A 50561-nucleotide genomic window follows, 5' to 3' on the forward strand; every position below is an offset into this window, starting at 1 on the left:
ACCGTTGCGAGCACCGGCTGCACTGCCGCCTCGACCGGCGCAATTGTGCCACCCACGTCGTGGGTCAGCGTGGTTACGGTGTCGGTCACCGTTGCGAGCGCCGGCTGCACTGCCGCCTCGACCGGCGCGATCGTGCCGCCCAGGTCGTTGGTCAGCGTGCCGACGGTGTCGCTCACCGTTGCGAGCACCGGCTGCACTGCCGCCTCGACCGGCGCAATTGTGCCACCCACGTCGTGGGTCAGCGTGGTTACGGTGTCGGTCACCGTTGCGAGCACCGGCTGCGCCGCCGCCTCGACCGGCGCGATCGTGCCGCCCACGTCGTTGGTCAGCGTGGTTACGGTGTCGGTCACCGTTGCGAGCACCGGCTGCACCGCCGTCTCGACCGGCGCGATCGTCCCGCCGATGTCGTCGGTCAGCGTTCCCACGGTGTCGGTCGCGGTCGCGAGCACCGGCTGCGCCGCCGCCTCGACCGGCGCGATCGTGCCGCCGACGTCGTCGGTCAGCGTTCCCACGGTGTCGCTCACCGTTGCGAGCGCCGGCTGCACTGCCGCCTCGACCGGCGCGATCGTGCCGCCCAGGTCGTGGGTCAGCGTGCCGACGGTGTCGCTCACCGTTGCGAGCACCGGCTGCACTGCCGCCTCGACCGGCGCAATTGTGCCGACCACGTCACGGGTCAGCGCACCCACAGTGTCGGTCACGGTCGCGAGCATTGGCTGCGCCTCGGCCGGCGCGATCGGGCCGCCGACGTCATGGGTCAGCGTGCCCACGGTGTCGGTCACCGTCGCGAGCACCGGCTGCGCCGCCGCCTCGACCGGCGCGATCGTCCCGCCGACGTCATTGGTCAGCGTGCCCACGGTGTCGGTCACGGTCGCGAGCATTGGCTGCGCCTCGGCCGGCGCGATCGTCCCGCCCACGTCGTGGGTCAGCGTGCCCACGGTGTCGGTCACCGTTGCGAGCACCGGCTGCGCCGCCGCCTCGGCCGGCGCGATCGTGCCGCCGACGTCATCGGTCAGCGTGCCCACGGTGTCGGTCGCCGTCGCGAGCACCGGCTGCGCCTCGACCGGCGCGATCGTCCCGCCGACGTCATCGGTCAGCGTGCCCACGCTGTCGGTCACCGTTGCGAGCACCGGCTGCGCCGCCACCTCGACCGGCGCAATTGTGCCACCGACGTCATCGGTCAGCGTGCCCACGCTGTCGGTCGCCGTCGTCAGCACCGGCTGCGCCTCGACCGGCGCGATCGTCCCGCCGACGTCATCGGTCAGCGTGCCCACGCTGTCGGTCGCCGTCGTCAGCACCGGCTGCGCCGCCACCTCGACCGGCGCAATTGTGCCACCGACGTCGTTGGTCAGCGTGCCCACGGTGTCAGTCAACGTCGCGAGCGCCGGCTGCGCCGCCGCCTCGACCGGCGCGATCGTCCCGCCCAGGTCGTCGGTCAGCGCACCCGCACTGTCAGTCACCGTCGCGAGCACCGGCTGCGCCGCCACCTCGACCGGCGCAATCGTGCCGCCCACGTCATGGGTCAGCGTGCTTACGGTGTCGGTCGCGGTCGCGAGCACCGGCTGCGCCTCGGCCGGCGCGATCGGGCCGCCCACGTCATGGGTCAGCGTGCCCACGGTGTCGGTCACGGTCGCGAGCACCGGCTGCGCCTCGACCGGCGCGATACCTCCCACCACGTCATTGCTGAGACTGCCGACAGCTCCAAGCAGGGGAGCGAAGCCGATCATCGACGGGCTGAAAGAGTAGCACGTTGGACTGAACGGATTCGAGCGTTGACCCTCTCTGCATTTGAGTGATTCCGAGGTGGGAATCCGCTGATAGCGGGTTGACGGAGCCATCTTCGATTGAGGTGTGAGCGTTATGATGGCGGGACTCGGCATCATCGCCGCCTCCGCCGCCCCCGCCCTCTCGGCGGCGACCGCCTCGTTGCGGGCGGGGCTCGGCTTGCGCGCATCGTCATGCGGCTGCGCCAAACGCCCCGTCGGATCGAGCTGGGCCGCACGCGCCTCCGACGAGGCGGCGGGCCTTTTGGCCGTCTCATCCCCTGCGCCCGTTTTCGAAGGATCAATCGCCGACGGATGGTCATTCGCCTCCTGCGGCGCGGCGCCTGCCTGAGCCGATTTGGCGACCTCCTGCTCGGCCGCCGCGGATTTGAAAATGTCGACAAAAAACTCGTCGCAGGCAATCGGCGGGGCAATGAAGAACGACCAGGTCAAGAAATTGAAAGAGCCGGATCGCTTGTCCGCACGCTGCACCCCAGCTTCGAAGATCTTCCGCTCTTGTTCGAACAGTTCGCGTTTTTCGACTTCGTTCATGACTGTCGCCTTTTTCTCGTTCGAATCAGAAACTACTCTCGCGCATTCCGTGTGCGGGTCTTTCGGCGGATCAGGCGTCAGTGTCGTGCGACGTGTCGGCCGGCACGTGGAGATGCCCTACGTCGAAGTGATCTGCAGAACCCATCTGGCCGATGGCGTATTCGAGGGCGTCGTCGGACGACATCGAGGCGAGCGCGGCCTGCATGTCGCCCGAATGCTCCGGACCACGAGAGCCGAAATCACCATGTGAGAAGTCGAACCTGGCCAGCGCTTCACCCGGGTTGCGATAGGTGTCGCCCTTGCTGCCGTCGTCGGACGGCTTGGGGTCGCAATAGTCCTGCGGCTGGCAGTCGTCGTTCTTGGCGTCCTTCCAGCCACCATCGTGCCTGGAGTAGTCCTCGCGACCCTTGTGATCGTCATTCCACTTGGAGTGCTCGCCGTTGCCGCGGTCGTCGAGCGTGGTTGGGTTGCCTTCCTCGCGGGGGACGCCGATTCCCGGAATCTTGACCAGTCCGAAAATGCTCGTGACCCAGCTCAGGATAGACATCGTTTCGCTCCTAGCTTCCGGTTTGCGACGGACCCATGCCTTGTCCGGATCACCGCGCCCTCACCCTAATGTCGCCGACGCGCCACGATGGATGCAGCGCGCAAAACAAATTCACGCCTCATTCGAGCTGCCGCCGCATGGCCACGAGTTCTCTCCGGATCCACGCCTTGACCGTTCCCACCGGAACCCGGAGGTATTCGGCGATCTCCTCATGCGTACGCCCGTCGATGATCGCCAGAAGCAGGCTCGCGCGGCGCCTTGGCTCGAGTTGATCGAGCATGGTCCGTAGGGTCATGCTGTCTGGGATGCGAGACGCGGGGTTCGAGACCGTCTGTTCCCGCTCGCAGACGGCGTTCAGAGTGTGGTCCTCGAGCGCGAGTTCCCGCCTGGCGTTCTCCTGCACCTTGAGTGCTGTATTGCGGACGATCGTGTAGATCCAGCCCCGCGCGGATCCGCGTGCAGGATCGAAGCTTTTGGCGCATCTGAGAATCTGCGCGAATGCATCGTGGATGACGTCCTCCGAACGCGACCTGTCGTGGACGATCCGGTGCGCCACCGCGCGCAACTGGTCTTTCTCCCGGGCGTAGATCTCGCCGACGGCAGACCGCGATCCGGCGGCGCACTCGATTAGCGCCGTTTCGTAATTCAGAGCCGTCTCGCAATTGAGATAGGTATCATCCTGCGCTGCGCCGGAGCGAGACTCTGCCTTTGTGAAGTCGGCTCCGTGGTGGGGCATGGTCGAAGTCACCCCTTCGTAACAACGCAGACGCAACTATTCCCGCGCAGCGAATATTGCTGGCTTGCATTTCCAGAACACTGATGGCTTGCATTTCCAGATAACTGGTGGCTTGCATTTCCTGATGCGAAATGAGCCGTTGGGGGAAATCAACTTTGATGCTGAAAATTGTTTCAATCTACGCCATCACAAAATCGTGACGCTTTCGTCAGGGCGCAGCCGGCGCTTAACACTTCATGCTCGCTTGCCACGCGAGTGATGCTCACTTGCCACGCGAGGCGCGGTGACCTGCCCAATCGAGGCACGCCGTCGACATGATTCTGATTTTGCATTTTGATTTTGCACCGGCGAGTAACACTTCATGCTCGCCTGCCACGCGAGTGATGCGCACTTGCCACGCGAGTCGCGGCGCCCTGCCCAATCGCAGCACGCGAGGGACATGATTTTGATGTTGCCTCGGCGAGGGTTCCAGCCTCGGAGCACCGATCGACGATCTCGTCGACGAATTTCAAAACGCGAAATTTGAGAGCCCGCATGGCGCATGAAGGTTCAATGTTTTCTTAGAGTGCGCGCCAGGAACTGGACGTCGCTCGGAACCTTAAGGGGCTTGGCCACGCCGTCTCGCTTGATCGAGGAGGAGTGGCGTGAGCACCCGCAGTGATCTTGATTGCGATCTCCTCGAGGTCATACGGCATCAATGAACGACAGGCGTTATTCCTTATCGGCAAGATTCGAGCGACGTGCATCCAGATCGGCGGCTTCTGACTAGAGGTGGATGGCAGCCGTTACCACGGCGCCGTCAACACCCCAGGAATGTAAGCACCCTAGGAATGTAACATGAAGGCACAACCCGTGATCTTATCCTGTTTGAGGGCTGAGCACATGGATCTGCACGATGATACCATCGACGAACTGAGCGGCGACGGCACGATCATTATCGGCCAAGCGAAAGTGGGCGCTATCTACTACTGGCTCACGATAGTACCGGTGGCAGGACCTGTCGTCGCAGAAGGCTCCATCACTGGGCCCGAGGAGTTCATGAGGATGGTCATGAACGCGACTGGTTCGAAGTTGGTGCTGCAGGATGGTTATGTCTTAACGCTCCAATGCGAAGGCGGCGCTACGGGCTTTCGATGGGTGAAAGCTCTCGCGGACTGTGATCCGACAGAACAATGCAACGGCTCGGAGCGATGCCCTCCGAGTCCTGAATTGGGTGTTAGAGGGCCGCGCTTAGGTCCGCTCTGAAGCCGAACGGAATTGGTGACTCGTGTCATCACCGTCGACAATGCTGACATTCAGTGCTTTCGCATTGTTCAAGGGCGGGTGAGGACTCCAAGCCATCGCTGGCCCCAATCAGAATGATTTAGATACGCCTCATTAATCCAGCCTGGACTTGTAGCTGGTCACTCCAGCGCCGATCGCCGATCCGGTCGGCGGATTAAACGTGAATTGACGGCCCGTTGTCCCGCATGACGGCCATTGCTTTTCTCTGCTGGAGTGCGCGCTTGATCGAGCAGGAGTGGCGTGAGCGCTCGTAACGAGCTTGATTGCGATCTCTTCGACGTCAAGCGGTATCAGTGGACGGCAAGCGTTATGCCGGGAAAAGTTTACGCAGCGTTGCATCCAGATTGGCGGATTCAGACTAGAGGATACGTGGCACCGCTGGTACGGCGCCATCAACACCCAAGGAGAGCAAAAGGAGAGTAACATGCATGAACTGACCCACCCTGTTGAACTGCGCGACCAAGAACTCGACCTCGTAGCCGCCGGCAGCGGCAAGCACGACGGCAGGGACAAGTGTTGCGATGGCGACAACACACAATTCGGCTTGGTCAACGTCAACGACACGAACATCGGAGTCAACGTCCTCGGGATCCAGGTGCAATCTACGTAAAGGCGAGATGGGTGGGCGAACCGCTTCTCCATAGCGGGGGAGCGGTTCTCCACCGCATCATGCGATACCCATCCGCAGCCGTGGCGCGGCGTAGAGAATACTACGCGCAGCCTCAAATAGACGAATGAAAGCGTAGCAACAAGGTGCGTCCATGGCGGCACGGCCAGCTCTATTTCGCCAGGAAGCAATCGACTTTCTGCATCAACGCCACAGCTGGGGTGAGGTCGTATCGCTGCAGCCGGTATCGAGCACGATCCTTAGCTGGTCTCTTGCGGGAATTGTTGCATTCATTTTGGTTTTTATCTCCATCGCTCAATACGCGCGCAAGGAAACCGTAACCGGCTATCTAACGCCGACCTTCGGCACGGCTAAAATTTTCGTGCCGCAACAGGGCATCATCAAAGAGGTCCAGGTGAACGAGGGTCAGGACGTTGCGGAGGGCGACCCGCTCTTGACCATAGTCACTTCCCAAATCACGTCCAACGGCGACGACGTCAATGCTACCGTGCTCGCAGTGCTGACGCAGCAACGCGATGTGGTCGAGCGACAGATCGCGGCGGAACAGCGCCGGACCGCCTCGGAACACGATCGCCTCGCTTCCACGATCAAAGGGATTGAGGGGGAGACTGCTCAGCTCGAGGATCAGCGAACCATCCAGAACGAGCGGCTGCAGCTTTCCGAGAGTTTTGTATCGACGGGCGCTACGCTAATCGCGAAGGGAGCATTGCCGGCCATCGAGCTGAAGCGCCGCGAGCAGGCCGCGCTTGAGCAAAGGCAGCACTTGGCGTCGCTCGATCAGCAGATCACCGTACGACGCACCCAATTGGCCGACGCCCGGCATACGCTCGAGCAGCTTCCGATCGTCGCCGCAGAGAGGGTTCGCGTACTGCGCGGCGATCTCTCCTGGATCGAACAGCGCATCGCCGAGGTGGACGGACGGCGGGCCTACGTTATCAAGGCGCCGACAAGTGGGCGCGTGTCCGCGCTGCATGCAAGTATCGGCCAGGTCGCTGATCCAAGGCATATGCAGCTCGAAATCATTCCGCTTGATTCGACCTTGCAGGCGCAGTTGTTCTTTCCGACGCGCGCGTTCGGATTCGTGCGCCCCGGCCAGCAGGTCAGGATACTTTACGATGCATTTCCCTATCAGAAATTCGGCACCTACCGCGGCAGCGTAACAAAAGTCTCTCAAACGATCCTGACCAGCAATGACGCTACCGGGCCGATCACCCTCAAAGAGCCAGCGTACCGCGTGACTGTGGCTCCCGAGCGGCCCGATATCGATGCCTATGGTCTCAAGATGCCGCTTCAGCCAGGCATGCTGCTCAAGGCCGACGTGATTCTTGAGCAGCGCTCGCTGATGCGGTGGCTGCTTGATCCGGTGTTGAGCGCAAGGATGTAGCCGGATGCAGGGACTGTTGAATTTCAGCGGACGCGGGTTCCTCCCGGTCATCAGGCAGACAGAGGCAGCAGAATGCGGGCTGGCATGCCTTGCTATGGTAGCGTCCTATCATGGCCATCGAACTGACATGAATAGCCTGCGGCGGCGGTACGCAGTTTCGCTGAAGGGTGTCACTCTCCGCGACCTCATGGAAATAGCGGCTCACCTGAACCTGGCATGCCGGCCGCTGCGGATCGAGGTTGACCATCTGCGCCAACTGCGTCTCCCGGCTATCCTGCACTGGGACATGGATCATTTCGTTGTCCTGAAGGCGTGCAAGAAAAACGGGATCGTGGTGCACGATCCGGCCGCCGGCGAGAAATGGTTTCCCATCACCGAAGCATCGAGACATCTCACCGGGGTCGTGCTTGAACTCTCACCCAGTGAAGAGTTCTGCTGCACAGACCAGAGAGTGCGGTTACCGTTCTCAGCATTCTGGAGCGGAATGAGGGGAAACTCTCATGCCTTAACGCAAATATTGGTTCTCTCGGTGGTCATCGAGATCCTTGTCCTCGCCGCTCCTTTCTACATGCAGCTCACGGTTGACGAGGTCATTGCTAGAGGCGACGTCGATCTTCTGCTCGTACTCGGGCTTGGATTCGCGCTGCTCGTCCTGATCAAAGTCGCGTCTACCGCGACACGCTCGTTCATTGTTCTTATTCTGCAGAACACGCTGAGCTTTCAGATCGGCGCCCGGCTGTTTCATCATCTGGTGCGGTTGCCACTCTCATTTTTCGAAAAGCGGCACATCGGCGACATCCTGTCGCGCTTCGGCTCGATCGAGCCCATCCGCAACATGCTCGCGGAGGGACTGATCACGGGCTTGATCGACGGTCTCATGTCGGTGTTGATGCTGGCATTGATGTTCGCCTACAGCGTCCAGCTCGGATTTGTCGTCCTGGTCGCGTTCGCGCTGTACGCCGCTTTGCGACTCGCTCTGTTCAGGATGTTCCGACAACGGAGCGAAGCGGCCATTCACAGCAAGGCACAGGAGAACTCCACCTTCATCGAAACCGTGCGGGCGGTGCAGAGCCTGAAGCTGCTCAACCGAGAGAACGAGCGGGAGAGCCATTGGCTGAACCGCTATGCTGAGTACGTAAATGCCAACGTGCGCTTAGGCCGGGCGAGGATCAGCTTCAAAGCCATCAACGACACGATATACGGCCTGGAGAACGTAATCACAATCTACCTCGCCGCTCGCCTCGCGCTAGACAACCTCATCACGGTTGGCATGATATTCGCGTTCGTCAGCTACAAGCTGCAGTTCGCCGAACGGACAGCGCTGCTAATCGAGAAGCTGGTGGACCTGCGCATTCTCGGACTGCACCTGGAGCGCCTCGCCGATATTGCGCTCACCCCCCTAGAGCGGGGGCACGACCAGGATCTGTCGTATGTGCGACCGATCCGTGGCTCGATCGAACTGCGCAACGTCTGCTTCCGCTATGCAGAAGCAGAGCCTCTGATTCTTAACAACGTCAATCTGTGCGTTGCTCCGGGACAATTCGCTACGATCATGGGACCTTCCGGCTGCGGCAAGACAACTCTAGTCAAGATTATGCTTGGGCTGCTCGATCCAACGAGCGGGGAGGTCCTGATCGACGGCCTTCCGCTAGGCCAGATCGGACCGCGCGTTTATCGCGAACACATCGGCGCGGTGATGCAGGAGGATCAATTGCTGTCAGGATCTATTGCCGACAACATCTGCTTTTTTGAGACAACATTCGATCGGCAATGGATGATCGAGTGTGCGCAGATTGCCGGCATCCACGACGATATCATGGCAATGCCGATGAGCTACAATAGCCTCATCGGTGACATGGGAAGCTCATTATCTAGCGGGCAGAAACAGCGAGTACTGCTTGCGCGCGCGCTCTATCGCCGACCAAAGATCCTGTTTCTGGACGAGGGCACAGCACATCTGGACACCGAAAAGGAAAAAGAAATCAATGCCAATCTCCAGCATTTAAATATGACTCGTGTAAGTATAGCACATCGACCCGAAATCACCCACGGAGCGGATATGATCATCCATCTTGCCCCGGCGGCCGGGCCGCTCCAGGTCGGAGTCATAAGCCGCACACCAGCAGCCGCGCCTGCGCGCGATGCTGGTGTCACCGGGTTTGCCGCCGAAGGTGCTAAGTCGGCCGGGGCCGCGCCGGGCCACGACGACTGTTCCGATGACGGCCGCAAGGGCGATTATTCGAAGCATGCCGGGAAGGACGACTACTCGAAAGACGGCAAGGGCGAATACTCCAAGCACGATGGTGGCTGGAAGGACGCCAAGAACGACGACGGCCAGCCGCACAAGGACGATTGCCAGCCGCAGAAGGACTATTGCGACCCCAAGCCGTCCGTCGACGGCTGCAAGGACGACACCTATCGTAATCCGGGTGAAGCGCTGGCCAGGTTCGACTTCTCACGGTGATTTCGGCTCGCATGGTCCGGATCATTCGGACGACATGCAGGGCTCGGCACATCGAGATAAGGCCGTTCGTACTAATTTCCTGCGTGTCGCCCTCGCGGTTTAGTGCATGTTATCAGCTACTGTCGCGATCCAGCCAGAAGGGTGGGCGCATCCGCGGGCCTTCCGTTCTTTGGTCTTGGGCGAGACGCCCTTTGATCCGCCGCCTGCGCTTTCGACCGAGCTACTGGTCCCAACACTGCCTTAGATGAAGGAACGGTTCTCAGGTGTTGCCCTTGGGAGACTTCAGCTGCCTGACAATCCGCCTCCAAAGGTCCGATGACGGTTCAATGGGCCTTGCTACGCAAGACGATCCGCGCCATTGCGGAACGCTCCTGCGGAACTCGGGATCGCTCCGCATGCGCCAGTCAGCCTCTACCGCATCCTGCTCCGACAGGTGATGCTGAACGCATCTGCACAGACGTCATAGATACGAACCTGCTCTGGCGTAAGCTGGTGCTCAACGACATCGTACTCGACGCCTTCATAGGACAATGAGCGGGCCGCGTAGAGCCCGAGCGCCTTGAGGTCGCGCGCCAGCACCTCCATGGCCGCGACGCCCCCCTCCTCGATTGCCTCGACGAACTCGGCACGGGTGGCAAAAGGAAAGTCGGCGCCACCCCAAAGGCCGAGGCGCTGGGCATAAGCGAGATTGTGGACTGTGGTGGCGCCTGTCGCCGACACATAAACGACCCGAGCATTGGGCAGCGCGTGCTGGAGCCTCAGGCCCGCGCGCCCCTGCTGAGAGGCCGCCTGGTCGCCGCGCTCGCCCTTGCCCCCGACTGCATTCTGCATGGCGTGGCTCTCGTCGAAGACGATCACTCCGTCGAAATCGGAGCCCAATCATTCAACGATCTGCCTGACACGCGAAAGCTTTTCGCCACGCTCGTCGGTGCGTAGCGTGGCATAGGTGGTAAATAGGACGCCTGCCGAAAGTCGGATCGGCGTGCCCTGCCGAAACCGAGACAGAGGGGTAACAAGCAATCGCTCCATGCCAAGCGCGGACCAGTCGCGCTAGCGCGTCTTCGATCAACTTGTCGGATTTGCTGAACCTCAGGGTAGGTTGATAGTCGCGGATCGTTGCGACAAAAGAAGGTCCGCCGGTTCACACTGGCGGGCTTTGAGCGTTTCTAGGGCTGGAGTGGAGGCCCGCTCACTTCGCATTGACCGCCGAAATTGCGTCGAGATAGTCGCAATGAACGGAAATTGGTGACTTGTTTCCGTCGAGCAGGACGCGGGCGCATTTTACGTAGACGTTGCTCCGCCCCACGATAGTGCCCGTCTTTTCAGCAAGTCGCGGACAGCGTGATGCGCCGAGTGCGCTTAATTGAACACGATCGCCAATCGAAAAATCTGACGTCATAGTGCCAGTCCAGACTGCATGGGATCAGGCTGTGGAGGTTGATCCGTGAGGTTGCTTTCCAGAACCGCTCAGTCGTTCAGTTCTAAGCAAATGCGAACCGATTTGTCTAAATCTTTAGTTAAAGGCGGGCTGCTTGCCCGCCGGTTCAAGCTGGCGGTAGTCTCAAAAAGATACGCCGCCGGGCTCGAAATACTTGTCCCGGCGGCGCCCTGTTTCAAACTGGGCCGCTGAAATCCCGTCATCTAGTAAACCGCAATGCCTATGCCACATGGATATGACGCGGCCCGCCGGTTCACGCTGGCGGGCTCCTTTTCACGAATCGAGGTCCGGCTCTTTCGTCTTAGAAATCGGCTCCGATGATGTAGGGAGTTGCTGTGACCTCCATGAAGTCAGCTCTCCAGTGAGCAGACAGCGAGCTTGATCGGAAAAATTTAAGCGAAGTCGCATCCAGATTGGCTGGTCCCGACTAGAGGTATATGGGCAGCTGTTATTATGGCGCCATTCGATGGCCCAACTATCGCTGCCCTCCATAGGCGTTTCCTCCCTAAACTTGCGGCTGCAGCGCGTCATCCGCGCTGCGGCCGCCTTTCGTTGCGGCACGGGTATGCCGTATGACGTGCCTTGGAGGCGCTTATGCCAGTGGTCGCGACCTACTTTCTCAGACTCAAAATGAACGATAAGGCGGGCACGAAACGGGGGGTGAATTTCGATAGACTTTGGATCGGAAAAATTTAAGCGAAGTCGCATCCAGATTGGCTGGTCCCGACTAGAGGTATATGGGCAGCTGTTATTATGGCGCCATTCGATGGGCTAAAACAGATTGGCGCCCTAAGGAGCGTCAGATGCATACAGCCATCGACTGGATAATGCAGACCACCGGCAACTTGAGCCAGGAGGAAGAGCGCGCTGCACGGGAGAAAGTGTCAAGTTATCGGGCGGAGAAGCCCGACGAGACCGAAAAACAATTGGCGATCGAAGGTCTTCGGTATCTGCTAAGCGTGCGGAAGTTGAACTTTTAGGCTTTCCGGGACAAGTCCGACGCTTCATGTCACGATCCGGTGTTTCTCTTTGCAGGCTTCCTGCGAGGCACGCTTGGTCTCAAAAAGATACGCTGCCGGGTTCGAAATATATTGCCCCGGCAGCGTCCTGTTTCAAACTCGGCCCCTGAAATCCCAGTCATCTACTAAACTGCAATGCCCATGCCTCATGGATATGACGCGGGCCCGCCGGTTCTGTTCTCAATCGCCCGGTCGACGCTCGCGAACAGTCCCAATACACATCTTCGGGCGGCCTCGTGGTAGTCGCTCTCGCTGCGTACCACGTTCTTGGCGATCTCATTCCTAGTTTCTTTAGTTTTGAAAACCTTTGGCAGCCGGGTGAAAACCGCATCAACTGCAGCCTGCATTTCGTTCGCTTTCTTGCTATCGAGCAACATGCGCCATCTCCTTGCCTGCATGGCCTGCTTACAATGTAAGAGGGCTTTGGAGACCTTCACCAATTGCCAATATATCAGGGGCGCCCTGAACCGTCGATGAACGTCCTGGGGATCATTCTTCTCGAACCATTTCTCCGCGGCACAGCCCCTCAGGTCCGGTTTGTGCCAAGGAGATTGCATCAATGTTCTAGCGCTCTGCCCACGATCCGCACCGTCAATGAAGCGCTTCATCCGAGCCCCCGCAAATCGTGCGGGAATCATATCGCGCGAATCACATTAAGCGCAGCGTTTTCATACAGCCAGGGTCAGGAGCGACGCCGGATCGGTCGAACTGGATGAAACTACGTCTTCAATCGCTCTTCCAGCGTCGTTTTCGTCTCTTTAGCCACGTTGGCGAGCTGCGACCGGCCGGTGCCGACGTTGGTTACCTCATGCGTGACGATCAGATGATGCTTGGTGTCCACGGCGACCTGGACGTTGTAGCCTACGACGCCAGAGCCTCGGCCGCTCGTCGCCATCGAACGGGAATCAGGATCGGTCAGCGATATCTGCTGGTCGGGCGAGGTGAGCATCTGTTTCTCGATCGCCGCAAGGCGCTGCATCTCACTTTCGAGTTTCGCGAGCTTCTGCTTGAGCCGCATCGTCTTGAGCGCGAGGGTCTCGGAAGGCTCCTGCCGATCGGCCGTCTCGAGCTGACCGAGATACCGCGCTACGCTCGCTTCAAGCTGTGCCCGGCGCCGCTCCATCTTCGCGCGGGTGAAATTCCGATCGCGGTTGTTCACGGCCTTAAACTTGCTGCCGTCGATGGCAACGCTGGCCATCGTCAGCAGGCCCATCTCGCGGCAGAGCTCGACGAAGCGTGCACACACCTTGCGGATCGCACGGCCATTGTCCTAGTCGCGGGATGTCTCTGAAGATGTTGTCCATGAACTTCGCCGAAGAAGAGCTACAACGCCATCTCGAGATGGTCGATCCTAGAGAATCAGCAAATGCCACAGCAACGATGATCCGGCGGCACACGGCCGCTCCGCACGACATGCGCCGGGCCATTACCACCCTCCAGATAGCCTTTAAGTTGGCTGCGATTCTCGGCAGAATTTCAGCGCCATGCGGCGCCAAAGGAAAATCACACTCGGGAAAATGCGATCCGGGCGGCCCTACCCGGCTGATCGCCTATTGCGGGTGACTATAAGTGCGCGCACTCAGTCGTGATAGTTGTCATCATCATGATCTTCGCTGCGCTTTGGTTGGCAGCGAGCGTTCCCCATCGATGAACGACAGGACCGAAGCTAAGTTTACCACCAGTACTCGGACGGCACGCTCAAGCTCGCGTCGGAGTGCTGATGACCGCAATGAACTGTGCGGTCACCAATAGGTCCTGCCACAGCCTAAAATCAGGCGGCGATACTGCTCGCACCGATTTTTTTCTTGAGAGCTTCGCAGACCGTCCGAACTTCGGAAGTCATCAGCGAGCACTCCTCGATCTGCAGGAAGTAGCGCTTGCCTTCGTCGCGATAGTTTGCCGCCAACTCCTTGATCTCGGCTATCGTGGCATGCACGGCACTGACCATCGTTTCACACTTTCGTGCAGCCTCGGACAGTTCGGTACCCAGCGCCTCGATCTCTTTCACTGCCGCATCATATTCACGGACTACGGCTTCGGCCGACAGCTTGCCGACCTGATTGACGCCCTCCTTGTGCTCGACGTATTCGGGCATCGGGCCTTTCGGCAGCGGATGGTCGTCGCTGGGAACGATGTGGATTGAAGGTAGTGCGCGATGGGTGTTTTGGATCATGTCGCCAATATCGCGTTCAATGTCCTCGGATTTCGATAGAGAGGAACGGGCGAGAAGTTCTTCTGTAAAACTCATTTAGCAATGCTCCAAACTGTTGCAGGGCTACCGAAATCCTGACGGTCGAGCAAAAAATTCTCGTTGTCCACCGCTTTTGTCGACGACTATGCATTGTGTACGACATTGGAACTACAGCAATAAGCGAGCGAGATGGGATCAGGAGGTGTCGCCGAAATGCCTTCGGCCCGTAGGGACGCTTCCGGCCTGATCGGCATTTGAGGAGGCTTCCAACTTCCACGCGGTGTATCCCGCGGCCGGCGGATGGGCGTCCAGCAGGAAGCTCGCCCGCATCTTGCAGCGATTGCAGCGCTACCGCCAAGGCTGTTCTAAGCGACGAAACGGATACGTTCGTGGAGGGTCAGGGTTCCTTCCGTAGTTCTCCGGCCGTGAACATAGTTCCGCCTCCTCGGCTGCGTTAAAAACGCCAGTACAATTCTGGGTGCAGGTGCCATTGCATTTGATACGGAGCACCAAATGGATTCCACGCTGGACGACAGGCTCGCGGAAGGGCAGATCGCGAGCTTGGAGGAGCAGTTTGAGAAGCTGGCGCGCGAAGCGGGACTCAGTCCTTCGGCCCCGCCGACCAGCATGAAGACGTCTCGCGCCCCGCTGGCAACGATTCATCGATTGGCGGATCGGCGCTATGTGGCTTTCGTCGGTTCACTGTTGGCAGCGTCCATTGGTGTCGCTGCTTGGTGGTGGTCATCCTCCGTCGATACGGCGATGATGGCCCCCTCAGACCCCGCACCTCTGACACAGGCCACGCCGGAAGCCGCCGCGCCGAAAGACGTCGCGCCGACTGCTTTTGTCCTGTCTTCCGAGTTGACGCAGCAGTTCCAACCGATGGCGCGCGATCTCGCCGCCTTGAGGCAAACGGTCGAACAGCTCAATGTGAGGCAAGAACAATTGGTCCGCGACAATGAAAATCTGGCGAGCCAACTCAAGGCGAGCCGGGAAGAAATGGCACGCAACAACAGTATCATCGACCAGATCAAGGCGAACCAGATCCAGATGGCGCGCGAAAGCCAGACGCTCACCGAGCGGCTCGACGCAAGCCAGGAACAACTCACCCACGTCATCGCCAACGCTTCAGAGCCAAAGGTGATGCCTGAAGAGCCAAAGGTGATGCCCGAAATACCGCTGCCGCGTCCGCGGCAGCCGGCCAATGTCGCCCAGACGCAAAAGCCGGCGCCAATCCCAGCGCGGCCGCAAGCCAGTACACCGCAACCGTCATTGGCATGGCCATGGTCAGTGCGCTGATGGAGACCCCGGCCACCCTCAGCCCGTTACCCCATCGTCAGGGCTGTTGCAGTCATTCGCCCGCCATTGAGACCATCAGGCGGATGCATCGTCCGCCATTTCGATAACCCGCGCCGAGCGGAGATCGAATTCGCGCACGTGTCCGGCATCGGCCTAGACTCGATTCGCAGCTAAGTTCGACGTGCCGCGTAGCGTCAGCGGCGTTCCGCGCTGCATCCTTAACGTCGCCCGCGGCGTTGTGCGATCGAAGGCATCCATCTACAGGCCAGCCGGTCGGCATTCTTTCGCGCTGTAGCGGCCTGCTCGGATTTTGCGCGAATAGTTGAAGCGAACAAATATTCGCGGGATTTAGTGCTCATCAGTGTCATCAGAGCGCGGTCCGGTGCTTACCGCAACTATCAATCTCTGGGGTTGGGTCGCTGGCGAGATACCCGCTATCGTGGGTGTGAAAATCGTAGACGCTTCACTCATGGGGGAACATGCTCGGGCGATGGCGCGTTGAAGGCTGCATGACAAGCGAAGACATCAGCACGCGAACCGAAAGCGCCGAGCGCCGGATCGAGCATGCGACAGATGCGATCCGGAGCATGTCGCAGGAGCTCGCTTACGAGGTCTCGCCGCGGCCGTCCTGGATCGACCGAATCAGCACGTTAACGCGAGAGACGCCCATTCAGTCTCTGGCGATTGCATTCTTGATCGGCGTGATATTGTCCCGTCGATGATGGGACGGCGGGGATCGAGTGAATCCTATTAGACGCAACCGCAAACCGTTTACCAAATCGATCAATTGCATGAAAAGCAACTTCCCTAAGCAGTCTGAAACGAATTGGTCCTGAGCTGCCGTCAACAAGCAAGAGGCAGCAAATGTCCGTAATCTTTAGAGTGCTCGTCATCGCGTTATGCGCTTATGCCGGTTCGGCGATAGCAAGCATTCAATTCCCCGAACTACCGGACTGCAATCAAATTGAGAACCGGTTCTAGCGGTAACCACGTTCAGTTACGGACTATCAGGTATTCCAGCGTCTGCTCTCCGTCAGGGGTTTACTGTGACGGAGGTAGCTATGCCCATCGGACGATACATAGCCTGGATCGGGACCTCTCTGCTTGTGTTGCTGATCGTGGCAAATTGGCTTCTTCCGCGTTCGTTGGCGGAGCCTACGTCTGCTGAGACTAACAGGCCGACCATCCGGATAGCTTCAATTCAGCAGCCACCGGAACGGATTGTCATTGACACGAGCCTTCCAACGATAGTGCCGCCGACAACCGTCACAGCCGATGCAATTCCGGATGAGCCGTCTCCGCAAGTGCAAACATACGCGTCAATTACTCCTCATGCGACGGTTACTGGCGTTGAAAAGAAGAAGTCAAAGACCAAGAAGAAGCAGGTGAATCAGGTTGCATCCAAACATCCGCCATCGGCACCGGCGATTGTGGTCGCGAGTAGCAGCCCGGCGACGATCGCACCGCCTACCAGATTGACGTTCGCGAATATCATTTCTGGACAGCTAGTGAGAGACCTTTTCAATCTGCACTGACCCATGGGTGCGTGAGGTAGCGACCCGTGCACTAGGGGCATACAAATCCCGATGCCGAGCGGCATGCAGCACGCTTAAACTCCGAAAGTATCGTCGGCTTTCAAGCTCGAAAGCGGACACAGGACCGAAACGAGCGCATGTCCGAGTTTGACCCACTTCGGACTGACTCGGCACCCGCTTTTGCGGCGCTCTCGGTATGAAAGTGAAGGCGCCAGGATCGATCGCGTGCCGCTCCGTGAGTTCGGCCCGCGGGGCCTTTGCCGACACGGGAAATTGGGCATAGTCTTTTCTGACTCCGGCCAAGAGGTCGGAGCATTTCGCTGATAGGAGGAAAGGTCATGGATAAGCGACGTTTTCTAAGGAAGCTGGAGCGGCATCGCTTGCAACCGGCGTTCTTCTCGCCAGCAGATCAAGTCAGGCGCAAGCACCTGGAGGTCAAGTCAAGGTGTTGATCACTTACCACTCGGTAACGGGGAACACCGAAAAGATGGCCGAAGGTGTTGCAGACGGGGCCGGTGCGGTCGTCGGCACGACTGTCAACCTGAAGCGAGTGAGCGAGGTGACAACGGAAGACTTGCTGTCTGCCGATGCCGTAATCATTGGGTCGCCCGTTTACTTTGGAAGCGTGTCAGGCGAGGTCAAGGTGTTTCTCGATAATTGGTTCTTGAAGTACGGCGTTTTCCGCGACGCTAAGATGCGGAACAAGGTGGCTGCTGCATTTGTGACGGGCGCAGCTATCTCTAACGGTAAGGAAACGGCCATGCTGGCGATCCACGCCGCGCTGCTTATGAATCAAATGGTGATTGTTAGCCCTGGAGGAGCACTTGGCGCGTACGGCGCGAGTGCAACTACCGGACCTGATTCTCCTGGAATCGATGAGAAGAAACTGGAGAGCGCGCGTGCTCTTGGCAAGCGCGTCGCCGAATTCGCGGCCATTCTTCAACGTGGTTCAAGGACCTAAATCGGCACGTGCTGACGACTTCCGGATTTGGCACTTTTCGGACCTGACGCACCCGGTCGGCGATGTCCGCTCATCGGGGTAAAGCAGATATCCCGCCGCAAGGCCGCGACTTCCGTTTTTGACCCGAAGCCGACATCACGCGTTTTCAGACGCGCGACTGTGGCCTCTGCGTGCTGGTGGTTAGTCAAGGCGCGGCACGGCTACAACAGAACCGTGCCGGCGCTTGTACGCTGGAACGCAGAATGCAATTCTTATGTAGAAGCGGCCTCCGCAGGCCTCAGGCCATTAGGTCGGTGATCCGCATAATTCCTACCACACTGCTCACATTGGACACGGCCTCTTTGGTGTCCTTGTTGCAGGTCCAGACGAAGTTCTTTTTGGCCGTGAAAGACTTCCCTTCCTGCTCGACCTGAATCTCCCCTTCGGTGATATGGCAGACCATGGCATTGTCCATCGGATGACTCGGGATCTTCGATCCCGGCTGCATGATGATGTCACGCATCGAGACAGTCTTGAAACCGGGAATGAGGGACGGTGTCCCACCACCGTAAGCACGCACCACGACACCTGGCCACGGCGTGGTGGCGTCCTTGTAGTCCGTAGTTTGCGCAGCCGCTGGCTTCACCATGGCCGCCGAAGCGGCTGCCAATCCTAGCGCCACTGCTGACCTTCGATTTACTTTTTGCATTGACCTTCTCCCTCACGGTGAGCCCCACGGCCGCAAGGTTGCTCCCCTCGTGCAATAGAGTCCATGCGGCGCGATAACCAGCCCTGCGCTTTTCCCGACAGGGCGTTCAGTGTTTCGACAGGAACTTGAATATGGCGGCGGTGAATGCTGCCGGATCACGACGGGGCCCATCATGGTTGACATTTTGAAGAACGACCTGCTGAGCCCCCGGCACACACTTGGTGATCGCCTCGCTGATCCCCCTTCCGGCGTGTTGTGAAGGTCCGCTGTTGGCCCGTAGGTGAAGTGGCGGCACGTTGCATCGAGGTCCGCTCATGGACGTGTAGCGGACTAGGTTTGCTCACGGTGAGTTCTTCGCATTTTGACCCCAAGCCGACATTGGCTAACGCATGAGGGTCAATTATGATCTTCCCCAGCCTCATTTGCTTTGGGTGCTCTCTCAATGACTGGACGAAGCTTCAAACAGCTACTTTGCGTCGCCAGTGCGGTGGCATTTCCCCTCCTTTTGGATGTGCTCACGCTGAATTCGCATCGCGCCTTCGCCCAAGCAGAACCGGCAACACAAGCTGCCAGTCCCCGCTTTCGCGCGGATGGACCGACTGCAGACGAATTTGGCCAGAAGGACGGATATCCGAGTTGCAGGGGTATCGACTATGTTGACCAAAAGCGCTGCCGGGTAGGCGCGCTGAGCCGCTATGACACGCTGTTTCCTGCACGCACTATCAATGCTCCGAAACAGTCAATCCCGCTGGCTCGCGCAGCGCATGAACCCGTCATTCACTACGCCTTCGCCGGACTCAAGCTGACGCTCGACGACTACCTCAATCGCCAACCGGTCACTGGCCTATTGATTGCGAAAGACAATACGATTCTGGTCGAGCGCTATCAATACGGTCGCAATGACACGGATCGCATGACGTCCTTCTCGTTGGCGAAGACGGTAGTTGGCCTTCTGATCGGCATCGCCCTGAAGGAGAGCGCCATCGCGTCCGTGGATGACTTGGCGCAAACCTACGTCCCCGGTTTGAAGGACACCGAATATGGGCGTACGCCGATCAAGGCTTTGCTGCTGATGTCTTCAGGTGTTGCATTCTCGGAGGATTACGGCAGCAGATCCAGCGATATTAACAAGCTGGCCCGTCTGACGATTGAGCCGGGCTCTCCCGGCAGCCTCTCCGCGGTGAAGCAGTTCAATACCCGTCTCTCCCCGCCCGGCGTGCGTTTTTCTTATTCGTCCGCTGAATCGCTGGTACTGGGCCTCGTGCTCGCGGCCGCCACCAAGCGAACCGTATCCGACTATGCAGCCGAAAAGCTCTGGCAGCCTATGGGAGCGGAAGCCGATGCGACGTGGATCATCGATGCGACCGGGCAGGAAATCACGTTTGCCTATGTCAACGCGGTACTGCGCGATTGGGCGCGGCTCGGCCTGATGCTGGCCAATCACGGCAATTGGAATGGAAAGCATATCGTGCCTGCAGACTGGCTCACGGCATCGGCCGCTGATGCGCTTCCAACAGACTCACCCCGGGCGAAGTACGGTTATCAAGTCTGGTATTCCGCAGACACCAGGCGTTTCGCGCTCCAGGGACTCCGCGGACAATTTGTCTTTGTCGATCCGGACCTAAAGCTTGTTCTCGTTCAGACCGCGCTCAGCGGTGATCAGCCCGCGACCGCTGAGCTGTTTGCTCTTTGGAATGCGCTGCGAGCGCAGGTTCAGTAGGCCGCGGGTGGCAAGACGCCGTTTCGGGTTGTGGCACTTTTGAGACGTGCCGACCGGCCCTGATGATGTCCGCTTGTCGCGGAAGACCGGGAGTGACTGGCACACGTCCAAAGCGGCGCTTTTGACCCAAAGCCGCATATGGCTTTTTACTCGCTTCGATTGCCCGACAACGGATATAGCTGCTAAAGTGGCTCCGTTTCCCCTAGTACAACTTTTGGTGGGAGTTGATAATGGGATGGGAACTGTACCGACCTGATCTCGAAACGATGAATTTGGTCGGCTACCTCACTAGTGATGTCAAACTTCCAGCGCCTCAGATGAATTGGGGAACGCTTCACGGTTTTCTTGATGCCCTTACGAGAGAGCAGGTGGATCACGCCTTCGTTTCGAGTCGATCATCTTGGCCACAGGCGATCGCCGCCTGCGCCGCTGATGCACGGAAAATCTTCATTACTTTGAGGGGGTGGCCAGAACCGACAGGGGCGGCTTCATCCAGTCAGGTTGCACAAATCGTCGCGCCTTTTCGTGACCTGTTCAGGGGGTACTCCATCTATGCGCTGATGGTGCCGCCGCCTCAAGAAACGATGACGCCGTATCCCAACCCTCCGAAGGAATTAGCAGGATTTTTCCGAGAGTTTGCGTACGATACCGGGGGAGAAGGCTTGGCCCTGATGCCGCACGGTTGGGGTGGGCTGCAGAGTGTGCTCGACCCATTTCCGGCGTTGCGAGCGCTGGCAGAAATGCCAGTAGAGCCTCCAGCCGTCGTGTTCTGGAGTGGGCTTGGGGCGACATGCTGCCTGTCACTGAAAGATGCTCAAGAGTTTTTTCGACGCGAGATCCGCGATAACCTAGCGGCGGGGAAGGGAGTTATACACCGACTTGTCGAAGCAAGAGCCAACGAAGCCGGCACAAAACATCTTTTGCATATCAGTGATCTGCATTTCGGCGACGCCACCTCCGATTCCTCTCGACGGTACATCAAGAGCCATCTCGACAGGATTCTTTCTTCTGTTGACCGCGTTGTAGTGACTGGCGACCTATTTAACTCTCCCCAGTCTGCCTACCTTGACCAATATCTTGACTTTCAGTCAGACGTGGAACGTATGACTGACAAGCCACTGATCGTAATACCGGGTAACCATGATGTCCGTCCAAAAGGGAACGTGATTCCTGGGATTCTCAAGTCGAATTATGAATTTGCTTTCAACATCGGGTGGCACCCACTCGTTATCGACGATGAGCTGAAGTGTTTGTTTCTTTGCTTTAACTCGGCAGAAGAAGGCAATTTGGCAAGGGGCCGCGTAACCGATGGCCAAAGAATGCGGATGGCGGCGTCGTTGAATGAAGAGGCCAATCGGCGCCTACGTCGCGAGCAGAACATAGACGATTACACAAAGATTGCGCTCGTTCATCATCACCCCTTTGCCTACGAAACCATTCCAAGCGCCCCCTACGATCGATTTCTCCGTGAGGTCTTCACTAATGAAGACTCCTTCACTCGCTTGGAAGAAGCTGAAGAGTTTATTTCGTGGTGCGCTGAGAGGGAGGTGTCCCTAATCTTGCACGGGCATAAGCACGTTCCGCATCACGTGAGCGTTCGTGTTGACATTGACGGCGGACGATCCCAACAGATGGTTGTTGTCGGATGTGGGTCAACAACGGGCGCCGAGGGCTCGCCTCTGTGCTACGATGTTGTATCGCTGAATCCACAAACGGGACGTTGGGGGGGTTACGTTCCATCGTGATGCGTCGGGGTCTGGCGCGGGCTTTAGAACACAGTCAGTTACGATCGACGCTAGGACCACGAGTTCCTCGTGGTGACTTTTCGGAAAGCTCCGGGGGTCCAGAGATGTCAGTTTCTGGCACCTTTGAGACATGGCGACCGACCGTGACGATGTCCGTTTCCGGGGGAAGAGCGGAAGTGGTCGGCCGACGACCAAAATTGCGCGATTGACCCATAGCCGTCCTGCGCCGCATGTCGCGCTTGCGATCACCATTCGCACCCGCAGTGGGTGTGACCGCCATTTCCCCCTGCCGTCTTGTCTGGCCGAAGATGCGGTATTCGGACTTCCCTTTACTGATGTGGCCGCCGAATCGTGGCGCCTTCCTTTCCTGCGATACTAGCCTCGGGGCTAACGGGGCCCTTCTCGGCTGACATGTCGATCGACGGCACCCAGCGGCTTGCAATGATCACGATGGCGCAGACCGCATAAGAGCACACCCCCAACGCATAGGTCTTGGCGATGCCGAACTGGATCGACAACGCCACACCCAGCACCGACGCGAACATCGACGTAATTCCGTTGGTGCTCCAGAAGAACGGCAGCAGTTCATGATGACGGCGCCAGACACCGAGGCCGAGCGGAAACATCATCCCCATGCAGAATGCAGGAGGAGCCAGCAGCAGGACAGACACCAGAATACGCATGTCGGTTGACAGCGACCGCGCCCAGGTGGTGACCAGCGGCGTCAGCAGCCCTGCCATCACGAGCGTGGTGAGGAGGGCGGCAATCCTGAAGACGGTGACGCGTGATCGGGAGGAGGTATCCGCACCGACCGTGGCGCTGCCAATCCCGCTAAAGAGAAGAATTGTGAATAGCACGACGCTCAGCCCGTAAACGGGATGTCCGAGAAAGACCATCAGGCGCTGCATCTGCGATATCTCGATCAGCATGAAGCCCATCCCGATCGCGCTGAAATAGGCCACGGGCGGCGTCAGTGTCGCCATTGGCATCCGCGTCGCAAGACGGAGGAAGGGCAGCACGATGTAATATCCGCAAGCGCAGAGCGCTACGATGATGAGCAAGCCGGTGATGCCGATCGCGACATTGTTGCTCATGATGTCCCAACTATGGATGCTCACGAAATCGCTGAAGCGCGACGTATAGAAGAAGAACGGATTGTCGTCCGTCGAAGCAGCGATGTTTTCCGGCAGCGAATCGAAGAAAGCCTGGTCTGCCTTGTCGGACAGCAATGTCGAGGTGACGGCATCGAAGGTGAAGTCCGGCCCCAACAATATCTTGAAGCCCTGCGCCTGAAGTCTCTCGCGCGCGCCTTGCCATTCTGCGTCGCTGAACGCGTCAGGCCGGGTAATCACCGTCACGATGCTGCCGACGTTGACTGCGACGACGTGATGCCGCAGCTCCCCGGCCGACACTCCCTTGCGCTGCAGCGCGCTCGCGGCAATCGCGATCAGGCGGTATAGCTCGCCACGGTGCTTCTCGGCATCGTACCAGCGTGATACCGACAACAGCCCGCCAGGCTTGAGCGCCCGGTAAAAATCATCCCACGCCTCCACGGTATAGAGACGATTTTCGGTGAGCGTCAGGCCACCGGCCGCCGTCGCCGCCCATGTGTCGATGAGCGAAATCTGCACCAGATCGTACCGCTCGGACGAGTGATTGATGTAGCTTCGCGCTTCGGCATTGACCAAGGATACGCCGGGCTGACGATCGAGATGGCCGGAGAAATCGGCGAATTTTTCGGTGAGCACTTCGAAGATCGCCGGGTTGATCTCAATTCCGCGAATCCGGCTGGCGCCGAAGAGCAGACCGGAAAGGATGTCACGACCTCCGCCCACGCCAACGACAGCGACGTCGGCCGTCGGCTGCACGTGGTAGGCTGCATTGATGACATCATCTTTCAGGTAGGCGAGCTTTCCGATGTCGCCATCAAACCTGGTGATGACCGTGCCTGCATCGGCATCGATGTCGAGATAGTGTTGGTCGACCCGGGCATCAGGAGTGCCAACCAGACCCCAACCAAACGGGACCTTCTCGGCCAACTCGCGCACCCTTACCCGCGAATAGGTATTCCAGCGTTCGAACAGCGTGCCTGTCTGTTCAGCGCCCTTGGCCCAGAACACACCGAGATGGCTTCGACCGGTCAGGTCAAGGCCGGAGTGCACGGTGGCCGCGACGGCCAGCGTTAGCGCGACAGCCCCGCTCAAATGCACACTGCGGACATCATTGCTGGCTCGCACGACGATCCAGCCAATGCCGGCAGCAAAGGCTCCGATCCATAGCGTGGCGCTTACGGGGTCAATCACCAGCAGTATGAAGATCACCCCGAGACATCCAACTGCGGCGCCGAGGAGGTCGGCTGCATAGAGCCACCCGCCGCTATATGGCAGACGCGTCAGCAACAACGTTATGCAAACCCCGCCTTCCGTGAACGGAGCTACGAAGGCGATGATCGCCAGCGCCAGGGCGATGGGCACATTTGCTGCGGATACCAGCAACGGCACGCACAGGAAGACGATCATTGCGCCAACGCTGCTGAGTGCGAACCATGACGCGTGGTGCGCGAATTCGATTCCGACCCGCTCGGTGGCATAACGGGCGGGCTTGCCGTAGACCTGCATCGCTCCGCGGGTGAGCCCCAGCATGGCAAGTGAAATGGCCGCGAATGCGAAATGATAATGGAGCATAACGCTGAAGAAGCGCGTTATCAGGATCTGGTAGGAAAGCGTCGCGAACGCCAGCACAAAGATTGCCAGATAATAGCGACCGGGAATCTTGGATACGGATTGCAATACGCTGCCCTCTTGGTGGGGGGCTCTATTGGGTGCGCTTTGACCACTCTCGCTACACGCGATCGCCGGATAACTTCCTACTAACTCGTTGATACGCCCGCACAGACTAAGTTCATATTCAGGCTCCGATTGTAGCGGGCGGCGACCCGATCCTGCAGGAGTGGGTTCCACCGTCAGACGCAATACCATCTGTCACATGAGCATTATACCGTCAGAGGAGCTTTAGCATCGAGATGGCGGCGTCGGTATACCGACCATGGGTGATTTGGCGGCAGGCTAAGTAATGAAGAGGCCGCCAACTGAGGCAGCCTTACTCTCGGTTGGTGGTCCACGTTTGCTCGCCGCAGTCGCACTTGTACATGCGGAGCGTGTCACCGTTACGGGGATCAAGTATTCTGTGAATGAGCTTTGGCTGTGCCCCGCACCGGCCGCACCGAACGGTGGTCGCTGCTTGATTTGAAACAGGGTTCGCGCTGGTCATACGCTGCACTCCCGACTAGGCGGGAGCGCTGCAGCGTCTCTCTGTCACCGATAAATTACTCAACTGACCGTGCGGTGATGGCGAACCTTAGACCTTTTGTCCGGCCCCGACACTAATCATTTTGGGAGCTGTAGCCCGCGCGAAGTCAGCCATTTATTGACCTGAGCGGCAACATCTATCAGGCCGGCCTTCCGCAGAAGCTCGTCGTGACGAATGCCATGGGGCATGGCCTCAGCCTGCTTGCGCAAGTTAATTGCCTCTTCCTCTAAGCGGTATTGAAATGTCGATAATTGCTTGAAACGTCGCCGATGCAACATGGCGTGCTCCCTGTTCGATTGGGCGGGAGCGCAACTGGCGTTCTCATCACCGATAGAAGCCATGGGCCGGGCGGCGACTTGGTGGCACTCAAACTAGGCCACTCCCAAAATCAAATTAGGCCACCGAGCCCGGTACCGGTGGGCCTAAGGAACAAATCGAATTCGTGGGCCAACAATGTGCTTCTGATCGATCGTAGGTACTTTGGGGTGGCCGAAGACGCGGGGGAACGCGGGACCGCGGGCCTTTCGGGTATTTGGCGGCACCTTTTTCCGGCTTTGGTTGCCCGCAAAACCCATCATCGGCCCCGTAAACGGCTCAACAGGCGGCAAAAATGGATGCTCTAGTCGGCAAGCCGGCCGTAGAAACATGGCCCGTTGACCGTTTACGGCCCTATGAGCGGAATTCGCGCCGGCATTCGCCCGAGCAAATCGAGCAAATCGCGGCCTCAATCCGGCAATGGGGTTGGACAATTCCGATCTTGGCGGCCGACGACGGCATGGTTCTCGCCGGTCACGGCCGATTAGCGGCCGGTAAATTGCTCGGAATGACCGAGGTCCCGGTCATCGTTGCGCGCGGTTGGAACGATCAGCAAAAGCGCGCCTATGTCATCGCCGATAATCGGCTGACCGACGCGAGCGATTGGGATGACGAGATGTTGCGGCTCGAACTGTCCGACCTCGTTGAAGGCGGTTTCGAGATCGCGCTGACCGGCATCACCGAGGACGAGTTATCGAAGCTTTCGGTCGGCGTCGGCGAGTTAGAGCAGATGCCGGAACTGCCCGACGGCGATCGGTCGCCATACCGCGATATGACGTTCATTCTCAATGGAGAGCAGTGGGAGATCGTCGAGCGCGCCATCGCTAGGGCGACTAAGCCGCACGACCCGGACAATCCCAATCGATCGCCGCAAGGCAATGCGCTCACCGCGATCTGCGCCGAATATCTAGGGCGCGTCCCATAAATCGAGTTTAATTGGTGCGGCCTACTCGATGTCCGCTACGCCCCGATACCGACCGAACGCCGCAGCGTAGCGAAATGACGCGATGGGCCATTTCGGAACCTTCGCGCCGGGAATTTTCGGGCGCAGGCGGCTAACCAAGCGTGGCCTCCCCTGAGTGCTGCGGTATCGGTAATAAGGTGTTGATCACGCTGGCTTCACGGCGATCTGATTTCATGACAACCAGGCCAATTGACACGCGCTCACGATGACCAGAGCGTACATAGTAATCACAGACTGCAATACATGCAAAAGTCAGCCGGTACGAACGAACTCCGAGCCGCGATCTATTTGGACGGAAGAAGTCGGTCTGACGCCCTCTCGGTTGAAGTCATTGCTTGGGAGGCTGTTTATGTTAGCAAAACATTTGTACCACCGTCGCACTGAGGCGCTGAAAATACGAACTGAAGCGGCGCAAATCTCCACCCTGAGCGAATATCCGAGTCACGTCTCGAATGGTGAAGAGCAAGATTACAGTAATGCCGGTGGCCCAAGTTTCATCGCAAACTACTCGAAGGGTCTTCCACACAACGCGTTTGGCGAGGTCAATCGTCGAGCGTATCGCGCGATGGTTCGTGCATTGCACAGCCGCGATCCTCAACTGTTCGAACAAATCCCAAAGGGCCGGGTTCTCGGCCGCAATCTTACCAACCCGCAGGCGGGGCTCGCCTTCGACCTGGAAGGACCAGACGGTCAAGCGATAGCCATTCCTCCGGCACCACGTATTGATGGTCAGAGAACAGCGGAGAAATGGGTGAGCTTTACTGGATGGCGCTACTGCGAGACGTCAGCTTCATCGACTACGGCTCCGGCGCTGGAACCGATGCGGGTGCTAACAATACCGGGGCCGCGGCGATATCCCTGACCAACGAGTTTTCAGTGTTCCGAGGACCACGCGACGCGGCTGGCAATGTCACACCGGCAACACTGTTTCGAGGCATCGCTCCCGGCGACGAAGTTGGCCCCTATGTGTCGCAGTTCTTATGGCGGGGCAACGTTGATCCAATTCTTGGCCCCACAGCCGCAGACGGTTTCATCAAATATGGAACGCTCAGGATAGATCAGCGGCAGAAAACAGCACAAACTGGCGTCGATTTTCTGACCATCTTTCCGCAATGGCTCGCAGTGCAGAATGGCCTTAACACGGTCGGAACAGATGTATTTGATCCAAAGCGACTCTTCATCAGAAATCTTCGCGATCTTGCAACGTACGTGCACTTTGATGCGCTGTACGAAGCGTATCTGAACGCCTGCATAATTCTGCTTGAAATGCGTGCGCCGTTCGATCCGGGAAACCCATATATCGACTCAAGGAACCAGGATGGCTTTGGAACTTTCGGGGGGCCGCATATCCTTTCGCTAGTTACCGAAGTTGCGACCCGGGCACTCAAGGCAGTCTGGTTTCAAAAATGGTTGGTGCACCGGAGACTCAGGCCTGAGGCGTTCGGTGGCCTGATCCATGTCCACCGGAACGTCGATCCGGGGCGCTACCCTATGATCGACTCGGAGATTCTCAACTCTTCGGTTATCCCGCTCGTCGAGGGTCTGCCGACCGGCACCGCGCTGCTGCCAATGGCGTTCCCCGAAGGATCACCATTGCATCCCGCTTACGGCGCGGGTCACGCCACAGTCGCTGGCGCCTGTGTGACAATCCTGAAAGCATGGTTCGATGAATCATTCGTGCTTCGGAACCCAGTTCAATCCGATGCTGCCGGGGCCAATCTCGTCCCGTTCGCAGGTCCGCCACTGACCGTAGGTGGTGAATTGAACAAGCTCGCCGCTAACATCGCGATTGGACGAAATGCGGCTGGCGTCCACTGGCGCACTGACTACACGGAATCGATCAGATTAGGAGAGCGCCTCGCAATAGGCCTGCTCAAGGAGCAGAAGCTGGTATATAATGAATCTTCGAACCTCTCTCTCACGAGATTTGATGGAACAGCCGTAACGATCTGACGGGATTGCATCAGCAAGAGCTCGAAGGAGGTTACCATGCAACAACTTACCGCAGAACTGCTGCGCGAGGTCGCGCAAAAGACCGAAGACGACAGCGCTAGGGCTCTGGCCGAGCTCGATCAGCCGGATGCAGAGGCGGAGGGTTCCAGAGTGTGCACGCAAGGCAACCTGCAGGATTTCCCGCGGTCCTTGCCGCAATATCGCTTCGAAGGAGAAGCTGAAGAGCCAGAGTTGATGCAGACCCCAATCCCTGCGCCTGCTGCGGAACTCGGTCGAGCTACGCTGGATGATGCCAATGATAAAGCAGTATCTATCCTCTATGCGCTCGCGGCCGCACTCGAGGCAAATCCGGATATAGAAATCCCCAACGCCCTGCTGATACCAGTCCGGCCATATATCGAGGCCTACAGCGACGAGATAGAAAAAGCGTCTGGTCGAAAAGGGCGGGCGAAGCGAAGGTAGTCGCGTTCAACTGCGCATTCGCAGCGTTGCCGAATGCTAATGCCTGCCTTGGGTCATCTGCGTTGCTTAGCCACTTCCGACAGTGTCCAGTCTACCCTTAACAGCAGACGACAGATCAAGCGTCGAGGTCCGCCGGTAGGGCCAGCATCGCAGCACCCCGCTGCCGGAACGTCTATCGCTATTGATTACTCGCGCCGGCCGCGATGGGCCGTGGTGAGTTGATGTACCGCCGTGACTCCCGACCGGAGTCTCGAAGCATGCGCTACGAACTGAGTGACTAACTATGGGACAGGCTAGGGACATCCGCGTCGTGCCGATCGCAAAGAAGGACGCCGACGCGCTGATTATTCGGCTGCATTACAGTCACAAGACGGTCAACAATGCTTTCCTCGCGCTCGGCGTCTTTTTGAACGGCCGGCTTGAAGGGGCGATGACGTTTGGCCCGTCGATGGACAAGTCGAACATCCTCGGACTCGTGCTCGATACCGCATGGAACGGCTTTCTTGAACTGAACCGGCTGGCGTTCTCGGAAGCCTTGCCGCGCAATTCCGAAAGCCGCGCGCTCTCGATCGCGCTGCGGATGATCAGAAAGCATTATCCGCACATCGAATGGGTGATCTCGTTCGCCGATGGATGCCAGTGCGGCGACGGGACGATCTACCGTGCGGCCGGATTTGTGCTCACCGGGATCAAGCTGAATAAAAGCTTGCTGCGATTGCCCGATGGTTCAGTGACGCACAAGATGACGCAAGTGACCGGAAAGAACCGCGCGGCGCATTTCGCCAAAACCGGCGGTTCATGGTCGGGCCAGGGCGTGCCGCTCGACGGCTACCAAATGCGGTATATCTATTTTCTCAATCCCAAGGCGCGGGTGCGGCTGGCTTGCAAAGAAATCCCATATGCGGAGATCGAGCGGCGCGGCGCCGGCATGTATCGCGGTCTTGCGCGTGGTAAGCAGGCGATGGCCGATCACCAATCGGAACAGCGGCGCGGCAGCAGCGACCACCACGCTCCAGCTTGAGCCGACAGGTCGGGTTTTGGAAGAGAAGCAGAAATCATGTGCTCATTCCGAGCCTTACCGGTTGTGACCGAAGCGGACATCGCGGCCGCACTTGGCATCACCCTGGGTTCCCCCCAGTCGCTGCGGGTACCTACGGGTGGGCGGCAGTCAAGTTCTCCACCGAATTCGCTAGCCTGACGCGGAATGAAGTGCGACACTTGCGCCGCGCGGTTTGTCACGCAGTAGGCCAACATGGCTGACATCCCGGCCACTCACTACGTCAAAAGTGACGACGTCCATATTGCCTATCAGGTGATTGGCGACGGTCCGCGCGACCTGCTGTTCGTCCCGGGTTTTGTCTCCAATGTTGAAGCGCTCTGGCAATCGCCGGTACGCGCCTCCTTTTTCCGCAAGCTTGCGACGTTTGCGCGGGTCATCACGTTCGACAAGCGCGGCACCGGAATGTCAGATCGCGGTTCCCAGATCTTCACGCTTGAACAGCGGATGCACGACGTGCAGGCGGTGCTGGATCAGGTTGGTTCCCAGCGGGCCACCTTGTTTGGCGTGTCCGAGGGCGGTCCGATGTCGCTGCTCTATGCAGCGACCTATCCCGAGCGCACGTCAGCTCTGGTGCTTTGCGGCACTTATGCGCGACGCTCGTGGGCCCCTGACTACACATTTGCATGGACCGATGCCCAATGGAGCGCTTTCCTTTATGACATTGAGCACCACTGGGGCTCGGCAGATGCAATGAGTTTGCTGATGTGGGCGCCCAGCCTTGCTGGTAACAAGCAGGCACTTGAGCAAATCGCCGCCTACTTCAGGGCCTCTGCAAGCCCAGGCGCGGCATCTGCGATCCTGCGCATGAACCGGGAGATCGATGTCAGAGATATCCTTCCCGTTACGCGTGTACCGACCTTGATTTTGCATCGCACCGATGAGCGCGTCATCGACGTGAAGCACGCGCGTTACCTGGCACAGCAGCTTCCTTGCGCCAAACTGATTGAGCTCAGTGGTCAGGACCATATGGTCTGGGTTGGCGATCAGGATGCAATTATTAATGAGGTTGAAGAGTTCGTCACCGGGCACCGGCAGGCAGCAGAGCCGAACAGGGTGCTTGCGACTGTGCTATTTGTTGACATTGCGGGGTCGACGGAACGCGCCGCCGCGCTCGGGGACGGCGCCTGGCGCGGGCTGCTGGACGCGTTCTATGCCAATGCTCGGGGCGTGCTCGGCCAGTACCGCGGCCGCGAAGTCAACACCGCCGGCGACGGTTTTCTTGCCACGTTCGACGGGCCTGCGCGGGCTGTGCGTTGCGCCAACGCAATCGGCGATGCGGTGCGCCCGCTCGATCTGAAGGTCCGTTGCGGTTTGCATACCGGCGAGTGCGAATTCGTCGCTCACGACATTGTTGGCATTGCCGTGCATATCGGCGCGCGTGTGGCGGCGCTAGCTGCGCCCGGTGAAGTTCTGGTCTCACAAACGGTCCGCGATCTCGTGGCAGGCTCTGGGTTGACGTTTGAAGAGCGCGGCCGTCACGTGCTCAAAGGCGTGCCGGACAAATGGCGTCTGTTCCGTGCGGTAATGACCTAGCACGTTTTCACCCGCCGCGGTCAGAGCACCGATGGCCGCTTTTGGCCCCAAGCCGACCAACTTCGTCGCTTGGGGCTGGTCTGGTATTGGGGGCAGTCCGGACATCGCATTAGCGATCCTTCGGCCGCCGCTTGTGACCCATCTCGGAAGTGGGCCCTAGTCCAGCAGCGGCCCGAGATGCTTTGATGAGTGGGGCTGGAACTCAGACGCATGGGTGGCCTGATGTACATATTCATTCGAAAGTACACCAACGTTCATTCGGTTGCGGATGCTGCCCGCCGCGCCAAAAGCGGCGTCGGTCAGATCCTAAGGGAATCGCGCGGATTCAGATCTTATTATGTACTGGATGGGGACGAAGGCGTCGGTGTCGCTGTGATGATATTCGAGGACCGCGAAAGCGCCAATGCGGCGAACGATAAGGTACTGGAGTTTGTTAAAGCGAGCCTGCTTGACCTTAATCTTGGAGACCCAGAAATCATCGCCGGGGAAGTTTTGGTCAATATAGAATCTGATGCGTAATTGTTCGTAAAGGCGTCAGGGGCAGCGCGTCAAAGCTGCGGCTCCTGGCTACGAACCCAATCCGTTGCTCCCGACTGTTACAGCAAAATCGGCACGTTTGAGACATGCCGACGCACTCCGAAGAAGTTCGCTCATCGGGGCGGACCGGAAGTGGCCGCTCCACGACGCAAATGACCCATGTCGGACATAAACACCGCGCGATAAGAAGCCTGAGCGGCTAGTTCCAAGGCAATTCTTTTCCGTGCAGCAAGCTCGGCGCGTGGAGCTATGCGGGCGTGTGCACCCATGCGCCAACGAGCGGCGGCCGAAGGTCATCGGCGTCGATGGCGTCTCCGACTTCAACGCGCTGCATTCCGGCAAGCAATGAAAAGGTACAGCTCTGCGCGTTCGATGTGCTCGCGCTGGACGGCGACGATTATCTGGATGCGCCTCCGTGCCTCCGCCCCTTACCGGACCGCGTGGGCCGGACTAGGTCAGCCGCGAACGGCGAGCGCGCGCTCTTACCGAAGCTGTTGATCTTTTTCTGTTACGGACAAGCCGATGCAGAGAAACGATCCAGGGCGTACTTGGAGCCGAACCTCGGGTTCATAAGGATGGCGATGGGCGTGCGACTCGGCAATCATGCCCGGCTGCATGGCGACGAAAGGCGCCCATCAAATGCCGTACAACTTTGGGCGACAGTGCATCCAGATTGTCGGCTTCAGACTAGAAGTAGCGTGACGTTACAGTAACTTGCATCGAAGGAGAGCAGCTATGCCAGATTGGTTGCCGACGGTAGTGCCTTACGGCGCTGATCAGACCGTCTACCTTGTGTTCGATAGTTCCGGAGCGTCACACAATGATTGCCCCGAAAAGGGGATCGAGCGGGACGACGTCGAAACGATCATCTCCGATCTCCTAACCGGCCAATTCAAAGCTCCGGTTCGCGTCATGGCCTTCAACACACTTGAGCACTGGATCGAGGATGTTTCCAACGAAGTAGCCGAAGAAATTCAAACCCGCTGCGATATCGATGGCGTACCAGTACCCGAACACATCAGGGACTTTGTTGCAAGCCACACCGGTGCAATTCAGCGGCTTCACTTGGCTTTGAGCCTGGAGTTTGGAAAAACTCATGACCAACAACATTCTCACAAGCCTTCGTGACATCCGCAAGGCAAACAACATCAGCCAGGAATCGCTTGCTGTCAGCATCGGCATGAACAGCCAGTCGGGCATTTCTGGGCTTGAGCGGGGCATCAGGTCTCCGACCTTGGCCACGCTGACCATCTGGGCTGAAGCCCTCGGCTATGAACTCGTGTTGAGGCCGAAGCAAGGAATCCAACTCCCATTCAGGTCATCGCACACAGCCAAGACCCTTAGCGGACGTTCCGAGACGCCAGACAATGCACCTTGTGAGGCATAAGAAATCGACCAAAAACAACAGTCTTGCTCAAAGCAGAAGGCTGCTTAGGAATGGGATTCCATTTTCGTCAGAATGTGGCCTGATTAATCGCCGAAAGTTAGTGTGATTCGCGGATGCTAAAATTGGTGACAGTCCATAACGGAGGCTGCCATGAAAGCGTTCGATCGCGTACTGACGACATTCGGTATTCTTCTTCTGTTTTCCATTCGTGCTGATGGGCACGATCCGTCGATGCCGCATCACGAATGGTTCAACAAGCAGGAAATGAACCCGGCTGCACAGCGTCGGCTCGGTCTTCCATACAAGTCTTGCTGTAACAACGGCGACGTATTCAAGACCCGCTTCAGGGTTGGTGAAGATCGCTCGGACCAGTGGCAATACCTGAAAGATGGCGAGTGGAAAATCATCCCACCCGATATAATAAGAGAAAGTGATACGCCCGATCGTACCCCCGTCCTGTTCATCAACAAATCCACGGGACAGGAGCTCTGCTTCTTCGTACCGCAAGGAGGCCTCTGATGAGTGGCCTAGATCCGATACCGCATCTAAGACTTGCGCAGAAGCCCCCAAGCTCTAGGTTTGGATGCCCGGTTTGTAGGCCGCAGACGGGTATACTTTCTTGACTCACTGGTACGCGGAAAACGATTGCGGTGACCGAGAACGACAAGCTGGCTATCTCTGCTTCGATAAACTCACGTGCATACTCTGTTTTGTGAACGACGAAGAACCCGGACACTGTTGAGGTGACGAAAAACATTGGCAAGCAGTCGCCCAACAAAGGCGGCGTCTCAAAAGCGCAGGCCTTCCAGAGTGACGCCCTTCCATCTTGCGGTACTAGCGAATTGATCGAGTAGGCCTCGACGCGCCTTCCGCTATTGGCCCAACTCGGACCTCTGGTGAGGTCCGCTATTGCGCCGCGATCAGAGGTACAGCGGACCTCATGAGCGCCTTGTGGTGCGAACGGCTCCCGGCGGATGAGCCGCGTAGGTTGCTCATCCGCCGGGCCGGCGCCGCCATGGCAATGCCTCGAACAGCACGGCGCATTCCTGAATTTTACGGATCCACGTGGCGGACCAAACCGCCTTGACCCGCATCCTCCGGCGCGGCCGGCGACGGCGCGGTGACCCACTCAAAGCCAAGGATCGCGCGCGGATCGCAATCGACGCGAAAATTAGCGGGCAGTCCCTGCGACTGCGCGATTTCGATGAGGGAGCACTCGTCCCGCTCTGCCTGTAGCAAGTCGCCAAGGAGATCAGTTTCGGCGTCGCGCCTCTGCTCGGCCGTCAATGCATTCTCGTCGTCGGCGATCGCATCGATCTCGCGATCAAGCGCCGCAATCAGCGCGTCCCGATACAGCCACGCAAACAGGCCGAGCGTGTCGGGCAATTCGAAAAGCCTACCAGCCGATCACCGAAGGGTATTTGGACTTGATGGTGCTGCGTCGAAAAAGCGATCGGCCCGTCATGCTCGATCGCTTGATCGGTACGCGGCGCGCCACTCTCGGCCAACTGCTCGATCCGATCGCGCATTTTCCTCTTCGCAACCGACGAAGGCCAGGGCGACGAGCGGACACGATTGAGATCGGCTTTCACCTCGCGAACGCGCCGACGTCGGCCTTCGATTGCGTCGAGCAAGTTCCCTTTGAACGTCGGCGTATCGACCTTCACCATCTGGCCGATCGATACGGCCGGACGCGCGGCGATGGCTTGCTCGATCGCGCGGATTATCTCTCCGGCTTTTTGAAATTTGGCGCCGCCTTGTTCTTCGGCGCGAGCGGCGAGGCGCCGATCGCAAAATCTCATTCCGCGCAGCGCTTTGAGCCGACTGCTCCTGCCTTGAACGTTCCAGTCCGAGCACGGCCACGGCGGTCGACGGTTTATCGACGGCTGCATCCAGTTGGTCCGCCAGCCACTGCCGCTCGTGCTCTGCGAGGCTGCCGTCCCGCAGAGCTTCTACGAAGGCGCGATCGAGCCGGAGCGCGGACATGGAGCAGCCTCGTCCCTCTAAGAGGACCCATAAAGGTCGCGAACCGCGCGTTCGGCTCTGCGCTCAGCGATGCGATCACGCACAGCACGCGCGGCATTGGCCTTCTTTTGTCGCTCGCGGTCGGCGAGCAGCGTTTGCCTGTTTGCCATGCTTCCCATGACAAGCCGTTCGCGACGCCACCGTTCAAGGTCGTCGCGCTCTCGCAGTTGCTGGCTCGTCTTGCGCTGCTCCTGCCATTTCCTGCGGCACTCTCGGTCGCGATGCCGCGCCTCGTATTCGCGGTCTAGAACAAACCGGAAGCCGCTTTCCCAATTTCGAAGGTCGCGCTTGGGATCGAACCGGCCATAGTAGCGTCGGCCGCTCGCGATCTGGCCTTTGACATAGCCGGGCCAGAACTTTTCCATCAGTCGCGTCGTCTCTCGCCGACCCACGAAATGCAAGCCGCTGTTGTGGTGATCGCGCGCCATCGCGGCCGCCTTCTCGATAACATCAGGAGGCGGCTCGCTCGATATAGTGGTCTGCGGTGACGCGGCGCGGGAAGTGGTCGAAGTGGGCCGATGCGGTTGGCCTTCCTCAAGAGAAATCAAATCAGATTGTGCCGCGCGGGAACTGCTGTTTTGGCTTTCTTCTTTGGAAGCGGCGGCGGCATTGCTCATGTCAAGCGGTTCCCGCGCCGCGTCACTGATCTTCGGCGAAAATCCGTGGCCAGCAATATCCTCGTTACCTGCTGGCCACGCTTTTTTCTTGGGCCGCCCGCGCGACCTCCCGCTGCTGCGCTTCGCCCGCCGGGCGCGCTCGGCCTCGCGCCGCTTGCGCTTCCGGTCCGCCTCTCGTTCGGCCCGGTTCATGTCGAAAGCGCCGATGGTGGTGATCTTGAGCGCCGTCCGTTCGGCCATGGATAGGCGCAGCCGCCATGCCAGCGCGTCCGCCTTCCACTTGCGCGGCTCCTCAGCTACCCATTTAGCCAGCCGCTCGGCCTCATAGGGCGGCAGCCAGGGTACCCATGCCCGCGCCCAAGCGACGATATGCGCGATGACCTCGCCGCGCAGATAGGCGATGTGGTGCGCTGCAATTACGAGATCGTCCATGCCCGCGTCATCGTCGGGCAGGAAGCGGCCGTAACGGTGCTTGAACAACCGTTCCAGTTCGCGAAGGCGGATCAGCGTCATCAGGCGGTCATGGTCGGGCTTGCTGTCGTTCCGCTTGCGCTGCTGCTGCGCTTGCCAGGCGTAGCGGCGCGAAATCTCGGCGTGACGTGCTTGCGCGCTCGCGGGCCGCGCGATAGATTTTGCTGTGTCGGCCATTCTCGATCTCCATCGATGGTTGGCGCATGCAGAGAAGTTGCCCGCGCGCGGTGGCGGACCGTCGCGCGGGTTTTCTTTAGGACGTGGTGGTGCTTGCGAAGCTGGCGGAGGCTGCGGTGTTCAGAGAGGAACGAGCAGTCAGCGGCATTGATCTTGCCGACGTAAGCTTGCCACGACTTTGCATCATCGATTGCAACGACTGCGTTGCTCATGGCGCGACCCGCTATTGAACGGTCGCGCTGGCTGCCCCCATTGCGCTCATGGCAGCGGCACGCCAGAGCGGCGAATCCCTCAAGTGGGCAACATCGGCCTCGTAAACCTTACAGAGGAGCTTCTGTGCTACCCCGACGCCGAAATCATTCGTCGTAGCTGCTGATTTTGCCATCGGCCTTCCCTTTGCGTTGGGCACGGCCCGGCGAATTGGGAAACGATCGCCGGGCCGCGCATCTTCGCAAGGAGCCGATCAGGCGTGACCGCGCGGGGTGGTGAACAGCATGTGATGATGTGGACCCCATGGTGATCCCTTGAGTACGACCGCGCCGCAGCGCGAGCCCATGCACCCCCATGACATCAAGCGTTACTCAGATTTTTTGCCCTTGTCATACGTAAACAGCGATCTTGGCCGACCAATTGTGTAAACCGAATTTTTTCAAATGGTTCGCCGTGCAGGCCACGATGCGATCGCATGCCCGAATGCGATTTGCAGACGCGACGAACGTCTCGCTGTCGCATTGGGTTGCAAGTTCCTTTCTGCCGGCTTTTTTTAAGCCGGTATGTTGACCGCAACGTAGATGGAAAATTTAATCATGGACCGGCGCTAGAGACGAACGATAGCGCCCGTGCCACGGCGTCACTGCCCCGCATTTCCGACCCAGCGGGCGGCACCAGCAAAACTTGGACATTGACGATAGCCCCGGAGCATCACCTCCGGGGAAGTGGGTGGCTGTCATGAGCAGAGGCGGCAAAACCGCGTTTGCGCACAAGCCATCAGGAAAATCCGGAGACCGAGATCGATCGCTGAATGAGAGGAGAAGACGGAATGAACGAGCAGAAGATCATGCCACTATTCGTGTTCCAACGCCGCCGTCACATCGAACTTGAGGGCGGCTCTATCCTTGCCGGCCAACCGATCGTCGATAATCCGAAGCAGGCCCAGTTAAAGGCGCGCCACAAGCAGATGATCAATTCAATCGTTCAGAAACTGGGAGCCGAGGCCACTTCCGGGCGAATGCCGGCCGACGCTTTGGTTTTGGTTCGCACGGCACGTCCGGCGAACGCCGTTGAGACGAGCAACGATAAGGTCATGGCGGCTTGGGCGAAAAACTCGTTGGTGATCGGCGTCAGGGTTGATCCGCACAACGACGGCTTTCTGCGCATCGATAGCGATCAGTTGCGGCAAATGGGGCTTTCATCTGGTTTTGCGAGGAATACGCGATGATCGCAGCAAAGCGAGCAGAAGCCGCAATGGAGGACGGCACGCCGGATCGGCCCGGACCTCGACGCATGTTGAGCGAAGCGCAGGTTCTGGCGATCGTCCCGATCTCGCGAACCACGCTTTTTCGGCTGGCCAAGTCCGGCCGCTTCCCGAAAGGAACTTATATCAGCCCTAACAGGCGCGTTTGGTACGAGGATGAGATCGTCGATTGGCAGAGGCTGGTTGACGAATTCAATCCGCGCCGAGGGCGGGGCCGCCGCCAACGCTAAGCGCGCTCTCGGTGCGTCGTCGCTAAGCGACATCGATGCTGAGGTCCGGCATGTCGCGCGGAAACAGAACCGTCAACCATAGCGCCGGTTTAGGATGCACCTCATCCTGTGGGCGCATCCTCCCTGAAAATGAACAAACTAGTTTATTATGTCTGGATCGCTGCTACATCATTGATCACTGCTGCACTATTAAGGGATGGTCCGCTACGCGGCGAACTCCCGTTCACATACCCATTTGCAGACGAACTAGGATTGTAATTGCGCACGCCCATTTATCAGTCGTGAGGGCTCAAATCATGACGAACCGCTTTTCGAGGCGCATCATGACCGATGTGCTCATAGTCCTAGTATCCGTGGTGATGATCACGATTGCGGCGACATCCTGGGGCGAGCCCATTCGGTCCGGCATCGCTGCTTCTATCCCGGGTCCATTCCATCTTGCGATGAAAAGGACACTGGCAACCGCTGAACCGAGCAAACGGAACGTTGCCTACGCGCAATCGAGATGCCGGCTTCGTTCTGCGCCTCTGCAATGGAACGTAGACTGGCTTTTCCGGCCGCCTCTAGCTCCCGGCTGACGAATTCGATCCGAACCGAGGACGCGGCAAAGGGCGTCGCCATTCTTGCTTCGGACTGACAAAGCGCATCATGTCCGCTTTCGAGGGTAAACCGGGCATCCAGTGGTGTTGAGGCTGAATTCCGCTTTTGACCCCTTAACAGACATGCGGGTCTCGGTCCGCTATCGTCTCATTCGGTGCAATGCCGAGCCACCACTACCTTCTGGCGCAGTCGTTCCCAGCCGCGGCAGTATCCGCCGCGCAAGAGATCGAGGGTCTTTGATAAACTGCGCAAGTTTGCCCATGGGTTCTGGATAATGGCTTTGTTCGTCACTTGCTGGGAAACCCGGCGGTCAAAAACTGGCTTGAAAATTGAGTCCAGTATAGAAGCCGTTTCCGTATGTAGAGTCGCGGACAAAACCCAGTGACACGCCGGACTGCATGCCCAAAAAGCTAAAACCCGTAATATGGCCTCCGACGCGAACTTGGTCATAGGTCCAACTGCCCGAAAAGGCGGCCTCAGGGCCAACGAATAGGTTTTTTGCGATGGCGATACCCGTTTTACCCTGCGCATAGAAGAACTCGGACCCGGTGTTGTAGTGCGCCTGGGCGTAGAACATCGTGTTGCTGGTCGGATTGCCGTAAACTGAAGACAATACTTTGATCCCGTATAGGGTGGTATTGGATGGCAACAGACCAGGTGCTGCATATACGTGGGCGTTCACCATCGATGGGCCCGCGGCAACAAGCCATGACCAGCCATTAGAGATGAACTGGTAACCCACCAAGGCATCGAGTGTTGTATCGAGGCCGACGCGTTTCGTGCCGACGTCGATGAAGCTATAGCGCCGCGCTGACGCAATTCCTTGCACGCGCCAGCCCGGCTCCCATAGGCTTCCGAAGGGAGAGTAGCTCGCGGTCAGGTCCGTATAGAAGGCTCCGTAAGAAGCAAAGTCGCTGGAGTTTTGAAGCGACCATCGAGGCGGCTCTTCTGCGCTGGCGCTCGCGAGACTCACCGCACCCATCGCAGCCATGCCTGCAAGCGAATTCCAGGCAACCTTCGTCGTCCGCCGAATCATCACTCCGGTGCTGTCCCTACACAGTTGGCTCTTTAGCGAGTTGCCTTGTCACGTCGGCGCCGACGTCATTTTGGCCGAAACGCAAGGCAAAGCCCGCCGCGATGTCGACAACAGCCTCTCGCCACCCAATCAGGGTTAGAAAGCCGTAGAGGAAGAAGCTGACGTTGATCGAGCAAAAGCCGAAGAATAAGAGATTGCCAGACCATAGGTTTGTGGCAGCGGAAATGATGGAAGTGGCTGTAAGGACGAAGAGTGCAAGCAAATGAGATGCCGGCGCAGCGGTGCGGCCCTTGATCTTCGGGGTGCGAGCAAAAGGACTCTTGCGGCCTGTCGCCACCTGTTCGAGCGACCGATAGACACCTGCCAGGTTAACCGGAACAAGCAGCAATGTGAGCGCATAGACCCGAAGCAGATCTCGCCACTGGTAGCCAGTCCTCGTTAAATCCCGACCATACAGCAGATAATATGGAGCTGCTGCGATCGGGAACCAAATGTTAGAAAATTCGCTTCCAAACGGGACGATCAGCAACAGCAGTAGCCCGACATTCGCCAGGGTCGGCGACAGCAGATAGTGTGATCTAATGAGAGTTTCGAGTACCCCGGCGCGAGGTGCCTGTCCTCTCGACCAGAGTTCGAGCAGGCTCGGGAAGATGATTAGCCCGCCATTCGCCCAACGCCGGCGCTGGATCACGAGAGCGCCAAAATCCGATGGGGTCGCGCTAAACGCCAACCGCTCGGGATGATTGTGCAAGCGCCATCCGCGCGCCGCGAGATCGATGGTGGATCCGGTGTCCTCAATTAGAGTTTTATCCTGGATGAAGACCGGGATCGGGTAACCGCGCTCCTCTGTCGTCATCCTGATCTCGTCCAAGGCCGCGCGGCGGAGAACCGCGTTCGCGCCCACCCAGAATGTAGCGTTGTAAGCGGTGAAACCCTGATGGACGAGATACTGGATATCGGTGGTGGCACCCGCCACTCGTTCTAGCACCGTCGGTGGATTGGGATAAGCCGAATAGGGCGTCTGCGCTATAGCGATGCCCCGATCGGCTTCCATGATCGAGACGAGCTTGAGAACGTAGTCGGGAAGAATGATGCTATCGGCATCGATAGTTATAATGTAATCGGCTTCGGGCACCGTGATCTCCGCCTCGTCCGCCGGTGTTTCCGTTAGTAGCAAAACGCCGTTGGCGCCTTTCGAGATGGAGAATGTGCGTCCGATCAGTCCGATATAGCTGTTAAGATTCATTGCCTTGTTCGGCGCATGCGAGAGATTAGCAAATCGCTTGCGCTCGAATGTGTCGATCGGAACAGCAAATAACGCCGCGAGTCGCCGGTATTCCCGCTGTATCCGCGCCGCATCAACACTCTTTCCGTTCTGAAGAAGCGCCGCGGTATCGCGGTGCTTTTTGACGAGACGGTCGATGACTTCGCGCGCGAACAGTTCATCGGCATGGGCAAAGGCTGGCTGGGACAGTTCAACGTAGCGTTTTCCGATCGCCTCCACCACTGCTGCGGCATCGTCAAAAAGAGCCCCGACGATCTGCCGCTCGCTCGAAATAACTGCTGTTCCTGATGACGCACGTTCGAGATAGGTGCGTGCTGCCACACAAAATCGCTCTGCTGCCGCAGCTAACGTGTCATTCAGTTCGACGATAAGTTCGCGCGTCGCTGAAACTGCGACCAAGTCGGCTCCACTACGGGCCGGCGGATCGTCGAGAAGCAAGGTGACTCTGCGATTAGGATATTCTGACAGGGCAGCGGACACGATCGTCTGCATGACCACGGAAATCTCTTCCTTAAAGGAAGGGACAAGGATGCTTACTGTCGGGCTGTCATCATAAAGCGTTTCAAGATTGCAATGCTCGTCGCGACAATTCAGATAATTCAAATGACGCTTAAGCTGACCAATTCGCGTCAACTGATAAACGATGTTTCCGTAAAACAGACTGAGCAAGGCAATGCTAAAGACAATGACGAGCATTACCTTGATGGAGAGACCATCCGCGCCCAGATCGATGCTGGTGAACACATTGGCGAATCCCAGCGCAAGCGCAACGGTGCTCGCAACCACGGCAAAGCGCGTCAGCAAGATGTCTTGTTTCATTGAGAGATGAGGTCCGGTGTGTGATGCAAGGAGTTTGCGACTTGATTAATAAGTTTGTCGCAAATGTGCCCCGGCCCCGGCCTCAATGTGATGATGATTGGACGCTTATTTGGATAGCCGCATTCAAGTATACCGCAGATAGCTCGAACATCCATCGATCCGCCGAGCGATCAAATGCGCGGCGCCGACGTCCAAAATGACTCAGGACGAGCATTTCAGGTCGGCAGGGTTTCGGGGTTGTTCACTCGGCAAATGACTTCCGCTGTTAGCACTTTTGAGACATGCTGACGGACTCTGAGAAGGTCCGCTTATCGGGAACGACCGGAAGTGATCGGCGCCCCCGGCCGCTCGACTTTGGTTTCGCAACAAGCCAACATCATTGCAAGATCAATCCTGATCAAGCAAGCCAAGCTCGTTGAGCATAACACGTCAGCAACGGAGGATCATATGGCATCATTCGTCCTTGTCCCCGGGGCAGGCGGAATGGCTTGGTATTGGCACCGCGTGGTTCCGCTTATTCGCGCGGCGGGGCACGAACCCACCGCGATCGATCTGCCTGGCGACGACAGGCACGCCGGTCTCGCGGCGTATGCGGACATCGTCATCCGCGCGATCGCAGAACGAAGCGACGTTATTCTCGTCGCTCAGTCGCTAGCGGGCTTCACGGCGCCCCTTGTTTGCGCGCGTGCGCCCGTGCGGATGCTCGTGTTCGTCAACGCGATGATCCCCAACCCCGGCGAGGCCGCTGGTGCCTGGTGGGGCGCAACAGGAGCGGCCGAAGCGCGGGAACAAGCTGCGGCGCGCCGCGGCTATGCGACGGAATTCGATGTGGGAACGTACTTTCTCCACGACGTGCCGCAGAACGTGCTGCGCGCCGGCCCGGAACGCCCACGCGAGGAAGCCGAGACTGTTTTCGGCGAATCCTGTTGCTTCGAGCGCTGGCCCGAAATCCCCATTCATGTTCTTGCGGGAAGAGACGACCGTTTTTTCCCGATCGAATTTCAACGGCGTGTCGCGCGTGAAAGGCTCGGAAAGGAGGTGGAGGAAATTCCCGGTGGTCATCTCGTCGCGTTGTCGAATGCGGAAGGGCTGACCGAGCGCCTTCTTTCGTATGAGAGGGGCCTGACACGCTAGTGCCTTGCCGTTGTCTCTTGAGCACAAGCCCGAATTTGTCTGATGGCCAAGGCGCACCTTCGCTATCGGTCTCACACCGCGCCCGATCGGCAATGCCAGGGCGCAGGTCAGCTTTTTGAAAGGAGTAGCGGGCTAACTTTCGCGAATCAGCCAAGGTCCGAATCTGGCACCTTTGCGACATGCCCGCCTATCCTGAGAATGTCCGTTCACCGGGGTAGACCGGAAGCGGCCGGTCGAGGGTCAAGCCGGCGCTTTTGAGCCAAGCGGAATATCGACTGCTTAGCTCAAAAGCACAACGTTTCCGGTTTGAGTGATGCAATATGACAGCGACCTGCCCCGCTAACGCGTGTCGAATCTAAGCGCACCAGCGGGACATGGCTTGACAGTATATCCGGACGAAAAATTGGTGAGCCACAAGTTTGTGGCACGCGCTAAACGAAAGCGCGTACGAGCAATCCCAGACCGGCAATGGTGACGACCATGAGGAGGCGCGGGCGCACACCGCAGCCAAAACGCGAGCCAAAGTTCATCGAGTCATTGACCGATGCGCTAGACGCGGTGAAAAGATTCCGGGTGAAACGTTGCTTCGCCTGCCGGCCAGGCGATGGTCACTAGCTCACCAGTATCAACAACTAAACCGACCGAACTTCCGCTATTCAGTCGGACACGTTCTCCTATCTTCAGGGGCGTGCGACGGCTCGGGCCTGATCTCTTCTCCAAAAGAAAGCTAACAACGGGCAGCGCAACCGCGACAAGAACGACAATCCGTGCCCAGTTGATTGGTTGCTCGTAACCGTCCGCCATGCTTGTTGGATCAATCAAGTCGCCACTCCTTCTTTGCCTATGCCGCGAGGGTCGCGAAACCGGGAAATTCGGGCGTACTGGCCGCCTTATCGCGCTCGCCTTTGATTTCTGGAGCGAGCGTGACCTGCGCGGAGTGAATTTGGGCAAGGTCGGCCCAACGCATATCTTTGTAATTAAAGCCGCGCGCGAGCGTGGGCTTCACGACCATGAAGTAGGGCGAAATATCGAAATCGCGTGGCGCATAAAAAGACGAGTGACGGATCTCGGCGACTTCGCGCCGCCCTGTCTGGCCCTCAACGCGCTTGATCTCGGGCAGGATCGGATAACGCACGGCGTCGAAAGCTTGCGCAATCAGCGAGGAACAGATGATGCGGCTGGCATCGCCGGAGCCGAGCGCGATCGTTCGGCGACGCCAACGCTGCGTTACCGGACCTGGCAATAGATACCGCATCAGGTCGATGACGTTCTTGAAGTCGTAGCCGAGACCAATGCGTTCGGAAGCGTAGCGGCAGACCGTCTCGCAGTCCGCTTGGGTGAGGCCCACCGGCCGGCAGATGCGGGTTCGACAATGAAGATATTTCGACAGCGGCGCGGACACGACCCCTTCATCGATATTGGCTTCGATCAGGACGTGGGGTTCGCGCTCGGTTTCTGCGCCGGCGATCCGCCCGACGTACAACGCCGAATGCAACCAAGCCGACTGAGTGAGATATTTGATGCTGCCCGAGATACGGCCTTTGCCCTCGACCAGCAAAACATCGCCGGGCCGAAGGGTCTCGCGTAAAGCGGTCAAATCGTTTGGAGTGGGCGGCTCACAGCTGGCTGGCTGCTGCAGCCGGGCGATCAAGCGTCCGACATTGCCGAACAACGAGTCCATGTCGTCCCTCACCTTTTGGTATTTGCCTTACGGCAGTGTAGGGCGGCTCACGTGCCGTCCACTACCAGGTTCCTCACCAAGCGTAATCGTGAGAGGTGGGTCGGACTACTGAACAGAGGTTGATCCGTATGTAACCTTTTGCTGGGCATACCTAAGTTTGACCGGCCGTGTCGGCCATAAGAGTGCTGGGAATGGTGCACCTCGTTCAGCTGCCGACATCCCTCAGCGTTGATCGCGCTCCAAGAAGCCTAGCAAGTGATGAAAGTTCAATGCTTCTGCGGAGCTTTGCAGGGTCGAACGATGGCTCCGCCTCAACGCTGGGCATTCCCGTCTGCATCTGGCCCTCAACTGACCTCCTGAGCGGGCTGGCCGATGTCCGTTGCCGGCGGACAAGCGGAAGTAGCTCGGTTACCGCCTGAAGTCGCATTTTAACCCGCAGCGGACCTTGGCTGCTTTGGGGCAGCGGCTCACCTGCGAGCTTGGGAGATCATTGTTCCGGCAGTCCTACCGGTCGGAGAATGTCGCAGTAGCGGGCTCGATCGGCCGCGTGAACTAACGGGGACGCGCGCTCCACCCAGGCGACTGAGTAGTCGGGGTTGAGCTTCCGCGCCTTTGCCATCGCCTCTTCCGCCTCCTCCAGATTGCCCAGCATCGTGGCCGAGACTGCGAGCGCGCGCCAGTGGCCTGAGATGTCAGGGCTCTGGCGTACCGCCCGGCGTCCCCAATCGAGGCCTGCCGCGTAGTCCCCCGCCATAAAATGCGCGAATGCGCGACTGCCGGCGAAGACTGAGAAGAACGGATCACGCGGACTGAGACGCATCGCTGTTTCGAGGTAGCCGACAGCCTGAGCGCCGTCGCCGCCGTAAGCCAGTGCTAGCCCGAGAAAAGAGTGGCCTAGCGCGAAGTTCGGATTTAAGTCGAGCGCCGCGCGCAGCTCCTCGACGGCGTCCTCGTGCTCGCGCCGGAGCATGTGAGATAGCCCAAGCGCGAGCCGCGCCCACGGGTCGTCGCGGTCGATCGCCACCGCAGCGCGCGCCCGTTCGGTGGCCGGTGCTAGTACGGCAGCGAGCCCGCCCGCGCTCCCAAAAGCGTGCGCGTTCCAGAGGCTGAGCCATGCGTGGAGCCCGAGCGCACGGGCATAGGAGGGGTCGAGCCGCAGGGCGGCCGACAAGAGGTCGAGCGCCGCCGCATTGTCGCTCTGAGTCCGTCGCCACATGAACGGCAGAGCGCGGATGACGTGATCCCACGCATCGAGGTGACCTAGCGGCGTCTGTTGTACGCGCGCGCCCTCGGCGGCGTAGAGCTGCGGCTCGACCGCGGTGACGATACTTGCCGTGACCTCGTCCTGGAGAGAAAAGAGGTCGGCCAGTGCTCGCTCGTAGCGCTCCACCCAGATTTTCGCGTCCGGTTCCGGCGTCGGCCAGTTGGACGCCAATCCGCACGCGCTCGCCAGCCCTTCGGACGCTGCCTTCAAGAACGTAGCGCACGCCAAGCTCGCGACCGATCTGCTTCAGGCCCACTGCCTTGCCCTTGTACGTGAAGGCCGAACCCCGCGCGATGACAAAGAAGCCGCGCAGGCGAGCCAAGGCGGTTGTGATCTCCTCGGCAATTCCGTCTGCGAAGTACTCCTGGCTCGGATCCCCGCTCAGGTTCTGGAATGGCAGAACGGCAATTGATGGCTTGTCGGGGAGCGCAAGTGCAGGCGGTGGCTTGGCTTCCATGCCTTCCAACCGAACACAATACACACGCACCGGCCAAGCGATATTCTTCAGTTGATGCTCGCCTGTATCTTCGAATGCAAGGTCCAATTTGCTCCGCACATCCTCCTGCACTCGAGCCGACACACAGATGCCACCCGGGAGCGCGAGCGTCTCCAGCCGTGCCGCGATGTTTACGCCATCGCCATAAATGTCATTTCCTTCAATGATAACGTCGCCCACGTTGATGCCCACGCGAAACTCAATCCGTTTATCCTGAAGCACTTCGGCATTGCGCGCGGCCATACCGCGTTGAACTTCGACAGCGCAACGCAACGCATCCACAACACTGCTGAACTCCACCAGCACGCCGTCGCCGGTGTTTTTAACAACCCGCCCGTGGTGTTCGGCGATTTTGGGTTCGACGAGCGTGCGAAGATGGTCCTTCAGCCGGACGTGTGAACCCTCTTCGTCGAAGCCCATGAGCCGGCTGTAGCCGGCGACATCAGCTGCGAGAATGGCGGAGAGCCGTCGCTCCAAACGCTTGCGACCCAAAGCATACCTCCAGGGTACAGAGTAGTTTACGCCTCCGGTTGCAGTCGCCAAGGGGGACTGACGGATTTGGACACCCACCGCACGCCAGTACCCCCGAGGCGGCCCCTTCCGCGACCGATCGGTGACATTTGCGGCAGTGCCACTCTGTATTTCCGCGTCTGGCAGATATTGTTGCAAAAGTCGAAAGTTGCAGGGCTCAAGATTTTTCGCGACAACGCTAAGCAGCGAGCGATCGCTGATTCGCATAACCTCAATCGCGTTACCGAAGTCGCCTGTGAATTTTGCGTGAGGTCGTGAGGTCCCTCACATCTTGTACACGAAAGTCGCGCCCACGGCCCGCAGAATTTTGGTCATCGGCGAAAATCGACTTTTGCAACAATATCGGCACTTGACGGACGTGAATGTTCGAGCGTTCGACGTCCGCTTTCAAGGGATGAACGGTCTAGGGCCTATTGGGGCCCGCCTCATTCGGGCGGGCCTTTGTCTTTGGCAGCCAATATCGCAGAAGCCTTTGGCTTCTCTACGTTTTATCGGTTCTTTTGCGAACGAAAAAAGTACTGGACTACAGGACCACACGGCTTGGCCGTCCGCGGCTTCCTCGACCAGAATGTTTCGATCGGCCCGTATGCTGCCAAACCGAAGTTCTGGTTGAAGCGTTTAAGCGCCGGTCGTCTGCGCGCCGTTCCTTTCGCTCACGGGCCGAAGCCCGCCCTGCGATCACTTGCGCGCCTGACGCTGCCGCGTCCATCGCCTCCCGCGCCCAACGTCCGTGACGATCGCGATACGCCCCTCCAGCGGGTGCGGGATGGCGGGAGTTGTAGGAGTGATTTGGGGTAATCGCGAAGCGGTTTGCCGGGAGGACTGGACCAAGCCATGCGTGATTTGCTCGGCCAGCAGCGCAATCGGTAGTAGTGGTCTCCTGTAAACGTCGCTTCGGTTCGTCGACTTTAGCGGGCGCGAAGCGCTCCGAAGTCACCTCGCCCCGCTCTTGCGGCGTATCGTTTCCGAACGGCGCTGCGCCACTTTGGCGACGTTTTCAATCCCGGCAAGTCATGCTAGCTACGCCGCGCGGCAGAAAGACCGTGTTACAATCAATGGACGAGTGTCATGCGCAAGCATCGCGATCTCGAAAACCTCCCCAGCTTTCAGCATCACGCGTAAGCGGCGGAAGTCCTTCCCTTCGGAAACCCATGTCAAACGCGGACGGCGTAGCGTCCATGGCGATGTCGACTTGATCGAAAAGCTCGGCCGCAACGATCTATGTCCATGCGGCTCCGGACGCAGGTTTCAAGACCTGCTGCATGAAGTTCGGTGCCTATGACGGCTCGAACCGGGACTATTACTTTCAGGGAATAGCCGGCGGTTGGTTGTAGCCAATCTCTCCATTATCATTCCGGGGCACCGCGTAGCGGTGAGCCCAGAATCCATTGGCGCAACTGACGCCTTCAACTGGCAAAACCGACCACCGGCACTTCCCGAGATTAGCCCCTAACCGGACATGACGCGGACGTGCCAAAATCGACGCGAATGACCCAAAGCAGGCATGTAACAATTCACCTCCCTATCTGCCGGGCAGTACAGCAAATAGCTCGATGGCCTCAGCGATGCCCTTGAGGTCGCGCTTGCCGCGTTCCAGGAAACTGACATCCGCGCCGGCGACCAGATCCTTGACGGTCCGGGTCACGAGGCATTCGTTCGGCTCGGCCAGCGCTGCGACTCGCGCGGCGACGTGCACTGCAATACCTCGCACATCGTTGTCGCCAAATTCGACCTCACCCGTGTGAAGCCCAGCCCGAATTTCGATGCCGAGCGACCTGACTGGGGCGATCAGCGCCAATGAGCATTGAATGGCTCGCCCCGGCCCGTCGAAAGTCGCCAGAAATCCGTCGCCGGTCGTCTTGACTTCCGCTCCCCGGAATCGCGTCAACTCGCGGCGAAACACAGCGTTGTGGGCGTCGAGAAGCTCGTGCCAGCGCCTGTCGCCCATGGCTTCCGCGTGCTTGGTCGAGCCGACAATATCGGTCAGGAGGACTGTTGCGAGGATGCGTTCGTCACCAATCGCAGGCCTTACGCCCGTAAGAAATTCGATGACCTCGTTTGTGAGCTGATCGGCGTTGTCGCCCAAAAACGGCATGTGGTCGATCCCGGGCAATTCCAATAGCCGGGCGTTCGGGATGCTGCTGGCCAATTGCCGCCCGCCCTCAACATTCACGACCGTATCGTTGGTCCGGTGAACAACGAGCGTGGGAACACGTACGTAGGGCAGGATCCCGGAGATATCGATCATCATGTTCATACGCATCAAGGCCACGACTGCGGCGGGACTCGCGCTCGCCCGCTCGCGTTTCGCGAACCATTCCCGAAATGTAGGATCGTCCTTCTTTGATGGCACCCAGACGCCGATGTTCGCTCCGGTCCCCCAGTCCGTCTCCACATAATCAAAGAATCTCTCGAGCTTTTCGGACGTGGGGAACCATGAACTGAATTTTGCGAAGGCCCCCCAGAGAACGAGTGCACGACACCTTTCGGGATAATGCGCCGCGAATAAGGTCGCCAGGCAGCCACCCTCGGACAGCCCCAAGATTGCCGCCCGCTCTGAGCCTGCCGCGTCCATCACCGCTCGCACGTCATCCATGCGTTCGTCCATTGTCGGAAGGACTTCGAGCCGGTCCGAGAGGCCCGTGCCACGCTTGTCGAACGTGATGACGCGGGCAAAACTGGCAAGCTTGCTGAGCCAGCGCGCGAAGTGCGGCTCCTCCCAATAGATTTCGACATTTGAGACAAATCCCGGGACGAAAACGAGGTCGAGCTCGCCGTTGCCGAAGACCTGGTAGGCAACGTGGACGTTACCGCTCTTCGCATATCGCGTTTTCGGCAACATGGAGGGACCTCAACACCATACTATCAGCATCAGACGGCTCGATCCACGCTCCCGGTGCGGAGGTCGCGCAAATTGTGTCCGCGATATGATCCTCCGACCACTCCCCTGTCATGCCGCGAGCACACGGACATACCGGGCAAATGACCGGCATCGTGCAGTGTTTGGAGCTGCCAGTGATGCGGCACGGAATGCCGTTGTTTCGGTGCACGAGTCCGGAGGTGGCACTTTTCGGACTTCACGCGATGTCCGACTTGAGTCCGCAATACGCACGATTGTGTTGCAAAAGTCTTTTTGGGGTGGCGAACGAAAATTCTTAGAGCCGCTGATCCGTTTTACGCGCGGCGACGTGAGGGGGCCAAGTCGCTTCATCCAAAATTGATCACGGACCTCCGTAGTGGCGCTGAAAAG

The 50561-nt window shown here is 58.7% G+C and carries 42 protein-coding genes and 2 pseudogenes; 26 read left to right on the forward strand and 18 right to left on the reverse strand.

Features of this window, described 5'->3' with window-relative positions:
- The 3 genes from IVA95_RS22735 to IVA95_RS22745 form a co-directional block, all read right to left on the reverse strand.
- Positions 1–2312: hypothetical protein (locus IVA95_RS22735; protein ID WP_247512520.1), on the reverse strand; the 2312-nt coding region annotated here is incomplete at its 3' end.
- Positions 2313–2382: 70 nt separating this feature from the next.
- Entirely contained in the window at positions 2383–2859 is a 477-nt protein-coding gene (locus IVA95_RS22740; RefSeq protein WP_247512521.1) for a hypothetical protein, read from the reverse strand.
- Positions 2860–2977: 118 nt separating this feature from the next.
- Complete coding sequence (locus tag IVA95_RS22745; protein ID WP_247512522.1) at positions 2978–3607, reverse strand: sigma-70 family RNA polymerase sigma factor; 630 nt, start codon at positions 3605–3607, stop codon at positions 2978–2980.
- 825 nt (positions 3608–4432) lie between these two features.
- Here IVA95_RS22745 and IVA95_RS22750 point away from each other — a divergent pair.
- The 4 genes from IVA95_RS22750 (at position 4433) to IVA95_RS22765 (ending at position 9355) form a co-directional block, all read left to right on the forward strand.
- Complete coding sequence (locus tag IVA95_RS22750; protein WP_247512523.1) at positions 4433–4840, forward strand: hypothetical protein; 408 nt, start codon at positions 4433–4435, stop codon at positions 4838–4840.
- A gap of 463 nt (positions 4841–5303) precedes the next feature.
- Positions 5304–5489, forward strand: coding sequence for a hypothetical protein (locus tag IVA95_RS22755; RefSeq protein WP_057851238.1), 186 nt, complete (start codon positions 5304–5306; stop codon positions 5487–5489).
- A gap of 151 nt (positions 5490–5640) precedes the next feature.
- Positions 5641–6891 (forward strand): HlyD family efflux transporter periplasmic adaptor subunit, encoded by a 1251-nt coding sequence (locus tag IVA95_RS22760; RefSeq protein ID WP_247512524.1) that lies wholly within the window; start codon positions 5641–5643, stop codon positions 6889–6891.
- A gap of 4 nt (positions 6892–6895) precedes the next feature.
- Positions 6896–9355 (forward strand): peptidase domain-containing ABC transporter, encoded by a 2460-nt coding sequence (locus IVA95_RS22765; RefSeq protein ID WP_247512525.1) that lies wholly within the window; start codon positions 6896–6898, stop codon positions 9353–9355.
- 435 nt (positions 9356–9790) lie between these two features.
- Here the strand turns inward: IVA95_RS22765 and IVA95_RS22770 are convergent.
- Positions 9791–10439, reverse strand: a pseudogene (locus tag IVA95_RS22770) (strawberry notch family protein); the annotation flags it as partial.
- 1157 nt (positions 10440–11596) lie between these two features.
- Between IVA95_RS22770 and IVA95_RS22775 the strand changes: the two are divergent.
- Positions 11597–11773 carry a hypothetical protein gene (locus IVA95_RS22775; protein WP_247512526.1) on the forward strand — a complete coding sequence of 59 codons (177 nt, stop codon included), beginning with the start codon at positions 11597–11599 and terminating at the stop codon, positions 11771–11773.
- Between the two features lie 185 nt (positions 11774–11958).
- Here the strand turns inward: IVA95_RS22775 and IVA95_RS22780 are convergent, their stop codons facing one another.
- Both IVA95_RS22780 and IVA95_RS22785 read right to left on the reverse strand, forming a co-directional pair.
- On the reverse strand, positions 11959–12189 hold the full coding sequence (locus IVA95_RS22780; RefSeq protein ID WP_247512527.1) for a hypothetical protein: 231 nt from the start codon (positions 12187–12189) through the stop codon (positions 11959–11961).
- Positions 12190–12566: 377 nt separating this feature from the next.
- Positions 12567–13082 (reverse strand): annotated as a pseudogene (locus tag IVA95_RS22785) (IS5/IS1182 family transposase); the annotation flags it as partial.
- Positions 13083–13114: 32 nt separating this feature from the next.
- On the opposite strand from IVA95_RS22785, the gene IVA95_RS22790 reads away from it, so the two are divergent.
- On the forward strand, positions 13115–13375 hold the full coding sequence (locus tag IVA95_RS22790) for a hypothetical protein (protein ID WP_247512528.1): 261 nt from the start codon (positions 13115–13117) through the stop codon (positions 13373–13375).
- Positions 13376–13583: 208 nt separating this feature from the next.
- Here IVA95_RS22790 and IVA95_RS22795 read toward each other — a convergent pair whose 3' ends face one another.
- Positions 13584–14060 carry a hypothetical protein gene (locus tag IVA95_RS22795; RefSeq protein WP_247512529.1) on the reverse strand — a complete coding sequence of 159 codons (477 nt, stop codon included), beginning with the start codon at positions 14058–14060 and terminating at the stop codon, positions 13584–13586.
- Positions 14061–14516: 456 nt separating this feature from the next.
- Here IVA95_RS22795 and IVA95_RS22800 point away from each other — a divergent pair, with 456 nt between their 5' ends.
- Both IVA95_RS22800 and IVA95_RS22805 read left to right on the forward strand, forming a co-directional pair.
- Entirely contained in the window at positions 14517–15302 is a 786-nt protein-coding gene (locus IVA95_RS22800; RefSeq protein WP_247512530.1) for a hypothetical protein, read from the forward strand.
- A 1980-nt stretch (positions 15303–17282) separates the two neighbouring features.
- Positions 17283–17798 carry an NAD(P)H-dependent oxidoreductase gene (locus IVA95_RS22805; protein ID WP_247512531.1) on the forward strand — a complete coding sequence of 172 codons (516 nt, stop codon included), beginning with the start codon at positions 17283–17285 and terminating at the stop codon, positions 17796–17798.
- Positions 17799–18075: 277 nt separating this feature from the next.
- Here IVA95_RS22805 and IVA95_RS22810 read toward each other — a convergent pair whose 3' ends face one another.
- Positions 18076–18486, reverse strand: a complete 411-nt coding sequence (locus IVA95_RS22810) for a hypothetical protein (RefSeq protein WP_247512532.1) — start codon at positions 18484–18486, stop codon at positions 18076–18078.
- A gap of 442 nt (positions 18487–18928) precedes the next feature.
- Between IVA95_RS22810 and IVA95_RS22815 the strand changes: the two genes are divergently transcribed.
- Positions 18929–20206, forward strand: coding sequence for a serine hydrolase (locus IVA95_RS22815; RefSeq protein ID WP_247512533.1), 1278 nt, complete (start codon positions 18929–18931; stop codon positions 20204–20206).
- A gap of 230 nt (positions 20207–20436) precedes the next feature.
- Positions 20437–21951 (forward strand): metallophosphoesterase, encoded by a 1515-nt coding sequence (locus IVA95_RS22820; RefSeq protein WP_247512534.1) that lies wholly within the window; start codon positions 20437–20439, stop codon positions 21949–21951.
- Positions 21952–22280: 329 nt separating this feature from the next.
- On the opposite strand, the gene IVA95_RS22825 is transcribed toward IVA95_RS22820, so the two are convergent.
- On the reverse strand, positions 22281–24929 hold the full coding sequence (locus IVA95_RS22825) for a hypothetical protein (protein WP_247512535.1): 2649 nt from the start codon (positions 24927–24929) through the stop codon (positions 22281–22283).
- Between the two features lie 408 nt (positions 24930–25337).
- Positions 25338–25538 (reverse strand): hypothetical protein, encoded by a 201-nt coding sequence (locus tag IVA95_RS22830; RefSeq protein ID WP_247512536.1) that lies wholly within the window; start codon positions 25536–25538, stop codon positions 25338–25340.
- Positions 25539–25870: 332 nt separating this feature from the next.
- Here IVA95_RS22830 and IVA95_RS22835 point away from each other — a divergent pair, with 332 nt between their 5' ends.
- The 10 genes from IVA95_RS22835 (at position 25871) to IVA95_RS22880 (ending at position 33990) form a co-directional block, all read left to right on the forward strand.
- Positions 25871–26500, forward strand: coding sequence for a ParB/Srx family N-terminal domain-containing protein (locus tag IVA95_RS22835; RefSeq protein ID WP_247512537.1), 630 nt, complete (start codon positions 25871–25873; stop codon positions 26498–26500).
- Between the two features lie 388 nt (positions 26501–26888).
- Positions 26889–27401, forward strand: coding sequence for a hypothetical protein (locus tag IVA95_RS22840; protein ID WP_247512538.1), 513 nt, complete (start codon positions 26889–26891; stop codon positions 27399–27401).
- Positions 27287–28492: a vanadium-dependent haloperoxidase gene (locus tag IVA95_RS22845; RefSeq protein ID WP_247512539.1), complete on the forward strand. Its 1206-nt coding sequence runs from the start codon at positions 27287–27289 to the stop codon at positions 28490–28492. The genes IVA95_RS22840 and IVA95_RS22845 overlap by 115 nt, the downstream gene beginning before the upstream one ends.
- 36 nt (positions 28493–28528) lie before the next feature.
- Positions 28529–28954: a hypothetical protein gene (locus IVA95_RS22850; RefSeq protein ID WP_247512540.1), complete on the forward strand. Its 426-nt coding sequence runs from the start codon at positions 28529–28531 to the stop codon at positions 28952–28954.
- A 283-nt stretch (positions 28955–29237) separates the two neighbouring features.
- Positions 29238–29975 carry a hypothetical protein gene (locus tag IVA95_RS22855; RefSeq protein ID WP_247512541.1) on the forward strand — a complete coding sequence of 246 codons (738 nt, stop codon included), beginning with the start codon at positions 29238–29240 and terminating at the stop codon, positions 29973–29975.
- A 231-nt stretch (positions 29976–30206) separates the two neighbouring features.
- Positions 30207–31547: an adenylate/guanylate cyclase domain-containing protein gene (locus IVA95_RS22860; RefSeq protein ID WP_247512542.1), complete on the forward strand. Its 1341-nt coding sequence runs from the start codon at positions 30207–30209 to the stop codon at positions 31545–31547.
- Positions 31548–31769: 222 nt separating this feature from the next.
- On the forward strand, positions 31770–32066 hold the full coding sequence (locus IVA95_RS22865) for a hypothetical protein (protein WP_247512558.1): 297 nt from the start codon (positions 31770–31772) through the stop codon (positions 32064–32066).
- Between the two features lie 753 nt (positions 32067–32819).
- The gene (locus IVA95_RS22870) at positions 32820–33212 is read left to right on the forward strand and encodes a hypothetical protein (protein WP_247512543.1); all 393 of its coding nucleotides are present in this window, start codon (positions 32820–32822) and stop codon (positions 33210–33212) included.
- Positions 33181–33471 (forward strand): helix-turn-helix transcriptional regulator, encoded by a 291-nt coding sequence (locus tag IVA95_RS22875; protein ID WP_247512544.1) that lies wholly within the window; start codon positions 33181–33183, stop codon positions 33469–33471. The genes IVA95_RS22870 and IVA95_RS22875 overlap by 32 nt, the downstream gene beginning before the upstream one ends.
- Before the next feature lie 150 nt (positions 33472–33621).
- Positions 33622–33990 (forward strand): hypothetical protein, encoded by a 369-nt coding sequence (locus IVA95_RS22880; RefSeq protein ID WP_247512545.1) that lies wholly within the window; start codon positions 33622–33624, stop codon positions 33988–33990.
- A gap of 534 nt (positions 33991–34524) precedes the next feature.
- Here the strand turns inward: IVA95_RS22880 and IVA95_RS22885 are convergent.
- Positions 34525–34857, reverse strand: a complete 333-nt coding sequence (locus tag IVA95_RS22885; RefSeq protein ID WP_247512546.1) for a hypothetical protein — start codon at positions 34855–34857, stop codon at positions 34525–34527.
- A gap of 617 nt (positions 34858–35474) precedes the next feature.
- On the reverse strand, positions 35475–36626 hold the full coding sequence (locus IVA95_RS22890) for a hypothetical protein (RefSeq protein WP_247512547.1): 1152 nt from the start codon (positions 36624–36626) through the stop codon (positions 35475–35477).
- Positions 36627–37800: 1174 nt separating this feature from the next.
- Between IVA95_RS22890 and IVA95_RS22895 the strand changes: the two genes are divergently transcribed.
- Entirely contained in the window at positions 37801–38199 is a 399-nt protein-coding gene (locus tag IVA95_RS22895) for a hypothetical protein (protein ID WP_247512548.1), read from the forward strand.
- A 26-nt stretch (positions 38200–38225) separates the two neighbouring features.
- Entirely contained in the window at positions 38226–38465 is a 240-nt protein-coding gene (locus IVA95_RS22900; RefSeq protein WP_247512549.1) for an AlpA family phage regulatory protein, read from the forward strand.
- A gap of 910 nt (positions 38466–39375) precedes the next feature.
- On the opposite strand, the gene bcsS is transcribed toward IVA95_RS22900, so the two are convergent.
- Together bcsS and IVA95_RS22910 are read right to left on the reverse strand one after the other, a co-directional pair.
- Complete coding sequence (gene bcsS, locus IVA95_RS22905; protein ID WP_247512559.1) at positions 39376–40101, reverse strand: cellulose biosynthesis protein BcsS; 726 nt, start codon at positions 40099–40101, stop codon at positions 39376–39378.
- Positions 40102–40117: 16 nt separating this feature from the next.
- Entirely contained in the window at positions 40118–42205 is a 2088-nt protein-coding gene (locus tag IVA95_RS22910; protein ID WP_247512550.1) for a glycosyltransferase, read from the reverse strand.
- 327 nt (positions 42206–42532) lie between these two features.
- On the opposite strand from IVA95_RS22910, the gene IVA95_RS22915 reads away from it, so the two are divergent.
- Positions 42533–43339 (forward strand): alpha/beta hydrolase, encoded by an 807-nt coding sequence (locus IVA95_RS22915; RefSeq protein WP_247512551.1) that lies wholly within the window; start codon positions 42533–42535, stop codon positions 43337–43339.
- Positions 43340–43888: 549 nt separating this feature from the next.
- On the opposite strand, the gene IVA95_RS22920 is transcribed toward IVA95_RS22915, so the two are convergent.
- The 3 genes from IVA95_RS22920 to IVA95_RS22930 form a co-directional block, all read right to left on the reverse strand.
- Positions 43889–44161, reverse strand: coding sequence for a hypothetical protein (locus IVA95_RS22920; protein WP_247512552.1), 273 nt, complete (start codon positions 44159–44161; stop codon positions 43889–43891).
- Positions 44162–44180: 19 nt separating this feature from the next.
- Positions 44181–45020, reverse strand: coding sequence for a YiiX/YebB-like N1pC/P60 family cysteine hydrolase (locus tag IVA95_RS22925; RefSeq protein ID WP_247512553.1), 840 nt, complete (start codon positions 45018–45020; stop codon positions 44181–44183).
- A gap of 487 nt (positions 45021–45507) precedes the next feature.
- Positions 45508–46455 carry a tetratricopeptide repeat protein gene (locus IVA95_RS22930; protein ID WP_247512554.1) on the reverse strand — a complete coding sequence of 316 codons (948 nt, stop codon included), beginning with the start codon at positions 46453–46455 and terminating at the stop codon, positions 45508–45510.
- Between IVA95_RS22930 and IVA95_RS22935 the strand changes: the two genes are divergently transcribed.
- The 3 genes from IVA95_RS22935 to IVA95_RS39055 all read left to right on the forward strand — a co-directional run bounded on the left by IVA95_RS22935 (position 46445) and on the right by IVA95_RS39055 (position 48593).
- Entirely contained in the window at positions 46445–46696 is a 252-nt protein-coding gene (locus IVA95_RS22935; RefSeq protein ID WP_247512555.1) for a hypothetical protein, read from the forward strand. The genes IVA95_RS22930 and IVA95_RS22935 overlap by 11 nt on opposite strands.
- Positions 46697–46795: 99 nt before the next feature.
- Positions 46796–47179, forward strand: a complete 384-nt coding sequence (locus IVA95_RS22940; RefSeq protein WP_247512556.1) for a hypothetical protein — start codon at positions 46796–46798, stop codon at positions 47177–47179.
- A gap of 1195 nt (positions 47180–48374) precedes the next feature.
- Entirely contained in the window at positions 48375–48593 is a 219-nt protein-coding gene (locus IVA95_RS39055; protein ID WP_247512560.1) for an SEC-C metal-binding domain-containing protein, read from the forward strand.
- Positions 48594–48833: 240 nt separating this feature from the next.
- Here IVA95_RS39055 and IVA95_RS22950 read toward each other — a convergent pair whose 3' ends face one another.
- Complete coding sequence (locus IVA95_RS22950; protein WP_247512557.1) at positions 48834–50153, reverse strand: adenylate/guanylate cyclase domain-containing protein; 1320 nt, start codon at positions 50151–50153, stop codon at positions 48834–48836.
- Positions 50154–50561 lie beyond the last annotated feature (408 nt).

This window comes from Bradyrhizobium sp. 157 (genome assembly GCF_023073815.1).
Classification (GTDB): Bacteria; Pseudomonadota; Alphaproteobacteria; order Rhizobiales; family Xanthobacteraceae; genus Bradyrhizobium.

Bases quoted from the DNA above. Each gene is read 5' to 3' on its own strand.
- IVA95_RS22940 (WP_247512556.1), top strand. From the start codon at position 46,796: ATGCTCGCCTGTATCTTCGAATGCAAGGTCCAATTTGCTCCGCACATC.
- IVA95_RS22760 (WP_247512524.1), top strand. From the start codon at position 5,641: ATGGCGGCACGGCCAGCTCTATTTCGCCAGGAAGCAATCGACTTTCTG.
- IVA95_RS22850 (WP_247512540.1), top strand. From the start codon at position 28,529: ATGCAACAACTTACCGCAGAACTGCTGCGCGAGGTCGCGCAAAAGACC.
- IVA95_RS22895 (WP_247512548.1), top strand. From the start codon at position 37,801: ATGAACGAGCAGAAGATCATGCCACTATTCGTGTTCCAACGCCGCCGT.
- IVA95_RS22750 (WP_247512523.1), top strand. From the start codon at position 4,433: ATGAAGGCACAACCCGTGATCTTATCCTGTTTGAGGGCTGAGCACATG.
- IVA95_RS22950 (WP_247512557.1), bottom strand. From the start codon at position 50,153: ATGTTGCCGAAAACGCGATATGCGAAGAGCGGTAACGTCCACGTTGCC.
- IVA95_RS22925 (WP_247512553.1), bottom strand. From the start codon at position 45,020: ATGGACTCGTTGTTCGGCAATGTCGGACGCTTGATCGCCCGGCTGCAG.
- IVA95_RS22780 (WP_247512527.1), bottom strand. From the start codon at position 12,189: ATGTTGCTCGATAGCAAGAAAGCGAACGAAATGCAGGCTGCAGTTGAT.
- IVA95_RS22855 (WP_247512541.1), top strand. From the start codon at position 29,238: ATGGGACAGGCTAGGGACATCCGCGTCGTGCCGATCGCAAAGAAGGAC.
- IVA95_RS22840 (WP_247512538.1), top strand. From the start codon at position 26,889: ATGTTAGCAAAACATTTGTACCACCGTCGCACTGAGGCGCTGAAAATA.
- IVA95_RS22860 (WP_247512542.1), top strand. From the start codon at position 30,207: ATGGCTGACATCCCGGCCACTCACTACGTCAAAAGTGACGACGTCCAT.
- IVA95_RS22830 (WP_247512536.1), bottom strand. From the start codon at position 25,538: ATGTTGCATCGGCGACGTTTCAAGCAATTATCGACATTTCAATACCGC.
- IVA95_RS22800 (WP_247512530.1), top strand. From the start codon at position 14,517: ATGGATTCCACGCTGGACGACAGGCTCGCGGAAGGGCAGATCGCGAGC.
- IVA95_RS22875 (WP_247512544.1), top strand. From the start codon at position 33,181: ATGACCAACAACATTCTCACAAGCCTTCGTGACATCCGCAAGGCAAAC.
- IVA95_RS22845 (WP_247512539.1), top strand. From the start codon at position 27,287: ATGGGTGAGCTTTACTGGATGGCGCTACTGCGAGACGTCAGCTTCATC.
- IVA95_RS22755 (WP_057851238.1), top strand. From the start codon at position 5,304: ATGCATGAACTGACCCACCCTGTTGAACTGCGCGACCAAGAACTCGAC.
- IVA95_RS22815 (WP_247512533.1), top strand. From the start codon at position 18,929: ATGACTGGACGAAGCTTCAAACAGCTACTTTGCGTCGCCAGTGCGGTG.
- IVA95_RS22910 (WP_247512550.1), bottom strand. From the start codon at position 42,205: ATGAAACAAGACATCTTGCTGACGCGCTTTGCCGTGGTTGCGAGCACC.
- IVA95_RS22870 (WP_247512543.1), top strand. From the start codon at position 32,820: ATGCCAGATTGGTTGCCGACGGTAGTGCCTTACGGCGCTGATCAGACC.
- IVA95_RS22790 (WP_247512528.1), top strand. From the start codon at position 13,115: ATGAACTTCGCCGAAGAAGAGCTACAACGCCATCTCGAGATGGTCGAT.
- IVA95_RS22825 (WP_247512535.1), bottom strand. From the start codon at position 24,929: ATGGTATTGCGTCTGACGGTGGAACCCACTCCTGCAGGATCGGGTCGC.
- IVA95_RS22880 (WP_247512545.1), top strand. From the start codon at position 33,622: ATGAAAGCGTTCGATCGCGTACTGACGACATTCGGTATTCTTCTTCTG.
- IVA95_RS22820 (WP_247512534.1), top strand. From the start codon at position 20,437: ATGGGATGGGAACTGTACCGACCTGATCTCGAAACGATGAATTTGGTC.
- IVA95_RS22795 (WP_247512529.1), bottom strand. From the start codon at position 14,060: ATGAGTTTTACAGAAGAACTTCTCGCCCGTTCCTCTCTATCGAAATCC.
- IVA95_RS22900 (WP_247512549.1), top strand. From the start codon at position 38,226: ATGGAGGACGGCACGCCGGATCGGCCCGGACCTCGACGCATGTTGAGC.
- IVA95_RS22835 (WP_247512537.1), top strand. From the start codon at position 25,871: ATGGATGCTCTAGTCGGCAAGCCGGCCGTAGAAACATGGCCCGTTGAC.
- bcsS (WP_247512559.1), bottom strand. From the start codon at position 40,101: ATGATTCGGCGGACGACGAAGGTTGCCTGGAATTCGCTTGCAGGCATG.
- IVA95_RS22775 (WP_247512526.1), top strand. From the start codon at position 11,597: ATGCATACAGCCATCGACTGGATAATGCAGACCACCGGCAACTTGAGC.
- IVA95_RS22890 (WP_247512547.1), bottom strand. From the start codon at position 36,626: ATGACGCTGATCCGCCTTCGCGAACTGGAACGGTTGTTCAAGCACCGT.
- IVA95_RS22740 (WP_247512521.1), bottom strand. From the start codon at position 2,859: ATGTCTATCCTGAGCTGGGTCACGAGCATTTTCGGACTGGTCAAGATT.
- IVA95_RS22865 (WP_247512558.1), top strand. From the start codon at position 31,770: ATGTACATATTCATTCGAAAGTACACCAACGTTCATTCGGTTGCGGAT.
- IVA95_RS22810 (WP_247512532.1), bottom strand. From the start codon at position 18,486: ATGCAAAAAGTAAATCGAAGGTCAGCAGTGGCGCTAGGATTGGCAGCC.
- IVA95_RS22765 (WP_247512525.1), top strand. From the start codon at position 6,896: ATGCAGGGACTGTTGAATTTCAGCGGACGCGGGTTCCTCCCGGTCATC.